The organism is Rhodoferax sp. GW821-FHT10B06 (genome assembly GCF_059415605.1).
Window position 1 is genome coordinate 62,797 of the sequence record NZ_JBWKNO010000013.1, and the last position, 57,307, is coordinate 120,103.

General features: G+C 62.3%; 51 protein-coding genes and 1 tRNA gene (1 of these 52 cut by a window edge). 37 read left to right on the plus strand and 15 right to left on the minus strand.

The features are described from left to right. Positions 1-168 precede the first annotated feature (168 nt). A tRNA-Leu gene (locus AC07O2_RS18695) sits at positions 169-253 on the minus strand. A gap of 160 nt (positions 254-413) precedes the next feature. On the opposite strand from AC07O2_RS18695, the gene rnr reads away from it, so the two are divergent. Continuing rightward, complete coding sequence (gene rnr / locus AC07O2_RS18700) at positions 414-2,696, plus strand: ribonuclease R (protein WP_495077251.1); 2,283 nt, start codon at positions 414-416, stop codon at positions 2,694-2,696. A 13-nt stretch (positions 2,697-2,709) separates the two neighbouring features. Beyond that, positions 2,710-3,465 (plus strand): SDR family oxidoreductase, encoded by a 756-nt coding sequence (locus tag AC07O2_RS18705; RefSeq protein WP_495077252.1) that lies wholly within the window; start codon positions 2,710-2,712, stop codon positions 3,463-3,465. Positions 3,466-3,498: 33 nt separating this feature from the next. Here AC07O2_RS18705 and AC07O2_RS18710 read toward each other — a convergent pair whose 3' ends face one another. The 3 genes from AC07O2_RS18710 to AC07O2_RS18720 all read right to left on the minus strand — a co-directional run bounded on the left by AC07O2_RS18710 (position 3,499) and on the right by AC07O2_RS18720 (position 7,697). Next, positions 3,499-4,977 carry an NAD(P)H-hydrate dehydratase gene (locus AC07O2_RS18710; protein ID WP_495077253.1) on the minus strand — a complete coding sequence of 493 codons (1,479 nt, stop codon included), beginning with the start codon at positions 4,975-4,977 and terminating at the stop codon, positions 3,499-3,501. Positions 4,978-4,979: 2 nt separating this feature from the next. Then, a complete protein-coding gene (locus AC07O2_RS18715) occupies positions 4,980-6,233 on the minus strand; it encodes a D-amino acid dehydrogenase (protein ID WP_495077254.1) in 1,254 nt (417 codons plus the stop codon). Between the two features lie 93 nt (positions 6,234-6,326). Then, positions 6,327-7,697, minus strand: a complete 1,371-nt coding sequence (locus AC07O2_RS18720; protein WP_495077255.1) for an amidase — start codon at positions 7,695-7,697, stop codon at positions 6,327-6,329. A gap of 175 nt (positions 7,698-7,872) precedes the next feature. Between AC07O2_RS18720 and rpsB the strand changes: the two genes are divergently transcribed. The 20 genes from rpsB (at position 7,873) to AC07O2_RS18820 (ending at position 28,471) form a co-directional block, all read left to right on the plus strand. Beyond that, on the plus strand, positions 7,873-8,625 hold the full coding sequence (gene rpsB, locus AC07O2_RS18725) for a 30S ribosomal protein S2 (RefSeq protein ID WP_490592642.1): 753 nt from the start codon (positions 7,873-7,875) through the stop codon (positions 8,623-8,625). Between the two features lie 91 nt (positions 8,626-8,716). Beyond that, positions 8,717-9,649: a translation elongation factor Ts gene (gene tsf, locus AC07O2_RS18730; RefSeq protein ID WP_495077256.1), complete on the plus strand. Its 933-nt coding sequence runs from the start codon at positions 8,717-8,719 to the stop codon at positions 9,647-9,649. Between the two features lie 71 nt (positions 9,650-9,720). Beyond that, positions 9,721-10,443 carry a UMP kinase gene (pyrH, locus tag AC07O2_RS18735; protein WP_490592644.1) on the plus strand — a complete coding sequence of 241 codons (723 nt, stop codon included), beginning with the start codon at positions 9,721-9,723 and terminating at the stop codon, positions 10,441-10,443. A gap of 30 nt (positions 10,444-10,473) precedes the next feature. After that, positions 10,474-11,034 carry a ribosome recycling factor gene (gene frr, locus AC07O2_RS18740; protein ID WP_495077257.1) on the plus strand — a complete coding sequence of 187 codons (561 nt, stop codon included), beginning with the start codon at positions 10,474-10,476 and terminating at the stop codon, positions 11,032-11,034. A 68-nt stretch (positions 11,035-11,102) separates the two neighbouring features. Then, on the plus strand, positions 11,103-11,819 hold the full coding sequence (uppS, locus tag AC07O2_RS18745; RefSeq protein ID WP_495077258.1) for a polyprenyl diphosphate synthase: 717 nt from the start codon (positions 11,103-11,105) through the stop codon (positions 11,817-11,819). Positions 11,820-11,828: 9 nt separating this feature from the next. Further along, complete coding sequence (locus AC07O2_RS18750; RefSeq protein ID WP_495077259.1) at positions 11,829-12,683, plus strand: phosphatidate cytidylyltransferase; 855 nt, start codon at positions 11,829-11,831, stop codon at positions 12,681-12,683. A gap of 16 nt (positions 12,684-12,699) precedes the next feature. Then, positions 12,700-13,878 carry a 1-deoxy-D-xylulose-5-phosphate reductoisomerase gene (ispC, locus tag AC07O2_RS18755; RefSeq protein WP_495077260.1) on the plus strand — a complete coding sequence of 393 codons (1,179 nt, stop codon included), beginning with the start codon at positions 12,700-12,702 and terminating at the stop codon, positions 13,876-13,878. Between the two features lie 12 nt (positions 13,879-13,890). Further along, entirely contained in the window at positions 13,891-15,252 is a 1,362-nt protein-coding gene (gene rseP, locus AC07O2_RS18760; RefSeq protein WP_495077261.1) for an RIP metalloprotease RseP, read from the plus strand. A gap of 46 nt (positions 15,253-15,298) precedes the next feature. Further along, positions 15,299-17,596: an outer membrane protein assembly factor BamA gene (bamA, locus tag AC07O2_RS18765; RefSeq protein WP_495077262.1), complete on the plus strand. Its 2,298-nt coding sequence runs from the start codon at positions 15,299-15,301 to the stop codon at positions 17,594-17,596. Next, positions 17,596-18,117 (plus strand): OmpH/Skp family outer membrane protein, encoded by a 522-nt coding sequence (locus tag AC07O2_RS18770; RefSeq protein WP_495077263.1) that lies wholly within the window; start codon positions 17,596-17,598, stop codon positions 18,115-18,117. Before bamA ends, AC07O2_RS18770 begins: the two co-directional genes overlap by 1 nt. A gap of 8 nt (positions 18,118-18,125) precedes the next feature. Further along, positions 18,126-19,142, plus strand: coding sequence for a UDP-3-O-(3-hydroxymyristoyl)glucosamine N-acyltransferase (gene lpxD, locus AC07O2_RS18775; protein ID WP_495077264.1), 1,017 nt, complete (start codon positions 18,126-18,128; stop codon positions 19,140-19,142). After that, a complete protein-coding gene (fabZ, locus tag AC07O2_RS18780) occupies positions 19,139-19,579 on the plus strand; it encodes a 3-hydroxyacyl-ACP dehydratase FabZ (protein WP_495077265.1) in 441 nt (146 codons plus the stop codon). The genes lpxD and fabZ overlap by 4 nt, the downstream gene beginning before the upstream one ends. Before the next feature lie 9 nt (positions 19,580-19,588). Further along, entirely contained in the window at positions 19,589-20,377 is a 789-nt protein-coding gene (gene lpxA, locus AC07O2_RS18785; protein ID WP_495077266.1) for an acyl-ACP--UDP-N-acetylglucosamine O-acyltransferase, read from the plus strand. After that, positions 20,377-21,525: a lipid-A-disaccharide synthase gene (lpxB, locus tag AC07O2_RS18790; protein WP_495077267.1), complete on the plus strand. Its 1,149-nt coding sequence runs from the start codon at positions 20,377-20,379 to the stop codon at positions 21,523-21,525. The genes lpxA and lpxB overlap by 1 nt, the downstream gene beginning before the upstream one ends. Continuing rightward, positions 21,497-22,135 (plus strand): ribonuclease HII, encoded by a 639-nt coding sequence (gene rnhB, locus AC07O2_RS18795; RefSeq protein ID WP_495077268.1) that lies wholly within the window; start codon positions 21,497-21,499, stop codon positions 22,133-22,135. Before lpxB ends, rnhB begins: the two co-directional genes overlap by 29 nt. Before the next feature lie 31 nt (positions 22,136-22,166). Beyond that, a complete protein-coding gene (locus tag AC07O2_RS18800; protein WP_495077269.1) occupies positions 22,167-22,940 on the plus strand; it encodes a TrmH family RNA methyltransferase in 774 nt (257 codons plus the stop codon). A gap of 209 nt (positions 22,941-23,149) precedes the next feature. Then, a complete protein-coding gene (carA, locus tag AC07O2_RS18805; protein ID WP_116606085.1) occupies positions 23,150-24,322 on the plus strand; it encodes a glutamine-hydrolyzing carbamoyl-phosphate synthase small subunit in 1,173 nt (390 codons plus the stop codon). Next, positions 24,315-27,545, plus strand: coding sequence for a carbamoyl-phosphate synthase large subunit (gene carB, locus AC07O2_RS18810; protein ID WP_495077270.1), 3,231 nt, complete (start codon positions 24,315-24,317; stop codon positions 27,543-27,545). The genes carA and carB overlap by 8 nt, the downstream gene beginning before the upstream one ends. Before the next feature lie 32 nt (positions 27,546-27,577). Then, positions 27,578-28,054, plus strand: a complete 477-nt coding sequence (gene greA, locus AC07O2_RS18815; RefSeq protein WP_495077271.1) for a transcription elongation factor GreA — start codon at positions 27,578-27,580, stop codon at positions 28,052-28,054. Positions 28,055-28,057: 3 nt separating this feature from the next. Then, the gene (locus tag AC07O2_RS18820) at positions 28,058-28,471 is read left to right on the plus strand and encodes a DUF4149 domain-containing protein (RefSeq protein WP_495077272.1); all 414 of its coding nucleotides are present in this window, start codon (positions 28,058-28,060) and stop codon (positions 28,469-28,471) included. Position 28,472: 1 nt separating this feature from the next. Here AC07O2_RS18820 and AC07O2_RS18825 read toward each other — a convergent pair whose 3' ends face one another. After that, positions 28,473-28,955: a YhbY family RNA-binding protein gene (locus AC07O2_RS18825; RefSeq protein WP_490592661.1), complete on the minus strand. Its 483-nt coding sequence runs from the start codon at positions 28,953-28,955 to the stop codon at positions 28,473-28,475. Positions 28,956-29,175: 220 nt separating this feature from the next. Between AC07O2_RS18825 and AC07O2_RS18830 the strand changes: the two genes are divergently transcribed. From AC07O2_RS18830 to AC07O2_RS18855, 6 genes are all read left to right on the plus strand, one after another. Next, entirely contained in the window at positions 29,176-29,418 is a 243-nt protein-coding gene (locus tag AC07O2_RS18830) for a hypothetical protein (protein ID WP_495077273.1), read from the plus strand. A gap of 64 nt (positions 29,419-29,482) precedes the next feature. Continuing rightward, positions 29,483-30,172 (plus strand): RlmE family RNA methyltransferase, encoded by a 690-nt coding sequence (locus AC07O2_RS18835; RefSeq protein WP_495077274.1) that lies wholly within the window; start codon positions 29,483-29,485, stop codon positions 30,170-30,172. A 179-nt stretch (positions 30,173-30,351) separates the two neighbouring features. Beyond that, positions 30,352-32,274, plus strand: a complete 1,923-nt coding sequence (ftsH, locus tag AC07O2_RS18840; RefSeq protein ID WP_495077275.1) for an ATP-dependent zinc metalloprotease FtsH — start codon at positions 30,352-30,354, stop codon at positions 32,272-32,274. Positions 32,275-32,360: 86 nt separating this feature from the next. Then, complete coding sequence (gene folP / locus AC07O2_RS18845) at positions 32,361-33,221, plus strand: dihydropteroate synthase (protein WP_495077276.1); 861 nt, start codon at positions 32,361-32,363, stop codon at positions 33,219-33,221. A gap of 66 nt (positions 33,222-33,287) precedes the next feature. Then, on the plus strand, positions 33,288-34,643 hold the full coding sequence (glmM, locus tag AC07O2_RS18850; protein ID WP_495077277.1) for a phosphoglucosamine mutase: 1,356 nt from the start codon (positions 33,288-33,290) through the stop codon (positions 34,641-34,643). A gap of 164 nt (positions 34,644-34,807) precedes the next feature. Next, positions 34,808-35,659, plus strand: coding sequence for a GNAT family N-acetyltransferase (locus tag AC07O2_RS18855; protein ID WP_495077278.1), 852 nt, complete (start codon positions 34,808-34,810; stop codon positions 35,657-35,659). Positions 35,660-35,787: 128 nt separating this feature from the next. Here AC07O2_RS18855 and AC07O2_RS18860 read toward each other — a convergent pair whose 3' ends face one another. Together AC07O2_RS18860 and AC07O2_RS18865 are read right to left on the minus strand one after the other, a co-directional pair. Further along, a complete protein-coding gene (locus AC07O2_RS18860; protein ID WP_495077279.1) occupies positions 35,788-36,657 on the minus strand; it encodes a segregation and condensation protein A in 870 nt (289 codons plus the stop codon). Positions 36,658-36,719: 62 nt separating this feature from the next. Beyond that, positions 36,720-36,923 (minus strand): DUF3460 family protein, encoded by a 204-nt coding sequence (locus AC07O2_RS18865; RefSeq protein ID WP_495077280.1) that lies wholly within the window; start codon positions 36,921-36,923, stop codon positions 36,720-36,722. A 95-nt stretch (positions 36,924-37,018) separates the two neighbouring features. Between AC07O2_RS18865 and bamE the strand changes: the two genes are divergently transcribed. Next, on the plus strand, positions 37,019-37,501 hold the full coding sequence (gene bamE / locus AC07O2_RS18870) for an outer membrane protein assembly factor BamE domain-containing protein (RefSeq protein WP_495077281.1): 483 nt from the start codon (positions 37,019-37,021) through the stop codon (positions 37,499-37,501). Between the two features lie 7 nt (positions 37,502-37,508). Here the strand turns inward: bamE and AC07O2_RS18875 are convergent, their stop codons facing one another. The 4 genes from AC07O2_RS18875 to AC07O2_RS18890 form a co-directional block, all read right to left on the minus strand. Next, positions 37,509-39,161, minus strand: coding sequence for a SulP family inorganic anion transporter (locus tag AC07O2_RS18875; RefSeq protein ID WP_495077282.1), 1,653 nt, complete (start codon positions 39,159-39,161; stop codon positions 37,509-37,511). A 2-nt stretch (positions 39,162-39,163) separates the two neighbouring features. Then, positions 39,164-41,242, minus strand: coding sequence for a methionine--tRNA ligase (gene metG, locus AC07O2_RS18880; protein WP_495077283.1), 2,079 nt, complete (start codon positions 41,240-41,242; stop codon positions 39,164-39,166). Between the two features lie 85 nt (positions 41,243-41,327). After that, positions 41,328-42,584 (minus strand): patatin-like phospholipase family protein, encoded by a 1,257-nt coding sequence (locus tag AC07O2_RS18885; RefSeq protein ID WP_495077284.1) that lies wholly within the window; start codon positions 42,582-42,584, stop codon positions 41,328-41,330. A gap of 129 nt (positions 42,585-42,713) precedes the next feature. Beyond that, the gene (locus tag AC07O2_RS18890) at positions 42,714-44,159 is read right to left on the minus strand and encodes an aminotransferase-like domain-containing protein (protein ID WP_495077285.1); all 1,446 of its coding nucleotides are present in this window, start codon (positions 44,157-44,159) and stop codon (positions 42,714-42,716) included. 135 nt (positions 44,160-44,294) lie between these two features. Here AC07O2_RS18890 and AC07O2_RS18895 point away from each other — a divergent pair, with 135 nt between their 5' ends. Then, the gene (locus AC07O2_RS18895) at positions 44,295-44,594 is read left to right on the plus strand and encodes a DUF2917 domain-containing protein (RefSeq protein ID WP_495077286.1); all 300 of its coding nucleotides are present in this window, start codon (positions 44,295-44,297) and stop codon (positions 44,592-44,594) included. A 91-nt stretch (positions 44,595-44,685) separates the two neighbouring features. Here AC07O2_RS18895 and AC07O2_RS18900 read toward each other — a convergent pair whose 3' ends face one another. Beyond that, positions 44,686-45,579 (minus strand): LysR family transcriptional regulator, encoded by an 894-nt coding sequence (locus AC07O2_RS18900; protein WP_495077287.1) that lies wholly within the window; start codon positions 45,577-45,579, stop codon positions 44,686-44,688. Between the two features lie 99 nt (positions 45,580-45,678). Here AC07O2_RS18900 and AC07O2_RS18905 point away from each other — a divergent pair, with 99 nt between their 5' ends. From AC07O2_RS18905 to fdhD, 7 genes are all read left to right on the plus strand, one after another. Continuing rightward, a complete protein-coding gene (locus tag AC07O2_RS18905) occupies positions 45,679-46,371 on the plus strand; it encodes a Bax inhibitor-1/YccA family protein (protein ID WP_495077288.1) in 693 nt (230 codons plus the stop codon). Positions 46,372-46,441: 70 nt separating this feature from the next. Then, positions 46,442-47,533: an iron-sulfur cluster carrier protein ApbC gene (gene apbC / locus AC07O2_RS18910; protein WP_495077289.1), complete on the plus strand. Its 1,092-nt coding sequence runs from the start codon at positions 46,442-46,444 to the stop codon at positions 47,531-47,533. A gap of 167 nt (positions 47,534-47,700) precedes the next feature. Beyond that, on the plus strand, positions 47,701-49,332 hold the full coding sequence (locus tag AC07O2_RS18915) for an OFA family MFS transporter (RefSeq protein WP_495077290.1): 1,632 nt from the start codon (positions 47,701-47,703) through the stop codon (positions 49,330-49,332). An 87-nt stretch (positions 49,333-49,419) separates the two neighbouring features. Continuing rightward, the gene (locus AC07O2_RS18920; RefSeq protein ID WP_495077291.1) at positions 49,420-50,958 is read left to right on the plus strand and encodes a methyl-accepting chemotaxis protein; all 1,539 of its coding nucleotides are present in this window, start codon (positions 49,420-49,422) and stop codon (positions 50,956-50,958) included. Between the two features lie 50 nt (positions 50,959-51,008). Then, entirely contained in the window at positions 51,009-53,354 is a 2,346-nt protein-coding gene (locus AC07O2_RS18925) for an FdhF/YdeP family oxidoreductase (RefSeq protein WP_495077292.1), read from the plus strand. 4 nt (positions 53,355-53,358) lie between these two features. Further along, complete coding sequence (locus AC07O2_RS18930) at positions 53,359-53,610, plus strand: hypothetical protein (RefSeq protein ID WP_495077293.1); 252 nt, start codon at positions 53,359-53,361, stop codon at positions 53,608-53,610. Then, positions 53,603-54,397 (plus strand): formate dehydrogenase accessory sulfurtransferase FdhD, encoded by a 795-nt coding sequence (gene fdhD / locus AC07O2_RS18935; protein ID WP_495077294.1) that lies wholly within the window; start codon positions 53,603-53,605, stop codon positions 54,395-54,397. The genes AC07O2_RS18930 and fdhD overlap by 8 nt, the downstream gene beginning before the upstream one ends. Here fdhD and AC07O2_RS18940 read toward each other — a convergent pair. The 3 genes from AC07O2_RS18940 to AC07O2_RS18950 all read right to left on the minus strand — a co-directional run. Beyond that, positions 54,394-55,191, minus strand: a complete 798-nt coding sequence (locus AC07O2_RS18940; protein WP_495077295.1) for a hypothetical protein — start codon at positions 55,189-55,191, stop codon at positions 54,394-54,396. The genes fdhD and AC07O2_RS18940 overlap by 4 nt on opposite strands. A 202-nt stretch (positions 55,192-55,393) precedes the next feature. After that, complete coding sequence (locus tag AC07O2_RS18945; protein ID WP_495077296.1) at positions 55,394-56,332, minus strand: SMP-30/gluconolactonase/LRE family protein; 939 nt, start codon at positions 56,330-56,332, stop codon at positions 55,394-55,396. 50 nt (positions 56,333-56,382) lie between these two features. Further along, a protein-coding gene (locus AC07O2_RS18950) for a LysR family transcriptional regulator (RefSeq protein WP_495077297.1) crosses the window boundary here: on the minus strand, positions 56,383-57,307 show its 3' portion. 29 nt of this gene lie beyond the right edge of the window; 925 of the gene's 954 nt are visible here — the last part of the coding sequence; its start codon lies beyond the right edge, outside the window; it ends in the stop codon at positions 56,383-56,385.

The window sequence follows — 57,307 nt, forward strand, 5'->3', positions numbered from 1 at the left end:
CTGGACTCGAACCAGCACGCCTTGCGGCGCTGCGACCTGAACACAGTGCGTCTACCAATTTCGCCATCTGGGCCCACTAAACTCTAACCATCTGCAATTGGTAGTTTGCAGATTTTTAACCAGAAAAAAACCGCTAACTGATTAGCGGTTTTTGTTCGAGATAAGGTGTGGTGCCCAGAACTGGACTCGAACCAGCACGCCTTGCGGCGCTGCGACCTGAACACAGTGCGTCTACCAATTTCGCCATCTGGGCCCACAAGTTAAAGTATAACATGGGAAAAACAGCGTTTTGACTCGCGGGCTGAAGGCTTGATGAAATCCGCAGTTTTTTCCGTTGCCTGCCGCGCTCTGCTACCCTTTGGGCAAACCAGAAAGAGAGAATCCTTATCAAAACGACCAGTCATACCAGCGGCTTGCTGGACGAGATCGAAGGCACCATCCAGGGACACCGCGATGGACACGGGTTTGTACTGCGCGATGATGGTGAGTCGGATATCTATCTGCCCTCCAATGAAATGCGCGCCGTGCTGCACAAGGACAGGGTCAAGGCCCGTATCGTGCGCAGCGACCGCAAGGGCCGCCCCGAGGGTCGGGTTGTCGAGATCATTGAACGCCCGGTCCAACCCATCATTGGTCGCCTGCTGCAGGAAAGCGGCATTTGGCTGGTGGCTCCCGAAGACAAGCGTTATGGCCAGGATGTATTGATCCCCAAGACGGCCATTGGCAGCGCCAAACCAGGCCAGGTGGTCGTGGTTGAACTCACTGAGCCGCCTGCATTGTTCGGCCAGCCGGTGGGTCGCGTCAAGGAAGTGCTGGGCGAGGTGGACGACCCCGGCATGGAGATCGAAATCGCAGTGCGCAAATACGACGTGCCGCATGTGTTCTCCGATGCGTGTATTGCCCTGGCGCGCACCTTGCCAGACAAGGTGCGGCCGCAAGACAAGAAGAATCGCGTCGATCTGACCGATGTGCCCCTGGTCACTATCGATGGCGAAGACGCCCGCGACTTCGACGACGCTGTGTACTGCGAACCGGCCAAGGTCGGACGCAGCAAGGGCTGGCGTTTGCTGGTGGCGATTGCCGATGTCAGCAACTACGTGGAAACCGGCTCGGCCATCGATGTGGATGCGTATGACCGCGCAACCAGCGTGTATTTCCCGCGCCGCGTGATCCCCATGCTGCCTGAGAAGTTGTCCAACGGCCTGTGTTCGTTGAACCCCGAGGTAGAACGCCTGTGCATGGTCTGCGACATGCTGGTGACGACCAAGGGCGAGGTGCACGCCTACCAGTTTTACCCTGCGGTGATGTACAGCCATGCGCGCTTTACTTATACCGAGGTGGCGGCCATTCTGGGCAATACCCGTGGCCCTGAGGCGCTGCGCCGCAAGGATCGTGTTAACGATCTGCTGAATCTGCACGATGTCTACCGGGCGCTGCTGGTGGCCCGCCAGGCGCGTGGTGCGGTGGACTTTGAAACCACCGAAACCCAGATCGTTTGCGATGAAAACGGCCGGATTGAGAAAATCGTGCCGCGTACCCGCAACGAGGCGCACAAGCTGATCGAAGAGGCCATGCTGGCTGCCAACGTCTGCAGCGCCGACTTCATCGCGCAGGGCAAGCACCCCGGTCTGTTCCGCGTGCACGAAGGCCCTACACCCGAGAAGATCGAGATTCTGCGCAACTACCTGAAGGCCACTGGCGTCGGCATGTCGATCAGCGACGACCCTAAGCCAGGCGAGTTCCAGGCGATTGCCGCGGCCACCAAGGACCGGCCCGACGCCCAGCAAATCCATTCGATGCTGCTGCGCTCCATGCAGCAAGCCATATACACGCCCAGTAACAGCGGGCACTTCGGCCTGGCATTTGACGCGTACACCCACTTCACCAGCCCCATCCGGCGCTACCCGGACCTGCTGGTGCACCGCGTGATCAAGGCGATCCTGGCGCACCGCAAGTACCAGCTGCCGACGCTGCCCACGCCGGGCGAAGCCCATGCCAAGCTGGCCAAGCGCCTGAGCAAGAACAACCACGCGCGCCTGCAAGGCAAGGTGGCCGAGCCCGACCTGAAGCCCAAGAAAGTCAGCCCTGAAACCCTGGCCTGGCAGGCTGCCGGCCTGCATTGCAGCGCCAACGAGCGCCGCGCCGACGAGGCCAGCCGCGATGTGGAAGCCTGGCTCAAATGCAAATACATGCGTGAGCATCTGGGCGAGGAGTTCGGCGGCGTGGTCACCTCGGCCACCGGCTTCGGCATCTTCGTCACCTTGGACGCCATGTACGTAGAAGGCCTGGTGCACATCACTGAGCTGGGCGGCGAATACTTCAAGTTCGACGAGGCCCGCCAGGAGCTGCGTGGCGAGCGTACCGGCATCCGTTATTCCATCGGCACGCGGGTGCGGGTCCAGGTCAGCCGCGTCGATCTGGACGGACGCAAGATCGACTTCCGCCTGATACGTGAAGGGGAAGATCTGGTGAACCGCGCCATGAAAGACAAGGGCGTGCAGCGCGACGGTCCTAACCGCTCCAAATCCGAGGCTGCGCCTTCCAAGCGCTCTGGCCGCAAGGAGTCGCAGTCACGTGATCACGCGCCGCGCACGCCAGTGCAGGCGGCCAAGTCTGCGGTCAAGTCCTCGGGTTCGGCTTCCGCCAAGGGCGGTGCGGCCAAGAAGAAAACCCAGAAACCGCGTACCCGCAGATAGGCGAAGGAAGGCTATGGTTCACCATTCCAAAGTCGCCGTGGTGACCGGCGCCGGCAGCGGCATCGGCCGGGCTGTGGCCTTGGCCCTGCTGGCCGATGGCTACCGTGTCGCGCTCGCCGGGCGGCGCAGCGAAGCCTTGTTGGCTGTGCAGGCCGAATCCGGTGCCGCGCAGAATGCGCTGGTAGTGCCTACCGATGTGACCGACCCGGCAGCTGTGCAGGCTTTGTTTGAAGCCACGGTGCAGGCTTTTGGCCGCGTCGATCTGTTGTTCAACAATGCCGGCACCAGTGCGCCGGGGGTGTTGCTGGAGGATCTGAGCCTGGCGCAGTGGCAGGGCGTGGTGGATGTGAACTTCACCGGCATGTTTCTGTGCATACAGCAGGCCTTCCGGGTGATGAAGGCGCAGACCCCGCGCGGCGGCCGCATCATCAACAACGGCTCCATCTCCAGCACCACGCCGCGGCCCAATTCGATTGCCTACACCGCCACCAAGCACGCGGTGCGCGGCATGACCAAGTCGGCCGCGCTGGACGGGCGCAAATACGATATTGCGGTGGGCCAGATCGACATCGGTAACGCCGCCACCAATATGACTCAGCGCATGACCACCGGCATTCTGCAGGCCCACGGCGAGATGGTGGTGGAGCCGGTCATGGACGTCAACATCGTGGGCAAGTCGGTGCTCTACATGGACAGCCTGCCGCTCGATGCCAATGTGCTGTTCCACACCGTGATGGCGACCAAGATGCCGTTCGTGGGCCGGGGCTAGGCCGCTTTTACTCTGTCGTATTGTGCCGGGCGGCTAGAACTGCGCCAACGCGCTGGCCGTTAAAGGCTTGCCCTCGGGCCAGCGGTCTGCTGCCAGTCCATGGGCATAGACCGCGTCACAGGCGGCATCCATGGCGTACTGGCCCGCCGCCAGCCGTGCGCCCACCATGCCTGCCAGCACGTCCCCCGTTCCCGCGGTGGCCAGCCGGGCATTGCCCGTGGGGTTGATGGCCGGTGTTCGCAGTGGGGCCGCGATCACCGTGCCCGAACCTTTCAGCACGGCCACGCAAGCAAAGCGGTCGGCCAGTTGTTGGGCGGCGGCCAGGCGGTCGGCCTGGATCTGCAGCGTGGTGCAGCCCAGCAGGCGTGCGGCCTCCAGGGGGTGCGGCGTCAGCACCGTGGGCAGGCCTTGGGCCGCGCGGTGGCGCAGCAGGGCTTGCAGGGCGGTGTCGCTGGCGATGGCGTTCAGGGCGTCGGCGTCCAGCACCAGGCGGGCAGCTTCGCCCAGCACGCGCGGCAGCAGGGGGCGCACGGCCTCGCCGCCGCCACAGCCGCAGACCACGGCCAGGGCATGCAGTTTGAGCGCCCCCGGGGCACGGAACATCAGCTCGGGCTGCTGTGGGTGGACCTGCATGCTGCCGCCGTCCAACAGGCCGACGAAGACCCGGCCCGCGCCGTGGTGCAGGGCGGCCGTGGCCGCCAGCAGCGTAGCACCGGTCATGCCGGGCGCGCCGCCGATAACGGCCACGTCGCCGTAGCTGCCCTTGTGGCTGGCGTGGCTGCGCTGTGGGGGCTGCGGCGCGCCCAGCAGCCGGGCGCTGGCCGCGATACCGGGCGTGACGCCCAGTGCGTCCAGCCAGACCTGGCCTGCGCTGTCCCGGCCATGGGCGGTGAACAGGCCGGGTTTGAGCGTCAGCAGGCTGAGTGTGTGGTCTGCATAAATGATGGCTGCAGCGCTTGTTTCATCTGCGCGGGCAGCTACTGAATTTGTAGCAAGTGCGCCGGTGTCTGTTTGCAGGCCGGTGGGTAGGTCCACTGCCAGCGTGGGGGCTGGGCTGGCGTTCATGGCGACGATCCAGCTGGCCATGCTGCCGCTGGGGGCACGGCTTTGGCCCAGGCCGAGCAGGGCGTCTATGCACAGGTCCTGGGCGTCCAGGTCGGTGGGTGGGGTGTCGGCAAATTGCACGCCGGCCGCCCGGGCGCGCCCCAGGGCGGCCAGGGTGTCGCTGGAGGCTCGGGCTTCCTGTCCCAACCAAGTCACCACGACCTGGACGCCGTGCTGTTGTAGCTGGGCCGCGGCTTCCAGGCCGTCGCCGCCGTTGTTGCCGGGGCCGCAGGCGATCCAGATGCGGCGCGCATGCGGTGCCAGAGCGCGGGCCAAACGGGCCACGGCCAGGCCGGCGCGGGGCATCAAGGTGTTGTTGGGCAGGCCGGCCAAGGCGGCCTGTTCGATGCGGCGCGAGGCGGCGGTATCGAACAGGGGCTGCGATTGGTCGGCGTTGATGCGTTGCATACTCAGCTCCTCAGGCGTTCCAGGCCCAGGCCTTCCATGTCGATGGCCGGGCTGTGGCCGGCTACCAGGTCAGCCGTGGCGCGGGCACTGCCGCAGGCCAGGGCCCAGCCGCTGGAGCCGTGGCCCAGGTTGAGCCAGACGCCGGGCAGGCCGCTGGCACCGATCAGGGGTGGGCCGTCGGGCAGCATAGCGCGGGCGCCTTTCCATATCTGCACATTGCTGGCCAGCTGGGCCGCACCGGGGAACCAGTCGTGCAGCACCTTGTACAGGGTGGCGATGGCGGCGGGGTTCTTGGTGTCGGGCAGGCCACCTAGCTCGGCGCTGCCGGCCACGCGCACGCGCTGGCCCATGCGTGAGATGGCGACCTTGTAGTGCTCGTCCATCACGGCGCTGACGGGGGCGTTCAGCGGCTCGCGGATATTGGCGGTGAGCGAATAGCCGTACACCGCCGCCAGCGGTATATGCAGACCCAGCGGCTTGAGCAGGGCGGCCGAGGCCATGCCGGCGCACACCACCACGGCATCGAAGCGCCGGGGCGTGGTCTCGTTTGCTATGGAAACCGTAGCTGCTGGCGCAGGATTTATCTGCGCTACCGTGCGATTGAACTCAAATTTTGCACCCAGCTGCTGGGCCGCGGCCTTGAGCAGCATGGTGAATTGGCGGCAGTTGCCCACCTCGTCGTCCGGCAGGTGGATGGCACCGAAGAAGTCGGTCTCGGCGCACAGCGCGGGCTCGATGCTGCGTGCCGTGGCCACGTCGATCTGCTGGAAGCGCACACCCGCATCGCGCAGCAGCTGCAGGCCGGGTTCGGCCATGGCTGCGTCCTGCGCGGTGCGCAGCAGCACCATATAGCCGTCGCTGCGGTCGTATTCCAGGTGCAGCGTGTGGGCCAGCGCGTGCAGGCGTTCGCGGCTGTAGAAGGCCAGGCGCTGCAGGCGGCTGCGGTTGGCCAGGTAGGTGTCGAGCTTGCAGGCGTGACGCCACTTCCACATCCAGGCCAGGTCGCCGGTGGACAGGCGCAGACCCAGCTGCAGCGGGGCGTGGCGCTGGAACAGACTTTTGAACATCTTGCCCGGCATGCCTGGGGCCGCCCAGGGGGTGACGTAGCCGGGCGCGATGATGCCGGCGTTGGCAAAGCTGGTTTCTTCGGCGGCGGCGCTGCGGCGTTCGAAAACGGTGACTTCGTGGCCGTCGGCGGCCAACTCATAGGCTGTGCTGACGCCGATGACTCCGGCGCCAATGATGGCAACTTTCATGCGGAAAACATCCGCATCTTCACGACATGCATGGGGACCTTGTTTTTATAAGAAAAGTGGCTCTTGCGCAGGTATCGTCTGCGCAGGTAGCTATTAAAACTGTAGTGCTTGCTCGGCCTGCAATGCCAGGCTGAGCAGGGCATCATCGCGCATCGCGGTACTCCACAGCATCAGGCCGGTTGGCAGTTCATCGCGCGTATGGCAGGGCAGGGAGATGGCGCAGCCGTCCAGCATGTTCACCACGCTGGTATTGCGCAACAACAGGCCGTTGGCGTGGAAGAAGGCGTCGTCGCGCGCCGTGCCCGGTGCCATATGCGAGATGGGTGGCGCCACGATGGGCACGGTGGGCGAGACCACGGCGTCAAAGCCGCGCAAGGCGGCCTCCATCTGTGTGATCCAGGCGGCGCGTGCCTCTACCAGCTCGAAATACTCGAAGGCCCGCATCTGCGCACCGCGTTCTATGCGCACCAGTACCCGGGGGTCGTAGGCGGCGCGCGTGAGCGGGCCACGGCCCAGCAGAGGGCGGTGCCAGATATACGACTCTACCGCCGAGAAGCCACCGGTTTGCTGGATGCGGGCCAACTCGTTGACTGGCTCCAGAGGGAGCTCCACCAGCGTGGCGCCGGCATCGCGCAGGCGCTGCAGTGCGCGCTCGAAGGCGCGGGCCACGGTGGAGTCCAGGTTGTCCAGCAGGATGTTGTTGGCCACGGCAATGCGGTATTGCGACAGCGGTGCGTCGCTGAGTGCCACGCTGCGCTGGGCCAGGATTTCATGGGCCAGCACGGCATCGCGCGTGCTGCGGGTCAGCGCGCAGACCGTGTCCAGCGTACTGGACAAGGGGGTGGCGCCGGTCGTAGGCACCAGCCGGGTCGTGCTTTTGAAGCCCACGATGCCGTTCAGCGCGGCCGGGATGCGGATCGAGCCGCCGGTGTCCGAGCCCAGCCCGATGAAAGCCGCACCGGTGGCCACCGACACCGCAGCGCCCGACGATGAGCCGCCCGGCACCCGCGCCACGGGGCCTACGGTACGGGCGCCCGCAGGCTGGTTGTAGCGGCCATCCCAGGCGGCCGGTGTGTCGAAGTGCGGGTTGGTACCCACGCCGGAAAAAGCGAACTCCACCATGTGGGTGCGGCCCAGGATGGCGCCGCCAGCGGCCTGCAGGCGCGCCACGGCGGGGCTGTCGGCTGCGGCAGCGGGTCGGTCGGCCAGCACCGTGGAGCCGGCGCTGCTGACTTCGCCAGCCACATCGAACAGGTCTTTGACCGACACCGCCAGGCCGGCCAGCGGTGTTTCTATGATGCGGGGCTGTGCGGCCACGCTGCGGGCGGTATCAAAGCGGGTATGCAGAAAAGCGCTTTTGCATGCATCCGACTGGGCGATGGCGATCGACCGTTCCAGCTCTTCCAGGGGGGTGGACTGCCGCGATTGCAGCTTCAGGCGGGTGGCGACAAGGTCTGTAAACATGGTGTGGCGTGGAGCGTGCTACACTCCTTGGGTTTTGCTGATCGGTCAGAATCGTTTGACTGTTGCAGTAAAACTAATCGCAAACCAGTCCATTCAAGGTGTTGCGCTGACTTTGAGTATCTCAAAACAGTTGCAAATCGGACTGAATTTTAGACACAACCTTACGGAGAACTCCATGTCTGTCACCATGCGCGAAATGTTAGAAGCCGGCGTCCATTTTGGTCACCAAACCCGCTTCTGGAACCCCAAGATGGCCCCGTTCATCTTCGGTCACCGCAACAAAATTCACATCATCAACCTGGAAAAATCGCTGCCGATGTTCCAGGACGCGGCCAAGTTCGCCAAGCAACTGACCGCCAACCGTGGCACCATCCTGATGGTCGGCACCAAGCGCCAAGCCCGCGAAATCGTCGCCGGTGAAGCAGCCCGTGCTGGCGTGCCTTTCGTTGACCAACGCTGGTTGGGCGGCATGCTGACCAACTTCAAGACGGTCAAGACCTCGATCAAGCGTCTGAAAGACATGAAGATCCAGCAAGAAGCCGGTCTGGACAGCATGAGCAAGAAAGAACAGCTGATGTTTGCCCGCGAAATGGCCAAGCTGGAAAAAGACATCGGTGGCATCCAGGATATGACCACCTTGCCAGACGCGATCTTCGTAATCGACGTTGGCTACCACAAGATTGCCATCGCTGAAGCCCGCAAGTTGGGCATTCCGCTGATCGGCGTGGTCGATACCAACCACTCGCCCGAAGGCATTGACTACGTAATCCCAGGCAACGATGACTCCTCCAAGGCTGTCACTTTGTACGCCCGTGGTATCGCTGACGCCATCATCGAAGGCCGTAACAACGCCGCCAGCGATGTGGTCAAGGCCGTGGCTGCTGAAACTGCCGACGAATTCGTGGAAGTGAGCGAAGCCGCTGCCTAAGCGCTTCTCCATTGCGCGGTTCGCCGCCATGAAAGAGGGGCGCAAGCCCCCTTTTTTTTACTAATTTTTTTGATTTAAGACGGAGAGAAATATGGCTGCAATTACCGCAAGCATGGTCGCTGAACTGCGTGGCAAGACCGATGCTCCCATGATGGAATGCAAGAAGGCCCTGACCGAAGCCGAAGGCGACATGGCCAAGGCTGAAGAACTGCTGCGCGTCAAGCTCGGCAGCAAGGCTGGCAAGGCCGCATCGCGCGTGACCGCTGAAGGCGTGGTGACCAGCTACTTCGAAGGCACCGGATCGGCATCTGTGGGCGCTCTGCTGGAAGTGAACTGCGAAACCGACTTCGTGACCAAGAACGACAGCTTCCTGGCTCTGGCCCAAGGTGCGGTGCAATTGATCGCCAAGCACAACCCAGCCGATGTGGCTGCCCTGAGCGCCCTGGCTTACGAGCAAGACGGTTTCGGCCCCACGCTGGAAGATGTGCGCAAGGGTCTGATCGGCAAGATCGGCGAAAACATGACCTTCCGCCGCTTCAAGCAATTCTCCGGCTCCAAGCTGGCGGGTTACCTGCACGGCACGCGCATCGGCGTGGTGGTTGAGTTCGAAGGCGACGAAGTGGCGGCCAAGGATGTCGCGATGCACATCGCCGCCATGAAGCCCGTGGCCCTGACCAGCGCTGACGTGCCTGCAGACCTGATCGCTAAAGAGCGTTCCGTGGCAGCAGCCAAGGCTGCTGAGGACGCTGCTGTGGCAGTGGCCGCCGGCAAGCCTGTGCAGTCCGACGAAATCGTTGCCAAGCGCATCGAAGGCGGCGTGCAGAAGTACCTGAAGGAAGTCTCGTTGTTCAACCAGAGCTTCGTCAAGAACGACAAGCAAACTGTGGAGCAAATGCTCAAGGCGGCTTCGACCAATGTCAAATCATTCACCCTGTACGTGGTGGGTGAAGGCATTGAAAAGAAAGTTGACGACTTTGCTGCCGAAGTAGCGGCGCAAGTGGCTGCAGCCAAGGCTACGGCCTAAGTCCTGTTCCAGACATCTACGCGAAACACTTTGCCCCTACCATTTTTCATCCAACCATCCAAGGAGTTTCCATGACCCAAGCCCAACCAGCCTACAAGCGTATCTTGCTCAAGCTGTCGGGGGAGGCACTCATGGGAGACGACCAATTCGGTATTAACCGTGACACCATCGTGCGCATGGTCGAAGAGGTCGCCGAAGTCACCCGCTTGGGTGTGGAGGTTGCGGTGGTGATTGGTGGAGGCAATATTTTCCGTGGTGTCGCGGGCGGCTCGGTCGGTATGGACCGCGCCACCGCCGATTACATGGGCATGTTGGCCACGGTGATGAACGCATTGGCATTGGCCGATGCGATGAACAAGGCCGGCCTGACAGCGCGTGTGATGTCTGCCATCGCCATCGACCAGGTGGTCGAGCCCTATGTGCGGCCCAAGGCCTTGCAGTACCTGGAAGAGGGCAAGGTCGTGGTGTTTGCCGCCGGTACTGGCAACCCATTTTTCACCACCGATACGGCTGCAGCTTTGCGCGGCGCGGAGATCGGTGCGCAGGTGGTGCTCAAGGCCACCAAGGTGGACGGTGTGTACACCGCCGACCCCAAGAAAGACCCCTCGGCAACCCGTTACGCCAGCCTGTCCTTCGATGAAGCCATGTCGCAAAACCTGGGCATCATGGACGCAACGGCCTTTGCCTTGTGCCGTGACCAGAAGTTGCCGATCAAGGTGTTTTCCATCTTCAAGCACGGTGCGCTCAAGCGTGTGGTGATGGGTGAAGATGAGGGCACCCTGGTCCATGCCTGACCCTGTGTGCAGGCCCCTGAGGAGAAAAGCATGACTATCGCCGACGTTAAAACCAATCTGCAAGCCAAGATGGACCAGTCCATCGTGGCCTTCAAGAACAACCTGGCCAAGATCCGTACGGGTCGCGCCAATCCCGCTTTGCTGGATACCGTGCAAGTGGAGTATTACGGCTCCATGGTGCCTATCAGCCAGGTCGCCAATGTGTCGCTGATCGATTCGCGCACCATCGGCGTTCAGCCCTGGGAAAAGAACATGGCGTCCAAGGTCGAAAAGGCCATCCGTGACAGCCATCTGGGTTTGAACCCCGCTTCGTTGGGTGACCTGATCCGCGTGCCCATGCCGGCCATGAGCGAAGAGCGCCGCAAGGAACTCACTAAGCTGGCACGCACCGAAGGTGAAAGCGCCAAGATCGTGGTGCGCAGTGTGCGCCGCGATGCCAACGAAGCCGTGAAGAAGCTGGTCAAGGACAAGCTTGCCTCCGAAGACGACCAGAAGCGCGCTGAAGCCGATGTGCAAAAGATCACCGACCGCCACATCGCCGAAATTGACCAACTGGTGGTTGCCAAAGAGCAGGACATCATGGCCGTCTAGCATGTGGAGCATCCCCGGTCTTTATGCAGTCGGTTCCACGGTGTTTTTGACAGGGGTTGATTTTTAACATGGCTACTTCTCTATCTTCGGTTCCCGGCCATATTGCCATCGTCATGGATGGCAATGGCCGCTGGGCCACGCGGCGCTTCATGCCGCGCATTGCCGGTCACCACCAGGGTGTGGATTCTTTGCGTCGCTGCGTGCAGGCTTGCCTGGACCGTGGTGTCGGCGTGCTGACCGTGTTTGCGTTTTCCTCCGAGAACTGGGACCGCCCGGCAGAAGAGGTTTCGGGGTTGATGTCCTTGATGGTTGGTGTGCTGGCCAAGGAAGTCGCCAAGCTCAAGGCCAATGGTGTGCAGTTGCACTTCGTGGGCGACCTTGGCGCCTTGTCGGAAAAGGTCCGCAATGGCCTGCTGGAAGCCGAGAAGGCGACGGCCGACAACACCCGGCTGGTGCTCAACATCTGTTTCAACTACGGTGGTCGCTGGGATATTGCTCAGGCCGCGCGCAAACTTGCTGCAGCGGGCGAGGCCATCACCGAGAAAAGTCTGGACCGCGCCATGGCCCTGGCGCATTCGCCGGACCCGGATCTGCTGATACGCACCGGCGGTGAGTTCCGCATCAGCAACTTCCTGATCTGGCAGGCCGCATATTCCGAGCTGGTCTTCAGCGACAAGCTGTGGCCCGAATTCGATGAAGCCGCGCTGGACGAGGCGATTGCCGTTTACAGCCGCCGTGAACGCCGCTTTGGCAAAACCTCGGAGCAGGTGGCTACGGCCACCTGATCACCTTCCATGCTGCTGCAACGTGTCATCACGGCCATCGTTCTGTTGGCGATTCTTTTGCCTGCGCTGTTTTATCCAGCACCCGAGCCGCTGTGTCTGCTGGCCGTTGTTGCGATAGTCGCAGCCGCCTGGGAGTGGGGTCGCATGAATGGCTTGAGCCAGGCCAAATCTTTGGGCTTGGGCCTGCTGATGGCACTGGCCTGCGCCGTGTCCTGGTTGATGGGTTTGCTGACCGCGCATACGCCGATGCTGTGGACCGTGGTCGGTGCAGCCTGGGTGCTGGTGGGTGCCTGGCTGCTGCGTGGCGGCGTGGATGGGTGGGGACGCATCCCTGGCGTCGTGCGTGGCACGGTGGGGTTTGCCGCCCTGTGGGCCGCTTGGCTGGCTATGTGCCAAGCCCGCGTGGTGGGCATTAACTTTCTGCTGTCGGCGCTGGTGCTGGTTTGGGTGGCCGACATCTTTGCCTACTTTGCAGGGCGCGCCTTCGGCACCAAATTTTTCAAGAACAAACTGGCTCCCGCCATCAGCCCCGGCAAGAGTTGGGAAGGTGTGTGCGGTGGTATGTTGGGGGTGGTGGTGTTGGCGTTTGCCTGGGTGGCCGCAGATAGTGCGAACCACGTCACGGTGGTCAGTCTGTACACCCGCCTGGCAGAGCGCAGCAATGTGCTGTTGCTGTTGGCGGCCTTGTTCCTTGCCGCCATGAGTGTGGCGGGGGATTTGATCGAGTCTCTGGTCAAGCGCAGCGCCGGTGTGAAAGACAGCAGTGGTTTGTTGCCCGGTCACGGCGGTGTGCTGGACCGAGTGGATGCCTTGCTGCCAATCCTGCCGCTGGCGATGATGTTGGCCTCCGCTGTAGGCTTATGAACCCATGAAGCAGGGTATGAAACAGGTTTTGACGATTTTGGGTTCCACCGGCTCGGTGGGTACCAGCACGCTGGATGTGGTGGCCCGCCATCCAGAGCGCTTCGAGGTTTTCGCTCTGACGGCGGCGACCCAGGTGGATTTGATGCTGCAGCAATGCGTGCAGTTCAAACCCCGTTTTGCCGTGATGGCCAGCGTACCGCATGCCGAACTGCTGGCCCGAAAATTTAAGGAAATAAGCCTTCCAACGCAGGTATTGTCTGCGCCAGCAGCTATTGAAATGGTAGCGTCGCATGAAGATGTGAACGCGGTGATGGCGGCCATCGTCGGGGCTGCTGGCTTGGCCCCTTGCCTGGCCGCGGCCCGCGCCGGCAAGCGCTTGCTGTTGGCAAATAAAGAGGCGTTGGTGGTCGGCGGCGAGGTGTTTCTGGCGGCGGTAAAAGAAGGCGGTGCGCTGCTGCTGCCGATCGACAGCGAACATTCCGCGGTGTTCCAGTCGCTGCCTGAAGACCCGGCGGTCTGGCCACGGCGCATCGAGAAGATCATGCTGACATCGTCGGGCGGCCCCTTCCGTACCCGTGATCCGGCCACGCTGCGCGATGTCACGCCAGAGCAGGCCTGTGCCCATCCCAACTTCGCCATGGGCCGCAAGATCTCGGTGGACTCGGCCACCATGATGAACAAGGCGTTGGAGGTGATTGAGGCCAAGTACCTGTTCGGCGTCACGCCTGAGCAGATCGAGGTGGTCATCCATCCGCAGCAAATCATCCATTCCATGGTGCAGTTCCATGATGCCTCGGTAATGGCCCAGCTGGGCACGCCGGATATGCGGGTGCCGATTGCCTACGGCCTGTCCTGGCCGGAGCGCATCGAGAGCGGCACGGCGCGGCTGGACTTCGCCAAGATGGCGGCGATGACTTTTGAGCTGCCAGATTTTCAACGCTTCCCTTGTCTGCAGTTGGCCTGGGAGAGTTTGCGTGCGCCTTCTGGTACCTGTGCGGTGCTGAATGCGGCAAACGAGGTGGCCGTGGCTGCGTTTTTAGACCGGCGTATCCGCTTCGACCAGATCCATTCCATCAATCTTGCAACTTTGGCAGCGGTCAGCCCCTCCAAGCCGCAGACGCTGGAAGATTTATTGGCGTTGGACGCGCAATCGCGCGCCGCCGCACATCAGACCGTATCGCGTCTGCAAATCTAGTAAAGGACTGCCATGCTGACCATAGTGGCTTTTATCGTGGCGCTGGGCTTGTTGATTGCCGTGCACGAGTACGGCCACTACCGCATGGCTGTGGCCTGTGGCGTCAAGGTGCTGCGCTTTTCCGTGGGCTTTGGCCAGCCCTTGTTACGCTGGCAGCCCAAGGGTTCACCGACCGAATTCGTGCTGGGGGCATTTCCCCTGGGCGGTTACGTGAAGATGCTGGACGAGCGCGAAGCGCCCGTGGCGCCAGCAGAGCGTCACCTGGCTTTCAATACCCAGACCCTGGCCAAGCGGGCGGCCATCGTGGCGGCTGGGCCCTTGGCCAATTTGTTGTTGGCGGTATTGCTGTACGGCGTCATCAATTGGAGTGGTGTGGACGAAGCCCGCGCAGTGCTGGCCAGCCCGGGCATAGGCTCGGTGGCGGAAAAGGCTGGCGTGCAGGGCGGCGAAGTTGTCACCCGTGCCGGCTGGGACGGTGAAGAGCTGGACGAAGTCCAGTCCTTTGACGACCTGCGTTGGCTGCTGACGCGCGGCGCGCTGGATGGCCGCGATGTGCGTCTGGAATTGGCTTCGAACGAACATGGCGCCCGCCGCGAAGTCGTCATGGGCTTGGCCAGCCTGCATGCCCAGGATGCGGATGCCCAACTGTTCCGCACCATAGGTGTGGTGGGCCCCTGGACGCGCCCGTTGCTGGGAGATGTGGCCGCCGATGGCGCTGGGGCCCGATCCGGTTTGCAACGCGGCGACCTGGTCGTGCAGGTCGGTGCCACGCCGATTGTGGATGGCCAGCAGCTGCGCGCGGTGATTCGTGGCTCCTTGGTGGATGGTCAGCCGCTGGCGCAGACCTGGCGTGTCGAGCGTGCCGGCGAGATGCTGGACGTGACCGTTACACCGGACATCAAGCCCGAGGGTTTGCAGTCGGTGGGGCGTATCGGTGCCTATGTGGGCGCCCCTCCTGAAATGGTGACCATACGTTACGGGTTGGTCGATGGTCTGTGGCGCGGCGTGGAGCGCACCTGGGAGGTGTCCGGCCTGACCTTGCGCATGATGGGACGCATGCTGGTGGGTGACGCCTCCATCAAGAATCTGAGTGGCCCCTTGTCGGTTGCGGAGTATGCGGGCAAGTCGGCTAGCCTGGGCTTTACACAGTATCTGCTGTTCCTGGCGCTGATCAGTGTGAGCCTGGGTGTGCTGAACCTGCTGCCCGTGCCCATCCTCGATGGTGGGCACCTGTTGTATTATCTTTGGGAGGCCGTGACAGGCAAATCCGTATCTGACGCCTGGATGGAGCGCTTGCAACGCGGAGGTGGTGCGGTGCTGTTGCTCATGATGTCCATTGCGTTGTTTAACGATGTCAACCGCCTCTTTGGCTAACATTCAATCGCTGAGCTGCTCTGCAGGTTTGGCAAGACCCTTATCCATGAAAAACCACTTTAATAGCTTTCGCCTGCGGTCTTTGTCGGCTGCTGCGGCTTTGATTTTTGTCGCCAATACGGCCTGGGCCGTGACACCGTTTGCCGTGCGCGACATTCGCATCGAAGGCCTGCAACGTGTAGAGCCCGGCACTGTTTTCGCATCTTTACCTTTCCGTGTGGGTGATACCTACAACGACGAACAGGGCTCGGCGGCCATCCGCACCTTGTTTGCTTTGGGGCTGTTCAAGGACGTGCGCCTGGAAGTGAATGGCGATGTGCTGGTGGTAGTGGTGGAAGAGCGCCCGACGATCGCCGATGTGGAGTTTGTCGGCTCCAAAGAGTTTGACAAGGATGCATTGAAGAAGTCCATGCGCGATGTGGGCTTGACCGATGGCCGTCCTTTCGACAAGGCCTTGGCCGACCGCGCTGAGCAAGAGCTCAAGCGCCAGTACATCAACAAGAGCCTGTATGCGGCCACCGTGGTGACTACCGTCACGCCGGTGGAGCGCAACCGCGTCAACCTGACCTTCACGATCACCGAAGGCGAGCCGGCCAAGATCAAGGACATCCATATCGTAGGCGCCAAAGCCATCGAGGAGTCCACCCTGCGCGGCCTGTTTGAACTGGACACCGGCGGCTGGCTCAGCTGGTATACCAAGTCGGATCGCTATACCCGTGCCAAGCTCAACGCCGATATCGAGACCCTGCGTTCCTACTACTTGTCGCGCGGCTTCCTGGAGTTCAAGGTGGACTCGACCCAGGTAGCGATTTCGCCCGACAAGCAGGACATGTCTATCACCATCAACATCACCGAAGGTGAGCGTTTTGTGGTGTCCGCCGTGCGCCTGGAAGGCAACTACCTGGGCAAGGAAGACGAGTTCAAATCTCTGGTCAGTATCAAGCCCGGTGAAGCTTACAACGCCGACCTGGTCGCCAAGACCACCAAGGCGTTCAAGGATAACTTTGGCAGCTTCGGCTTTGCCTTTGCCCAGGTTGAGGCCCGTCCAGAAATCGACCGTGCCACCAACCGCGTGGTGCTGGTGCTGCAGGCCGAACCTTCGCGTCGTGCCTATGTGCGCAAGGTGAATGTGGCCGGCAACAGCCGCACGCGTGACGAAGTCATCCGCCGAGAATTCCGCCAGTTCGAATCGTCCTGGTATGACGGTGACAAGATCAAGCTGTCGCGCGACCGCGTGGACCGTCTGGGTTATTTCAAGGAAGTTGGCGTAGAGACGCAGGACGTGGCCGGTTCGCCCGACCAGGTGGACCTGCAGATCAATGTGGAAGAGAAATCCTCCGGCAGCATCCAGCTGGGTGCAGGCTTCTCCAGCGCTGAAAAGCTGGCGCTGTCGTTCAGCATCAAGCAGGAAAACGCCTTCGGCTCGGGCAACTACCTGGGCCTGGAAGTCAACACCAGCAAATACAACCAGGTGGTGGTGGTCAGCACGGTCGATCCGTATTTCACCAACAGCGGTATTTCACGCTCGATCGACGTGTTCCACCGCGCCACCAAGCCCTATAACGACCAGGGCGGTAACTACCAACTGGTGACCCAGGGCGCGGGCTTGCGTTTCGGCGTGCCGTTCAGTGAGCTGGACACCATCTACTTCGGCGCCAGCCTGGAGCGCACCACCATCAAGCCGGGTACCAATATCCCGGCTGCCTATTTGGCGTACGCCGAGAAATTTGGCTACACCAGTTCGGCTTTCCCCTTGACCGTGGGTTGGTCGCGTGACAATCGCGACAGTACCTTGGCGCCCAGTTCCGGTATCTACCAGCGCTTCAACACCGAAGCCGGGCTGTTCGGCGATGCCCGCTATCTGCGCAGCAACTACCAGTACCAGCAGTATGTGCCTTTGACCAAGCAGTTCACCTTTGCCTTCAACGGTGAGCTGGGCTATGGCAAGGGCTTGGGCGGTGAGCCATTCCCGGTGTTCAAGAACTTCTACGGCGGTGGCCTGGGTTCGGTGCGCGGTTTTGAGCAGGGTACGCTGGGGCCACGTGACGTGACGGGCTCGGTCATTGGTGGTCCGAAGAAGTTCACCTTGAACACCGAAATACAGTCGCCGTTCCCCGGTGCTGGTAATGACCGTACCCTGCGTTTGTTCGCATTTGCCGACGTTGGCAACGTCTACGGCGAAGACCAGAAAATGAGCTTCAGCGACATGCGGGCATCCACCGGCGTGGGCCTGAGCTGGATTTCTCCGGTCGGTCCGCTTCGCCTGGCTTATGCCAAACCGATACGTAAATTCGCTGGCGATAGAATCCAGTCCTTGCAATTCCAAATAGGCACGTCTTTCTAATGAAGAAATTTCTACGCAACTGGGGCTCCGGCATTGTTCTGGGAGCCATGCTTCTGTCGGCACACGCGCAGGCAGACGAGTTCCGCGTTGGATTTGTCAACACGGACCGTATCTTCCGCGAGTCTGCGGCCGCGAAGGCAGCCCAGTCCAAGCTGGAACAAGAGTTCTCCAAGCGCGAAAAAGAGCTGACCGATGCGGGTTCGGTGCTCAAGGCCGCCTCAGACAAGTTCGAGCGTGAAGCTACGACCCTGGCCGAAAGCCAGCGTACGTCGCGCCAGAAGCAGCTGGTCGACCAAGACCGCGAATTCCAGCGCAAGCGCCGTGAATTCCAGGAAGATCTGAATTCCCGCAAGAACGAAGAGCTGCAGCAGGTCCTGGAAAAGGCCAACAAGGTCATCAAGCAAGTGGCAGAGACTGAAAAGTACGATGCCGTTCTGCAAGAGGCCGTCTACATCAACCCCAAGTACGACATCACTGACAAGGTCATCAAGGCCTTGAATGCGACGACGGGCGCTAAATAATTGAAGTGATGACGGGGGCTTCCAGCGTGGTGTTGCGCCTTGGCGCGATCGTGGAGGCCCTGGGGGGCGAGTTGCATGGTGATGCCCTTCTGGCCATTACCGGCATTGCGCCCCTGGAGTCTGCGACTGCCAGTCAGATCGCCTTTCTCAGCAATCCCAAATACCAGCAGCAGCTGGCGCATTCCCAAGCTGGGTGTGTGATCGTCGACCCGGCCCAGCGCGACATGGCGCTGGCGCGTGGTGCCTGCATCGTGGCCGATGCGCCATATCTGTATTTCGCCAAACTCACCCAGTTATGGAAGCGCCAGCGCGCGGCTGCGCAAGCACCGGGCATACACCCCAGTGCCGTGGTGGACCCGAGTGCCGACATCGACCCGACGGCCACCATCGGCCCGCTGTGCGTGGTGGAGCGCGGTGCGCGCATCGGCGCCGGTACGGTGCTCAAGTCCCGCGTCACCCTGGGTGAAGACTGTAGTGTCGGCGCGCGCTGCCTGCTGCATGCGGGCGTGGTGATCGGTGCCGACGGCTTTGGCTTTGCGCCGAATGCCGGCGCATGGGAAAAGATCGAACAGCTGGGCGCGGTGCGCATCGGCGACGACGTGGAAATCGGCGCAAATACCTGCATAGACCGGGGTGCGCTGGACGACACCGTGATTGGCAACGGCGTCAAGCTCGACAACCTGATCCAGATCGGCCACAACGTGCAGATCGGCGAACACACTGCCATGGCCGGCTGTGTCGGTGTGGCCGGCAGCGCCCACATCGGCGCGCATTGCACTGTGGGCGGCGGGGCTATCGTGCTGGGCCATTTGACGCTGGCCGACCGTGTCAACATTTCTGCGGCTACCGTGGTGACCCGTTCCATTGCCCAACCCGGCCACTACACCGGCATGTTTCCGATCGATGAAAACAGCAAGTGGGAAAAGAATGCCGCTTCCCTGAAACAGCTGCACAGTTTGCGTGACCGATTGAAAGCGGTCGAAAAATCACTAGAACAACATTTGAAGAGCCTAGAAACACCATGATGGACATCCACCAAATCCTCAAGCAGCTGCCCCACCGTTACCCCTTTCTGATGGTGGACCGGGTGGTGAGCATCGACAAATCCAAGTCCATCCGCGCGTTCAAGAACGTCACCATCAACGAGCCGTTTTTCCAGGGCCATTTCCCGCGCCGTCCGGTCATGCCCGGCGTGCTGATGCTGGAAGCGCTGGCCCAGGCTGCTGCTTTGCTGGCCTTTGATGCACTGGGTAAATCGCCCGAGGATGACACCGTCTACTACTTTGCCGCCATCGACAACGCCCGCTTCAAGCGCCCGGTCGAGCCCGGCGACCAGCTGATGCTGGACGTGGAGCTGGTGCGCATGAAGTCCGGTATCTTCAAATTCAAGGGCAAGGGCACCGTGGGTGAAGAGCTGGCGGTCGAAGCCGAGCTGACCTGCGCGATGCGCACCATCGCCTAAGGACTGCGTGTGACCCTTATCCACGCCACCGCCGTTGTCGATCCGCAGGCCCAGCTGGACCCTTCGGTCAGCGTAGGCCCCTACACGGTGATCGGCCCGCATGTCAAAGTCGGTGCCGGCACCACGATAGGCCCGCACTGTGTGATCGAAGGCCACACCACGATAGGCCGCGACAACCGGATCTTCCAATTCAATTCTCTCGGCGCGGTGCCGCAGGACAAGAAGTACGCAGGCGAACCCACCGAACTGCAGATCGGCGACCGCAATGTCATTCGCGAGTTCTGCACCTTCAACCTCGGCACGGTACAGGACGCCGGCGCGACCCGTATTGGCGATGACAACTGGATCATGGCCTATGTGCACATCGCGCACGACTGCCAGTTGGGCAACCAGATCACCATGGCCAACAACACCACGCTGGCCGGCCATGTGCAGATAGGTGATTGGGCGACCATCGGCGGCCTTACCGGCGTGCTGCAGCGCATGCGCATCGGCGCCCACACCATGGTCGGCTTTGCCAGCCATGTGAACAAGGACGTACCGCCCTTCATGGTGGTGGATGGTCACCCGCTGGAAGTGCGCGCGGTCAATCTGGTGGGCCTGAAACGGCGTGATTTTTCGGATGCGAGCCTGAAGGCCATCCGCGAGATGCACAAGCTGATCTACCGCCAGGGCAAGACCCTGGACGAAGCCCGTGCCGCGATCCAGGCCCTGGCGACCCAGATGCCCGAAGCCGCGGCGGACATCGCGCTGATGGACGACTTCCTCGGCTCTTCCGTCAGCGGCATCGCCCGCTGATGTCCGCTCCCCGTATCGCCATGGTGGCCGGCGAGGCCTCTGGCGACCTGCTGGCGGGTCTGGCGCTGGACGGTTTGCGCGCGCGCTGGCCCGATCTGCAATCCACCGGCATAGGCGGTCCGCAGATGGCCAAGCGCGGCTTCCAGGCGGCCTGGCCCAGCGACAAGCTGGCCGTGCACGGCTACAACATGGACGTGTTTCTGCGTCTGTACGAGCTGATCAACATCCGCAAGCAATTGCGTGAACGCCTGCTGAAAGAGCGCCCGGCGGTGTTCATCGGCGTGGATGCGCCCGACTTCAACCTGGGCCTGGAAGCCGCGCTGAAGGCACAGGGTGTGCCCACCGTGCATTTCGTCTGCCCGTCGATATGGGCCTGGCGCGCGGAGCGGGTAGAGAAGATCCGCCGTGCGGCCGACCATGTGCTGTGCATCTTTCCGTTCGAGCCGGCCCTGCTGGCCGAGCACGGCATTGCCGCCACCTATGTCGGCCACCCGCTGGCCAGCGTGATCCCGCTCAACCCCGACCGCGCAGCCGCACGGCAGAAGCTGGGCTTGGACGCTGTAGACGATGTGGTTGCCATCCTGCCCGGCAGCCGCCAGTCCGAAATCAAATACCTGGCTTTGCGGTACTTTCAGGCTGCAGCGCAGATGCTGCTTGCGCGGCCAGCTATTAAATTTGTAGTGCCGGCGATCCCCTCGCTGAAACAGCGGATCGAAGCCATCGCCGCCCAGGCCGGCCTGGCCGGGCGCGTGCAGATCGTCGCCGGCCAGTCGCACACTGTACTGGCCGCTTGTGACGTGACCCTGATCGCCAGCGGCACGGCCACGCTGGAGGCCGCGCTGTTCAAGCGGCCCATGGTCATCGCTTACAACATGCACTGGCTGTCCTGGAAGCTGATGCAGCGCAAGCAGCTGCAACCCTGGGTGGGCCTGCCCAACATTCTGTGCGCCGACTTCGTGGTGCCCGAGCTACTGCAAGACGCGGCCACGCCCCAGGCTCTGGCCAAGGCCACGCTGCAGTGGCTGGACGCCAAGGGCTCTGCGAAAATCGCCGCTCTTGAAGAAAAATTCACCGCGCTGCACCACACGCTGCAGCGCGATACCGCCCAACTTGCCACCCATGCCATCGAAAAAATCATCCGCGCCTGAACAGGTTCCGTTGGCCTGGAGCCCGCGCGGCCTGGTCGCCGGCGTGGACGAAGCCGGGCGGGGGCCGCTGGCCGGGCCGGTGGTAGCCGCGGCGGTGATCCTGGACGACTTGCACCCCATCCGTGGCCTGGCCGACAGCAAAAAGCTGACCGCCAAGCGCCGCGAGCAGCTGTTCGACGAAATCCTGGCCAAGGCCCTGTGCTGCTCGATCGCCGAAGCCAGCGTGGAAGAGATAGAGCGCCTCAACATCCTGCAAGCCACCATGCTGGCCATGCAACGTGCTGTTGAAGGCCTGCGTCTCAAGCCCGGCCATGTGCTGGTGGATGGCAATCGCCTGCCGACGCTGCGCGTGACCAGCGAAGCCATCGTCAAAGGCGACTCCCTGGTGCCGGCGATCTCGGCGGCCTCCATCCTGGCCAAGGTGACGCGGGACCGCTGGTGTGCGCAGGTGGATCTCACTTACCCGCAGTACGGCTTTGCCGGGCACAAGGGCTATGGCACGGCCGCCCACCTGGCGGCGCTGCAAGCTCATGGGGCCTGCCCGCTGCACCGTAAAACTTTTGCTCCCGTGACTTCCATGCTTGGGCGGCAGAGCCGTCCCGAAGCATGAAAGCCACTCTAGGTTCAACGCAGGTACTTCGATGAGCTCCGACCCCATCACCCACATCCAGTCGCGCGACAACCCGCTGCTGAAAGAACTGCGCCGCTTGTCGCAGGACAGCACGGCCTACCGCAAGCAGGGCCGGGTCTGGCTCGAAGGCGACCACCTGTGCCGGGCCGCGCTGGCCCGCGGCTGGAAGCCGGCGCTGGCGGTGTTTTCAGAGTCTTTTTGGCCTCAGGCGCAGGCGCAATATGCGCAGGAAGCTATTAAAACTATAGTAATGGCAGATAAACTGCTGGCCGACCTGAGCAGCCTGGAATCGCCGGCGCCCATGGGTTTTGTCATCGACCTGCCCAGCGCCACCGCGCTGGACCCGGCGGCGGCCAGCGTCATCCTCGACCGGGTGCAGGACGCCGGCAACGTCGGCTCCATCCTGCGCAGTGCCGGTGCTTTCGGCTTCAAGCAGATCATCGCGCTCAAGGGCACGGCGGCGCTGTGGAGTCCCAAGGTGCTGCGCGCCGGCATGGGGGCGCATTTCGGCCTGCGGCTGATCGAAGGCCTGGAGCCCGAGGCGCTGGAGGCGCTGGCCGTGCCCCTGGTGGTCACCAGCTCGCACCAGGGCGCGCTGCTGCAAGACCAGAAGCTGCCCTTTCCCTGCGCCTGGGCCATGGGCCACGAAGGCCAGGGCGTGGGCCCGGCCCTGCAGGCCCGCGCACAGATCGCGGTACGCATCGGCCAGCCCGGCGGCGAGGAGTCGCTGAACGTGGCGGCGGCGGCGGCGATCTGTCTGCACGCGTCATCTATCGGCCGTTGACGGGTTCGCAGGAATCCATAAAGCCGGTTTGAGGGCCATCGGGTCTGCCCTTTGGGCGGGGTGGCGCAGCCTGGGGGTGAGCTATAATGATGGGCTTTCCCGCATCCACGTACGCCTAGCGCCGGTCTCACCGAACCCCCTTCCAGAGCATTTGCAAGAGTTTTCTCTTGGACCGCTTGGGCGTACCCGTAACTATTTCGGAGAACCCAGTGCTTTTGTCTCTTCAGGGAACCTTCCCATCCGCCATCCTGGCGCTCGCAGACGGCACGGTCTTTGTTGGCAATTCCATTGGAGCCCCCGGCTCCACCGTGGGCGAGGTGGTGTTCAACACCGCCATGACCGGCTACCAGGAAATCCTCACCGACCCCAGCTACTGCCAGCAGATCGTCACCCTGACGTACCCCCACATCGGCAACTACGGTGTCAATGTGGAAGACGTTGAAGCCGCCCGCGTGCATGCCGCCGGCCTGGTCATCAAAGACCTGCCGATGGTCGCCTCCAACTTCCGCAGCCACCTGAGCTTGTCCGACTACCTGGTTCAGCAAAAGACGGTGGCGATCGCCAACCTCGACACGCGCAAGCTGACCCGCCACCTGCGTACCCATGGCGCGCAGAACGGCTGCATCCTGGCACTGCCCGCGGGCCACGATGTCACGCCCGAGGCCATTGCCCAAGCGGTGGCTGCCGCCAAGGCCGCACCCAGCATGGCCGGCCTGGACCTGGCCAAGGTGGTGTCGGCCAAGGAATCCTATGCCTGGACCCAGACCGAATGGCAGCTGCACCAAGGCTATGGCGACCAGACCGCACCGCGCTTCCACGTGGTGGCGTATGACTTTGGTGTCAAGTTCAACATCCTGCGCATGCTGGCCAGCCGTGGCTGCCGCATCACCGTGGTGCCGGCCCAGACCAGCGCCAAAGACGTGCTGGCCTTGAAGCCTGATGGCGTATTCCTGTCCAACGGCCCTGGCGACCCGGAGCCCTGCGACTACGCGATTGCCGCGACCCGCGAGCTGATCGAAACCGGCATCCCCACCTTCGGCATCTGCCTGGGCCACCAGATTATGGCCCTGGCCAGTGGCGCCAAGACCTTCAAGATGAAGTTCGGCCACCACGGCGCGAACCACCCGGTCAAAGACCTGGACGATGGCCGCGTCAGCATCACCAGCCAGAACCACGGTTTTGCCGTGGACCAGGCCAGCCTGCCGGCCAATCTGCGCGCCACCCATGTGTCCTTGTTCGACGGCACGCTGCAAGGCCTGGCCCGTACCGACAAGCCGGCGTTCTGCTTCCAGGGCCACCCTGAAGCCTCGCCCGGCCCGCACGATATCTCGTACCTGTTTGACCGCTTTACCGCACTGATGGAGAAAACAAAAAATGCCTAAGCGGACCGACCTCAAATCCATTCTGATCATTGGCGCTGGCCCGATCATCATCGGCCAGGCCTGCGAGTTCGACTACTCGGGCGTGCAAGCCTGCAAGGCGTTGCGTGAAGAAGGCTACAAAGTCATTCTGATCAACAGCAACCCTGCGACGATCATGACCGACCCGGCCACGGCCGACGTCACCTATATCGAGCCCATCACCTGGCAGACGGTCGAGAAGATTATCGCCAAGGAGCGCCCGGACGCGATCCTGCCGACCATGGGCGGCCAGACCGCGCTGAACTGCGCGCTGGACCTGTGGCACAACGGCGTGCTCGAGAAGTACAAGGTCGAGCTGATCGGCGCCAAGCCCGAAGCCATCGACAAGGCCGAAGACCGCCTGAAGTTCAAGGACGCGATGACCAAGATCGGCCTGGGTTCGGCCCGTTCCGGCATTGCGCACAGCATGCAGGAAGCCTGGGATGTGCAGAAGACCCTGGGTTTCCCCACGGTCATCCGCCCCAGCTTCACCCTGGGCGGCACCGGCGGCGGCATCGCCTATAACGCCGAAGAGTTTGAAACCATCTGCAAGCGCGGCCTGGAAGCCTCGCCGACCAACGAGCTGCTGATCGAAGAGTCGCTCTTGGGCTGGAAAGAGTACGAGATGGAAGTGGTGCGCGACACCGCCGACAACTGCATCATCGTCTGCTCAATCGAAAACCTGGACCCCATGGGCGTGCACACCGGCGACTCCATCACCGTGGCCCCCGCCCAGACCCTGACCGACAAGGAATACCAGCTGCTGCGCAACGCCAGCCTGGCGGTGCTGCGCGAAATCGGCGTGGACACCGGCGGCTCCAACGTGCAGTTCTCCATCAACCCCAAAGACGGGCGCATGGTGGTGATCGAGATGAATCCGCGCGTCTCGCGTTCCTCGGCACTGGCTTCCAAGGCCACCGGTTTCCCGATCGCCAAGGTGGCGGCCAAGCTGGCTGTCGGCTACACGCTGGACGAGCTGCGCAACGACATCACAGGCGGCGCTACGCCCGCCAGTTTCGAGCCCAGCATCGACTACGTGGTCACCAAGATCCCGCGTTTTGCGTTCGAGAAATTCCCCACTGCCGATGCGCGCCTGACCACGCAGATGAAGTCGGTTGGCGAAGTTATGGCCATGGGCCGGACCTTCCAGGAATCCTTCCAGAAAGCCCTGCGCGGCCTGGAAGTCGGCGTGGACGGCATGAACGAGAAGACCCAGGACCGCGAAGTGCTGGAAAAAGAACTCGGCGAGCCCGGTCCCGAGCGCATCTGGTACGTGGGCGACGCGTTTGCCCAGGGCATGAGCGTGGACGAAGTGTTTGCGCTGACCAAGATCGACCCCTGGTTCCTGGTGCAGATCGAGCAGATCGTGAAGATCGAGCTGGAGCTGGAAACCAAGTCGCTGGAGGACATCGACGCCGCCACGCTGCGCGCCCTGAAGCAAAAAGGCTTCTCGGACCGCCGCCTGGCCAAGCAGCTGAAGACCACCGACACCGCGGTGCGCAATGCCCGCCGTGCGCTGGGCGTGCGCCCGGTCTACAAGCGCGTTGACACCTGCGCAGCCGAGTTCGCCACCGACACCGCCTACCTGTACTCGACCTACGAGGCAGAAGGCGGCGAGTGCGAAGCCGCGCCTACCGACAAGAAGAAGATCATGGTGCTGGGGGGCGGACCGAACCGCATCGGCCAGGGCATCGAGTTCGACTACTGCTGCGTGCACGCCGCGCTGGCCATGCGCGAAGACGGATACGAGACCATCATGGTCAACTGCAACCCCGAAACCGTGTCCACCGACTACGACACCAGCGACCGCCTGTACTTCGAGCCGCTGACCCTGGAAGACGTGCTGGAGATCGTCGACAAGGAAAAGCCTTTCGGTGTGATCGTGCAGTACGGCGGCCAGACCCCATTGAAGCTGGCGCTGGATCTGGAAGCCAACGGCGTGCCGATCATCGGCACCAGCCCCGACATGATCGACGCGGCCGAAGACCGTGAACGCTTCCAGAAGCTGCTGCATGCGCTGGACCTGCGCCAGCCACCGAATGCCACGGCCCGTACCGAGCCCGAAGCGCTGGAAAAGGCTGCTGCCCTGGGTTACCCCTTGGTGGTGCGTCCCAGCTACGTGCTGGGCGGCCGCGCCATGGAAATCGTCCACGAGCAGCGCGATCTGGAGCGTTACATGCGCGAAGCCGTCAAGGTCAGCCATGACTCTCCGGTGCTGCTGGACCGCTTCCTGAACGACGCGATTGAATGCGATGTGGATGCTATCTGCGACGGCCAGCGCGTGTTCATCGGCGGCGTGATGGAACACATCGAGCAAGCCGGCGTGCACAGCGGCGACTCGGCCTGCTCCTTGCCCCCGTACTATCTGTCGGCCGAGACCGTCACCGAGATCAAGCGCCAGACCACGGCCATGGCGCATGCACTGAAAGTGGTCGGCCTGATGAACGTGCAGTTCGCCATTCAGAACGTCGACGGCAAGGATGTGATCTATGTGCTGGAAGTGAACCCGCGTGCCTCCCGCACCGTGCCCTTCGTCAGCAAGGCCACCGGCATCCAGCTGGCCAAGGTGGCGGCCCGCTGCATGGTCGGCCAGTCGCTGGACGCGCAAGGCATCCACAAGGAAGTGACTCCGCCGTATTTCAGCGTCAAGGAAGCCGTGTTCCCCTTCGTCAAGTTCCCCGGCGTGGACACGATTCTCGGCCCCGAGATGAAGTCCACCGGCGAGGTGATGGGCGTGGGCAAGACCTTTGGCGAAGCCTTTGTGAAGTCGCAGATCGGTGCGGGCACCAAGCTGCCGCGTTCCGGCGTGGCCTTTGTGTCGGTGAAGAACAACGACAAGGCCCGTGCGGTGGAAGTCGCGCGCGGTTTGGCCGCTCTGGGCTTCAGCCTGCTGGCCACCAAGGGCACGGCGGCGGCGATCCAGGCGGCGGGCATTGCCTGCAACGTGGTGAACAAGGTCACCGAGGGCCGGCCCAATATCGTGGACATGATCAAGAACAACGAGATTGCTCTGGTCATCAACACCGTGGAAGAGCGCCGCAACGCGATCGCCGATTCTCGCCACATCCGCACCTCGGCCTTGCTGGCCCGTGTCACCACCTTCACCACCATTTTTGGTGCCGAAGCGGCGGTGGAAGGCATGCAGTACCTGGACGATCTGGATGTGATCTCGGTACAGGAAATGCACGCCCAACTGCTTGCTTGATTGGCGGCTTAAAACAGAACCCGGATTTTTCTATGTCTACTATCCCTATTACCAAGCGCGGCGCTGAGACGCTGAAAGCCGAGCTGCACAAGCTCAAAACCGTGGAGCGGCCATCGGTGATCGCGGCCATCTCCGAGGCGCGGGCCCAGGGCGACTTGAGCGAAAACGCCGAATACGAAGCCGCGAAAGACCGCCAGGGCTTTATCGAAGGCCGTATCCAGGAGGTGGAAGGCAAGTTGTCCGCCGCCCAGATCATTGATCCCGCAGCACTGGATGCTGGTGGCCGCGTCGTGTTCGGCGCCACGGTCGATCTGGAAGACGAAGATTCCGGCCAGGCCGTGCAATACCAGATCGTCGGCGAAGACGAGGCCGACCTGAAGCTGGGCCGCATCAACGTGTCCAGTCCGATTGCCCGCGCTCTGATCGGCAAGGAAGTCGGCGATACCGCCGAGGTGAATGCGCCAGGCGGTATCAAACGTTATGAAGTGATGGCGGTCAGCTACATCTAAGCCATGCGCCAGCGTTTGCCCATCGGTTTGGCGGCCCTGTGGTGGGGCAGCCTGACCACGCTGGGTTTCATGGTGGTGCCATTGCTGTTCATGGTGCTGCCGACCCCGGCCTTGGCCGGCAGTACGGCGGCCAAGCTGTTTACGGCGCAAACCTGGCTGTCGATGGTCTGTACCTTGTTGCTTCTGTTGATTTCCAGGTCAAATGAGGCTCTGGCGCAGGTAAAGCATGCGCCAGTAGCTACTATTTTTATAGCTTTTGGGTTGCTTGCCGCGGTACTGGTGGAGTTTGCCGTATCCCCGCACATCGTGGCGCGGGAGAACTTGAAGCTTTGGCATAGCCTGGGTACAGGCTTGTATCTGCTGCAGTGGCTGGCAGCGGGCGCGACACTCTGGAAGGTGTCGGCCCCGCGGACCTAGATCAGGTCTGGCTGCGCTTTTTGAGGCTGGTTTTTGGCTTCGGCTTGGCGCGTTTCACCGTACCGCCTGCCGTCAGGCGCTGGTTGCCCAGAACCCGCAAAGTTTTTACTTCAGGACGCTGGCCACCGCGCGTGCTATGTTTCAGCACCTTGAAATCGCGCGGGCCGGGCATGCGGTCTTCGTCGATCTTGCGTTCCTTGGTGATTTCCGGCTGCGGGCGCCAGAGTATCAGCAGCTTGCCGATGTGCTGGATGGGGGCTGCGCCGAGTTCATCCGCCAGAGTTTGGTACATGGTTTCGCGGGCGACACGGTCGTCCGAGAAAATACGCACCTTGATCAGGCCGTGGGCGTTCAGCGCCAGGTTGACTTCTTTGATGACAGCGGGGGTCAAGCCGTCGCTGCCAACCATCACCACCGGGTTTAAATGGTGGGCTTCAGCGCGATGAACCTTGCGCTGGGCAGGGGTAAGTTGTATTTGAGACATGTCCGTATTATCAAGGCCAAGATGAAAGTTAAAACTAGAAAAGTTGTCCTCAAAGATGTACTCTTTCCTTAAGTCCCGTATTCCTCTCGTACTTCTAGCTGTGCTTTGCAGTACCTCGGTAAGTCTTCATGCGCAAAACGTAGATGGAGCGTCCCAAATGGCGAAGCAGCTAGATCCTACATGTAGGGAGTCAGCGCCTACATTTAGTAATGTCCAAGGAATGGGTGAGCTACTCAGTAAGCACCCCATTGACTATGACAAGGTCTGTAATTGTGTTCAGGCAACTATCTCTAGGGATTCGAAGTTGCAGGATTTTCTTAATGCAGAACCAAAAATAGTAGCGCAGCGTGCAAAGACTGAAGGGCTGATGGTTTATGCGACTGGTCGGGCCATCTACGCAATGATGATCTGCATCGCTCCGGAACTGGACGAGTCACTACTTCATGAAGAACTGCGTAAGTGACACACTGTTGACGAAAAAGGCCGGCTTCGGTTGTTTGCAGGGCTTGCATGTAAGCTAGCCAGATATGAAAGTAAAAACACAAAGTAAAAAAGTCAACAAGGCTTGGTTGAATGATCACGTCAATGACCCTTACGTGATATTGGCCAAAAGAGAGGGCTACCGGGCCCGTGCGGCCTACAAATTGAAGGAAATTGACGAGACCTTCCAGTTGATCAAGCCGGGGCATGTGGTGGTCGATCTGGGGTCCAGTCCGGGTGCCTGGAGCCAGTATGTACGCCGCAAGCTGTCGCCTAAGACGGCGGTGGGTGGTGGTGCTGCGGTGGGTGAGCTCAATGGCAGCATCATTGCCATCGACCTGCTACCCATGGAGCCTATCGAGGGCGTGGTGTTTTTCCAGGGCGATTTCTGCGAGCAGGGCATGCTGGACAAGCTGGCCCAGGAACTGGGTGGCCGTCTGGCGGATGTGGTGGTGTCCGATATGGCGCCGAATCTGTCGGGCATCCATTCGGCGGATGCGGCGCGGGTAGAGGGCTTAGTAGAGTTGGCCGTGGATTTCTGCCAAAGCCATTTGAAACCCCAGGGGGCTTTGGTGGTGAAGTTGTTCCATGGTGGCGCTTACGACCCGCTGGTGAAGCTGTTCAAGCAGTCTTTCCATACGGTGAAACCCATGAAACCCAAAGCTTCGCGTGACAAGTCCACGGAGACGTTCTTGGTGGGCTTGGGCTTGAAATCAGTGGCCAAAGCCCAACAGTAGTTTCGTAACAGTTTCGTAACAGTTTCGTAACAGTTTCGTAACAGTACGGTGGATTGCGTAGTTGTACCGTTAAACCCTTGTTACGCCTGTGGCTGCCATAGTCAAGATATAAGGTGCGTGGCCTTGAAACGCCTAAAATAGTACGCACTTACGTTGAAGTCTTTCTACCGGAGCCTTGCTTGAAAAATCCGTGGTTTTCCAAAATTGCCGTCTGGCTCGTCATTGCGATGGTGCTATTCACGGTTTTCAAACAGTTCGACACCCGCGCTAGCGTGGGGTCTGGCTATCTTGGCTATTCCGAGTTTCTGGACGAAGTGCGTAACAAGCACATCAAGACAGCAACCATACAGGAAGGCCAGGGCGGTACCGAGATTGTGGCCATCACCAATGATGACCGCCGTATCCGCACCAATGCCACTTATCTGGACCGTGGCTTGGTTGGTGATCTGATCGCCAACAATGTCAAATTCGACGTCAAGCCCCGCGAAGAAGGTTCCTTGCTCACCACGCTATTGGTCAGCTGGGGCCCCATGTTGCTGTTGATTGGCGTCTGGGTGTACTTCATGCGCCAGATGCAAGGTGGCGGCAAGGGTGGTGCGTTCAGCTTCGGCAAGAGCAAGGCCCGCATGCTGGACGAAAACAACAACGTTGTGACCTTTGCCGATGTGGCGGGTTGCGACGAGGCCAAGGAAGAGGTCAAGGAAGTCGTGGACTTCCTGAAAGACCCGCAAAAATTTCAAAAACTGGGTGGCCGTATTCCGCGTGGGTTGCTGCTGGTAGGCCCTCCTGGTACTGGTAAGACGCTGTTGGCCAAGGGCATTGCTGGTGAAGCCAAGGTGCCTTTCTTCTCGATTTCCGGTTCTGATTTCGTCGAAATGTTCGTCGGCGTGGGCGCAGCCCGTGTTCGCGACATGTTTGAGAACGCTAAAAAGAACGCACCCTGCATCATCTTCATTGATGAAATCGACGCAGTTGGCCGCCAACGTGGCGCCGGCTTGGGCGGCGGTAACGACGAACGTGAACAAACCTTGAACCAGATGCTGGTCGAGATGGACGGTTTTGAAACCAATCTCGGCGTGATCGTGGTGGCTGCTACCAACCGCCCTGACATTCTGGATGCGGCCTTGCTGCGCCCAGGCCGCTTCGACCGCCAGGTCTACGTAACGCTGCCGGACATCCGTGGTCGTGAGCAGATCCTGCATGTGCACATGCGCAAGGTACCGGTCAGCCAGGACGTGAACGCCAGCATCATTGCCCGTGGTACGCCCGGCATGTCGGGTGCGGACCTCGCCAACCTGTGCAATGAAGCTGCGCTGATGGCCGCTCGCCGCAATGCCCGTGTAGTGGAAATGCAGGACTTCGAGAAGGCCAAGGACAAGATCCTGATGGGCCCGGAACGCAAGAGCATGGTTATGCCCGAGGAAGAGCGCCGCAACACGGCCTACCACGAGTCTGGCCACGCCCTGATCGGCAAGCTGCTGCCCAAGTGCGACCCAGTGCACAAAGTTACCGTCATCCCCCGTGGCCGTGCGCTTGGTGTGACCATGAGCTTGCCGGCCCAAGACCGCTACAGCTACGACAGCGAATACATGCTGAGCCAGATCAGCATGTTGTTCGGTGGTCGTATCGCCGAAGAAGTGTTCATGAACCAGATGACCACCGGCGCCAGCAACGATTTCGAGCGTGCCACCTCCATCGCCCGCGATATGGTGACCCGTTACGGCATGACCGATGCACTGGGCCCGATGGTGTACGCGGAAAACGAAGGCGAAGTGTTTCTGGGCCGCTCGGTGACCAAGACCACCAATATGAGCGAACAGACGATGCAAAAGGTGGACAGTGAAGTCCGCCGCATCATCGATCAGCAATACTCCTTGGCGCGCAAGCTGATCGAAGACAACGCCGACAAAATGCACGCCATGGCCAAGGCCTTGCTGGAATGGGAAACCATCGATATCGACCAGATTGATGACATCATGGCCGGCCGGGAGCCGCGTCCTCCCAAGGACTGGACGCCGCGCACACCAACGGGTGGCGGCAGCAATGGTGGCAGCGGCGGAGCACCTGCTGTCACTACTGACCCAGCACCTACCGCAGCCTGAGCGCTGCGCCGGTTGAAAAGGGCCCTCTGAGGGCCCTTTTCTGTTTTTGAGGTAGTTGAAGTAGTCCTTCTCGGTATTGAGCGCTCATGTATTGGCAAACGTCCCGCTTTCAGGTTAATTTGGATCAGCCCCAGGTCATGGGCATCGTCAACCTCACCCCTGACTCGTTTTCAGACGGTGGCCAGCATGCAGTCACCTCGGCTGCCTTGGCGCATTGTGAGCAGTTGCTGCGCGACGGGGCCCAGATTCTGGACCTGGGCGCGGAGTCCACCCGCCCTGGCGCCCAGCCGGTGCCGGTAGAGCAGGAGCTGGCACGCCTGCTGCCCGTGTTGCGTGCGGCAGCCACCTTGGGTGTACCTATTTCGGTGGATAGCTACAAGCCGCAGGTCATGCAGGCCGCGCTGGATGCCGGAGCGGACATCGTCAACGATATCTGGGCGCTGCGTTGGACGGACCCCGCCGCACCGCAGTACCGAGGCCCTGACATCGTGGCCAGCCATTCGTCATGCGGAATCTGCCTGATGCATATGCACCGTGAACCTATGACCATGCAGGCCATGCCCATGCAAGGCGATGTGGTGCAGCAGGTGCTATTGTTTTTGAAGCGCTCGGCGCAGGGTTTGTCTGCGCTGGGGGTTGAAAAGGCTCGTATTACACTCGACCCTGGTGTTGGCTTTGGCAAAACAGTGGAGCAGAACTTTGCCCTGCTGGCGCGCCAGTCTGAACTGCTGGCCTTGGAGTATCCGCTCTTGGTGGGTTGGTCTCGCAAATCTTCTTTGGCCCTGATGGGTGTTGGTAGTGGCGCTTTGCCCCCGCAGGAGCGGCTGGTGCCCAGCATAGCGGCCGCCTTGCTGGCGGTGGAGCGTGGTGCCCGTATCGTGCGCGTGCATGACGTGGCCCAGACGGTACAGGCCCTCAAGGTTTGGCGGACGGCGAGCGCTGGTTGAGACAGCTATTAGAAAACTAGCAAAATTGCGATGTAATCGCACGCATTTCATAAGAACAGGAAAAAAATGACCCGTACCTATTTCGGCACCGACGGCATTCGAGGCACCGTCGGCCAGGCTCCCATCACCCCTGATTTTGTACTGCGCCTGGCCCATGCCGTGGGGCGCGTGCTGAAGCAGACCGAGGCCCGTCCCACCGTGCTGATTGGCAAGGACACCCGTATTTCCGGTTATATGCTGGAGTCCGCGTTGGAGTCCGGCTTCAACTCTGCCGGTGTCGACGTGGTCTTGCTGGGGCCGCTGCCCACCCCGGGCGTGGCTTATTTGACGCGCGCGCAGCGTGCCAGCCTGGGTGTTGTCATCAGTGCCAGCCACAACCCCTTTCCGGACAACGGTATCAAGTTCTTCAGCGCCGAAGGCACCAAGCTGCCCGACGTCTGGGAAATGGCGGTCGAAGAGGCCTTGGACAAACCTCCGGTGTGGGCCGATTCCGCCTCACTGGGCAAGACCCGCCGCCTGGACGATGCCGCTGGCCGCTATATCGAATTTTGCAAAAGCACCTTCTCCAACGCGCTGACGCTGAAAGGCTTGCGCATCGTGGTGGATGCCGCCCATGGCGCGGCGTACCACATTGCGCCTAAGGTCTTCCACGAGCTGGGCGCCGAGGTTATCGCCATCGGCTGCGCACCCGATGGTCTGAACATCAACCACAAGGTGGGGGCGACCCATCCCCAAGCCCTGGTAGAGGCCGTCAAAGCCCACCAGGCCCACTTTGGCGTGGCCTTGGATGGCGATGCCGACCGTCTGCAAATGGTGGACAGCCAGGGCAGGCTGTTCAACGGCGACGAGATCCTGTACCTGATGGTGAAAGAGCGTCTGTCGCGGGGCGGCAAAGCCGCTAGCAAGCGCGCGGGCGATGCCGTGCCCGGTGTGGTGGGCACCTTGATGACCAATATGGCCGTGGAGCTGGCTTTGCAGGAACAGGGCGTGGAATTGGTGCGCGCCAAGGTGGGTGACCGCTATGTGCTGGAAGAACTGGAAAAACGCGGCTGGTTGCTGGGTGGCGAGGGCTCCGGCCATTTGCTGGCGCTGGACAAGCACACCACGGGCGACGGCCTGGTCAGTGCGCTACAAGTGCTGCAAGCCTGCGTGCGCGCCGGTCAAAGCCTGTCTGAACTTCTGGCCGACCTGACCCTGTTTCCACAAACCCTGGTGAATGTACGTCTGCAGCCTGGCCAGGACTGGAAGGCCAATACCCAGCTGCCAATTGCCACCAAGGCGGTGGAGGCCGAGCTGGGCAAGAACGGCCGTGTGCTGATACGCGCCAGCGGCACTGAACCCCTGGTGCGCGTCATGGTGGAAGCCCGCGACGCGCAGCAGGCCCAGGCCTGCGCCGAGCGGATCGCGGCGACCTTGCGCTGAGAGTCTCTACAGCTAAGCAAGGGCCGCCATGTTGCGGCCCCTCGTCTTTAGCCTGCTCGGCGCCACTGCGAGATGTATCAGTTGTAATGTCACGCTGACGCCATAAAACCTACACGGTGTTGTCATGACGCTCTTTCAGACTCTCTCCAACACAGGAGAAGTCCATGAAAGAACTGCCTACCCCCACCTTTGCACTTTCGCCGTTGACGCCCGCGTCTTTGCTTCGGGGGTCACTTCATCGACGCTCAGAACGGTTGGAAGCACCGGGCCGCAGTGCGGATGCGCAGCCTGGGGCGGGGTTCGTGGTTTCCTGGGCGCGGCAGCAGGATGAAGTCCGCGAAGCCCAGCGCCTGAGGTACCAGGTTTTTGCGGTGGAAATGGGCGCACGCCTGTCCAGCCGCGTACCGGGCCACGATGTGGACCTGTTCGATGACTTTTGCGAGCATCTGCTGGTGCGGGATGTGGCTACCCAGGAAGTGATTGGCACCTACCGCGTGCTCACCCCGGTTCAGGCCAAGCGCGTGGGCAGCACCTACAGCGATACCGAATTTGACCTGGTGCGCTTGCGCAGCCTGCGCAGCCGCATGGTGGAGCTGGGCCGCAGCTGCGTGCATCCCGCGCACCGCCATGGTGGCGTGATCCTGGCCCTGTGGGGTGCCTTGGCCGAATTCATGCAGCGCAACCAGCTCGACACCATGGTGGGCTGTGCCAGCATCCCCATGCTGCACAACGGCCTGGTCAGCGGCGACGCGGCAGCCAGCATCTGGCGCCAGCTGCAGGCCAGCCATATGGCACCGATTGAATACCATGTGCAACCCCGCTTGCCGCTGCCTTTGCACCAGTTCGACAGCAGCCTGGACATCGAGCCACCGGCTCTGATCCGCGGCTACTTGCGCTTGGGCGCCAAGGTGCTGGGCGCACCGGCCTGGGACCCGGACTTCAACACCGCCGACCTGCCCATGCTGATGCGCGTGGCCGACTTGCCAGGCCGCTACCGCAAACAGTTCAAGGGTTGAAAGCCTTTTAGGCAAGCTTCGCGAAGCCGCCGTTCCAGAAGTACCGCGGAACTGGCTTTGCCAGGCCGCTGGTACTGCCCCCTGCAAGGGGGGTGGCGGAAAGTGCTACGCACTGGAGCCTGGGGGTGTTACACAGATACGTAGGCTAGGCGCACGTAAATCGGCGCAAAGGCCTCGGCCTGGACGATTTCCACCAGGGTTTCCTTCCCAAGCTCCAGCAGGGCGATGAAGGTCACGACCAGCACCGACATGCCCTTGGCCGGGTCGAACAGTTCTTCAAACTCGACGAACTTGCGGCCCTGCAGCACCTTCAGCACAAAGCTCATGTGTTCGCGCACCGACAGTTCCTCGCGGCTGATCTTGTGGTGCTGCACCAGCTTGGCTCGGCGCAGAATGTCGCGCCAGGCCTCTTGCAGATCGGCGATGTGGACCTCGGGCAGGCGCGGCTGCAGCGCTTGTTCGATGTAGACCTGGGCCTTCAGGAAGTCGCGGCCGAACTGCGGCAAGGCGTTGAGCCGGGCGGCGGCCAGTTTGATCTGCTCGTACTCCAGCAGGCGGCGCACCAGGGCGGCACGCGGGTCTTCGGCCTCTTCTCCCTCGGCCACCTTCTTGGGCGGTAGCAGCATGCGCGACTTGATCTCGATCAGCATGGCCGCCATCAGCAGATAGTCGGCTGCAAGCTCCAGGTTGCGGCTGCGGATCTCGTCCACATAGGCCAGGTACTGGCGCGTCAGCGGCGCCATGGGGATGTCGAGGATGTTGAAGTTCTGCTTGCGTATCAGGTACAGCAGCAAGTCCAGCGGGCCTTCGAAGGCCTCCAGAAACACCTCCAGCGCGTCGGGCGGGATGTACAGGTCCAGTGGCATGGCAAACAGCGGCTCGCCGTACAGGCGCGCCAAGGCCACCTGGTCAACCACTGCGGGCATGCTTTCCAGGGCGGCGGCACTGCCTGCGGGCAATGCTTCTGCGTCCGCGTGTGCGGGCTTGGCGGATGCCATTGCTGCTATGGAATAAATAGCTGCTTGCGCAGGTACTACCTGCGCTGCAAGCAGTTTTCTATTTAGCTATTGGTTTGGTAGACGTAGGGCTTTTGCTCGACCCGGCCGGCGCGGAATTCGGCCTGCGCGTCGCGGTCCACTTTTTTGTCCCACAGCAGGGCACGGCCTGCGAGTTGCTGGGCCTCCAGCTGGGGTTTTTGGGCTTTCAGCTGTTCGATGAAATCCGTGGTTTCGGACGTGTAGTCGGCGCGGCGGAAGAAGGGCATAAACTAAACCTCAGTGTTGGCTCTGGCATGCCGCAGAACGGGCATGGATGGGCGTGATTTTACCGGGGGCGCGTGTGGTGCAAAGGATTTGGCGAATGGCGTTGATGGCGACGATCTGGGCCGCCGTGGTGGGCCTGCTGGGCTGTGATGCGCAGCGTATAGACCAGCTCGAAGAAGGTGTGGCCACCGAGGCCGATGTGCGCGCCCAGTTCGGCACGCCCGAGAACATCTGGGACGCGCCCGGTGGCGCCCGTATCTTTGAATACAACCGCCAACCCGCCGGTCACCGCAACTACATGGTCACCATAGCCCCGGACGGCAAGATGGCCGCGCTGCGCCAGGTGCTGACGCCGGAGAACTTCGCCAAGGTGCAGCCCGGCATGGCCATGGAAGAGGTGCGCCGCATGCTGGGCAAGCCCATGAAGATCACGCCCTTTGTGCTCAAGCACGAGACCGACTACGACTGGCGCTACCTGTTGCCGCCCAACCAGTCCATGGTGTTCACCGTGGTGTTTGACCCGGATATGCGGGTGCTGCGCACCTTGTCCGTCACCGACCCGGACACCGAGCGGCGCTAGCGCAATCTCAGTACCGGGTGGCCGGCGCCGGCTGGAAGCCGTTCAGCCGCGCCGCAAAGCCCGAGCGCTCCATCAGCCCGCGTGGCTGGGGGTTCACATGGCGGATGTGCAGCTGGCCACCGTGCTGCAGCACCACCTTGAACAGCTGCTCCAGCGCGTCCAGGCCGGTCGCATCCAACGAGATCAACTGCGATGCGTCCAGCTCCACCCGCATGCCCGCAGGGTGTTTTTCCACCGCCCGCACAATGGGGTCGATCTTGGCCACCGCGCCAAAAAACAGCGCGCCATACAGCTTGAATGCCAACACCTCCGGTTTGGACGGCAGCGGTGCCACGCGGAACAGCGAACTCATGCGGCGTATGAAAAGAATGCAGGCCAGCACCATGCCCACCTCCACGGCCACGGTCAGGTCGAACACCACGGTCAGAAAGAAGGTACCCAGCAACAGCGTGCGGTAGTGGCTGCTGAAGTTGCGCAGGCGCACAAACTCATGCCATTCGCCCATGTTCCAGGCCACGAACAGCAATATGCCTGCCAGCACCGCCAGCGGGATGTACAGGGCCAGAGGCGCGGCCACCAGCACCACCACGGCCAGCACCAGGGCGTGTACGATGCCCGCGATGGGTGATGTGGCGCCGGAGCGGATATTCGTCACCGTGCGCGCAATCGTGCCGGTGGCCGGCATGCCGCCAAAGAAAGCCACCACGAAATTGGCCACGCCCTGGGCCATCAGCTCCTGGTTGGGGTCGTGCTTCACATGGTGTGGGTCGGTGGCCAACTGGTCGGCTACGCGGGCGCACAGCAGCGACTCGATGGCGCCCAGCAGAGCGATGGTGATGGTGGGCGTCACCAGCAGGCGCACCGTGGCCCAGCTGAAGTCGGGCAGCGCAAACGCCGGCAGGCCGCCCGGAATCTGGCCAAAGCGGCTGCCCAGCGTCTCTACCGGCAGGTCCAGACCCCAGGCCAGCAGCGACAGGCTGACCAGCGCCATGATGGGCCCGGGCACGCGGGCAAAAGTGCGCACCGTGCGCCCCTCCAGCAGGCGTATCACTGGCGAGCCCTGCACGAATATGCGCGGCCAGACCACCAGGCCCAGGATGCACAGCGCGCCCAGCGCGAAGGCATACGGGTTGGCGCTGCCCAGGTGGGCGGCAATGGTCTTGATCTGCGAGAAGAAGTCGCCCGGCATCTTGGCAATGTCCAGCCCCAGCAAGTCCTTCAGCTGCGATAGCGCAATCAGCACCGCAATGCCGTTGGTGAAGCCGATGACGATGCTCACCGGCACATAGCGCACCAGCGTGCCCAGCTTGAACAGGCCCAGGCCGAACAGCAGCACGCCCGCGCAGGCGGTGGAGATCAGCAGGTTGGCCACGCCGTAGCGCTCGACGATGCCGTAGACGATGACGATGAAGGCCCCCGCCGGCCCGCCAATCTGCACCGTGGTGCCACCGAGCGCGGAGATGATGAAGCCGGCGATGATGGCCGTCCACAGCCCCGCCTGGGGCGTGAGGCCGCTGGCAATCGCAAACGCCATGGCCAGCGGCAGGGCCACGATGCCCACCGTGACGCCCGAGCCCACGTCCTTGGCGAAACGCTCCCCGCTATAGCCGCGCAACGCGTCCCACAGACGCGGGCGGAAGCGGGCAAGCGGGGAGGCCATGCTTAGCCGATGCGCATACCGGGTTGCGCTCCGGGGAAGGGTTCCAGCACGTAGACGCCGGGCTGGGCTTTTTCATCCGCATGGCTGGCGGCCAGCACCATGCCTTCGCTGATGCCAAACTTCATCTTGCGCGGCGCCAGGTTGGCCACCAGCACGGTGAGCTTGCCGATCAGCTGGTCCGGCGTGTAATGGGCGGCAATGCCGCTGAATACATTGCGCATGCGGCCTTCGCCGGCGTCCAGGGTCAGGCGCAGCAGCTTGGTGGAGCCGTCCACCGGCTCGCAGTTCACTATTCTTGCGATGCGTAGATCGACCTTGGCGAAGTCGTCGATGGTGATGGTCGGTGCAATCTCCTCGCCACCCGGTACTACAGTTTCTGTAGCTGCTTGCGCAGGTTCCGCCTGCGCTGGAGGCTCAAACAATGCATCAAGTTGTTTGATGTCCACGCGCTGCATCAAATGCTTGTAGTCGCCAATCGCATGGCCTGCGCCCAGCTGTGTGGCGGCATCGGCAAAGCCGAGTGGAGCCACGTTCAGGAACGATTCCACTTGCGCGGCCAGCGCGGGCAGCACGGGCTTCAGGTAGATGGTCAGTAGGCGGAAGGCTTCGATACAGGTGCTGCACACGTCTTGAAGTCTTGCGTCAGCACCTTCCTGTTTGGCCAGTTCCCAGGGTTTGTTGGCGTCCACATAGGAGTTCACGCGGTCGGTCAGCAGCATGGTTTCACGCAGCGCCTTGGCGTATTCGCGCTGCTCGTACATTGTGGTAATGCTCTCTTTTTGAGAGCTGATGGTACTGATCAAATCTGCGCCGTCGGCCGAAATGGTGCCCAATTTGCCGCCGAAGCGTTTGCTCAGGAAACCGGCCGCACGAGATGCAATATTGACGTACTTGCCAATCAAATCGCTGTTCACGCGGGCCATGAAGTCGTCGGCGTTGAAGTCGATGTCTTCGTTGCGGGCGCTCAGCTTGGCGGCGATGTAGTAGCGCAGCCATTCAGGGTTCATGCCCAGGCCCAGGTACTTCAGCGGGTCCAGGCCGGTGCCGCGACTTTTGCTCATCTTCTCGCCGTTGTTGACGGTAAGGAAGCCGTGCACAAACACCGAGTCCGGCGTCTTGCGGCCGCTGAACTTCAGCATCGCCGGCCAGAACAGGGTGTGGAAGGTGACGATGTCCTTGCCGATGAAGTGGTACTGCTCCAGCGCGCGGTTGGCCATGTAGGCGTCATAGCTCTCGCCGCGCTTGTCCAGCAGGTTCTTCAGGCTGGCCAGGTAGCCCACGGGTGCGTCCAGCCAGACGTAGAAGTACTTGCCGGGCGAGTCCGGGATCTCGATGCCGAAGTAGGGCGCGTCGCGGCTAATGTCCCAGTCGCCCAGGCCTTCGCTGGTGCTGCCGTCGGGGTTGGTGCGCACGGTGAACCATTCCTTCACCTTGTTGGCTACCTCGGGCTGCAGGCGGCCGTCTTGCGTCCACTGTTCCAGAAACGCCACGCAGCGCGGGTCGGACAGCTGGAAGAACAAATGCTCCGAGCTTTTCAGCTCGGGCGTAGCGCCGGACAGGGCCGAGTACGGCTTGATGAGGTCGGTGGGCGCGTAGACCGAGCCGCAGACTTCGCAGTTGTCACCGTACTGGTCTTTGGCATGGCACTTGGGGCATTCGCCCTTGATGAAGCGGTCCGGCAGGAACATGTTCTTTTCGGGGTCGAAGAACTGCTCGATCACCTTGCTGGAGATCAGGCCGTTGGCCTTCAGCTCACGGTAGATCTGCTGCGCCATGGCGTGGTTTTCCGGCGCGTCGGTGCTGTGCCAGTTGTCAAAAGCGATGTGGAAGCCGTCCAGATACGGCTTGCGGCCGGCGGCGATGTCGGCGACGAACTGCTGTGGCGTCTTGCCGGCTTTTTCGGCGGCGATCATGATGGGCGCGCCATGGGTATCGTCGGCACCGACGAAGTTCACTGCATTGCCCTGCATGCGCTGGAACCGCACCCAGATGTCGGCCTGGATGTATTCCATGATGTGGCCGATGTGGAAGTTGCCGTTGGCGTAGGGTAGGGCGGTGGTGACGAAGAGTTGGCGTGGCATGGACAGACTAGCTTTCAGAACAGCCTTTGATTTTAGTCGGGGGCTATCGCTTCGGGTGGGGCCGTTGCCAGCGGGCCGGGGCGGTTCAGCGGAATGCGTGTTTGCGCCGCTCGACCCGGGGTGTTGCGGGGTCGGCCAGGGGATCGGTCCAGCGGAAGAATCGGCATATTTCGGCGCGCTGGCGCTGCGCGTCGGCATAGCCCAGCGCCATCAGCTCGCGGGTGAAGTTGGATTCAAACAGCAGATAGCTGGCCAGGGCCGAGCCTTTGGCGTCTTCCGGCTGAGAGCGCATGCCCAGGCCGCCCAGCATGGTGCGTATAGCGGGGGGCAGGTCGTGCAGATGGCGTGCGGCGATCTGGTCGATGCGCTGCGACGGCGCGATCAGCAGCAACTCCACCGGGCGCAGGGCACTGTTGTGGCGTAGCTCGGCGGGTATCAGCGACAGGGTATGGTTGATGCGCCGTACCCGCTCCACGTCCACCGCCAGGGCGTCCAGGAAGATATTCGCCAGCGCGTGACCGGCGATTTGCGCCAGCGAGGGGTAGCTGTCATTGGGCTTGAGCGAGGCGTCTTCGCGCGGTTCGTGCATGCGGCCCGCGCCGATGACCAGTACGCGCTCGGCCCCCAGGTGGATGGCCGCGCCCACCGGTGCCGACTGGCGCATGGAGCCGTCGCCAAAGTATTCGGTATGGCCGTGGATCTGCAGCGGAGTGGCCGGAAACACAAAGGGAATCGCCGAGGAGGCCAGCAGGTGGTTCAGCCGCAGGCGCCCGCGCACGCCCTGGCGCTGCGAGCGCACCCAAGGCTTCAGGTCGGTGCTGCCCTGGAAGAAGGTCAGATGCTCGCCCGAGCTGTAGCTGGACGCAGTGACGGCCAGTGCCCGCACATGGCCCTGGCGCACCAGGCGCGGCAGGCGCTCCAGCGGCACCAGGTGCTTCAGCAGTTCGTGCAAAGGGCTGTTGTCCAGCAGCGAGCGCGGGTGGACCTTGCGCCACTTGGCCAACATCCAGCCCACCGACAGCAGCGTCAGCCAGCGCGCGCCGCTGCGCATCACGCCAATGGCATCGGTGCGGTAGACCTGGTCGGCTGTGAAGTTCTTCCAGATGCCCACCATCTGGCGCACGATGCTGTCGAAGTTGTCCGCGCCGCAGGCCAGCGCGGCGGCATTGATGGCGCCGGCCGAGGTGCCGGTGATGATGGGAAAGGGATTGCCCTGGTCGCCCGCGCCGCAGGCCAGGCGCAGGTCGGCGATGGCCTCCAGCACGCCCACCTGGTAGGCTGCGCGGGCGCCGCCGCCGGTGAGCAATAAACCCGCAGGTGTGTGGGGGAGTGTGGAGGACATGGCTGCATTGGACGGCGCCACGCAGGCCGCCGTCAATCAGGGTTTATCGGGCTGGCGTGCTTGCTTGGAATGCTATTGAATGTGTAGCGGAACATGCTTATGCCATCTGCGCAGCAGGCTGGTTTCGTTTTATTTTTGTCCGCGGCTGCGTAGTTGTTCCAGGGTTTTTTCCAGCCAGGCCAGCATGCCGGGGTCCTGGCTGGTGGCGATGTTGACGCCCATCCACGGGCTGGGAGTTTGCTGTAGCGAAAACAGTGCGCCTGGACGCAGTAGGTAACCCGCGTCCAGCCCCAAGGCGGCCAGGTGGTTGGTGTCCACCCCGGTATCGAACCAGCCCAGAAAACCGGCCTGCGGCTGGCAAAAAGCCTTTAGTCCCAGGTCTTGCATACGCTTGAACGCAGGCTCGCGCAGGCTGTCCAGAGCTGCGTGCACCCGCTGGCAGTGCTTACGGTAGCTGCCCTCGGTCAGCGCCTTGTAGACAATGCGCTCATTGATCTCGGGGGTGGTCAGCGCGGTCAACAGCTTGTGTGTGGTCAAGGTGTCCACCAGTTCAGCCGGGCCGGCCAGATAGCCCACGCGGATGTTGGGCGCAAGCATTTTTGAAAAGCTGTTCACATACACCACGCGGCGTAACTGGTCCAGGCTGGCCAACCGCGTCACGGCCATGCCCTGGGGCAGAAAGTCGGAATAAATATCATCTTCGATGACCAGGATGTTGTGGGCCTCGGCCAACCGCAGAATCTGGTAGGCCGTGGCGGCACTCAGCAATGTGCCGGTGGGGTTGTGCAGCACGGGGTTGAGGAACATCAACTTTGGTTTGTGCTTTTCTACCAGCGCGGTGAGGGCCTGCACGTCAAGTCCTTGCGGCGTATAGGGGACACCCACCACCTCCACGCCTTGCAGCCACAGCAGCGGATTGCACCAGCCGGGTTCGCCCACCAGCACAGTGTCGCCTGGGCGCAGCATCATGCGAAATACCAGGTCTATGGCCTGGGCTGCGCCGGTGGTGGTGAGTATTTGCGATGGATGGGCTTCGATGTCGCGCTCCGCCAGCGTACGCTGGATTTGCGTACGCAGCGGGGCATAGCCCTGGGCCGAAGCCCCCTGCGCCAACTGCTGGCTGGTGCTGTGGTTGGCCATCGCCCGCAGGCCCATTTTGAGCAGGTCGCCACCGCACATATCGGGCGGCAGGTAGCCCGAGCCTGGCGACAGGTGGGCCGGAATGCCACTGGTCATGTTGCGCACCATCCAACCCATGTTGATGGCCTGCTGCGGTTTGGCGCGGGCAGGAGCCGACCTGGCGCGCGTGCTGGGCGGTGGTGCGGCTTCGCGCACAAAAAAACCCGCCCCGCGCCGTGCCAGCAGGTGCCCACGCGCCACCAGCCGCTCGTAGGCTGCCACCACCGTAAAACGCGACACCCCCCGTTCCTGCGCCAGCTCTCGCACCGAAGGCATGCGCATGCCGGGGCGAAACACGTGCTGCTGGATGCGTTGCTCGGCCCACTGCACCAGTTGGTCTACCAGGGTGGTTTGCGCTCCCAGGGTTGCGCTGTGATCGGTGGAGGACGTGGGCATGGACTGTATTGGTGATTTGAGCAGGCCAGTGGCGGTAGTTATTCGGTGAACTGTACCGGTACTGTATAGGTGCCAAGACTACAGTGAATGCCACTCCACCGCAAGCCGTGGTGGGTGATTCTTCAGGAGACGGCAATGGTCAAAATTGAACACTTCGAACTGCGCACACCCGATGTGGTGGCGCTGCGTTTGGCCGCAGGCATGGTGCTCCGTGTCAGCACCGGTCGTTTGTGGTTGACGCAGGATGGCCGCAGCGAAGACGTGTGGCTGCAAGCCCCCGCCAGTTGGACTGCGCCGCACGCGGTCAACGTGCGGCTGAGTGCCGAGCCGTCGGTGGACTTTCAGATTGCACGGCCAGCGGCGGTGTGGCGTGCTCCGCGCATCCGCATGGCGCGGACGAGGCTGGACATCGCCGGTGCCATCGGCACGGCCTGATCAGGGTTTAGGGGGCTGGCGCATGCGCCTTGCATGCTATTGAATGTGTAGCTGTTGGCGCAGGTTTTATGTGCGCTGGTGGCCTTTTTGTTCAAGAGGCGGGTTTCTTGGCCGGTAGCAGGCGCTGCACCAGCGGGTGTTGCACCTTCTTTTCGGTTCCGATGGCGTAAAACTGTTCTTCTACCCCTTGGCACGCTCCTATGCGCTGTACGCCGTAGCGGGTGGTCAGGTCTTCATGGACCCATTCGGCCGCCGCGAATACGCCCATGCCTTCGGCTCCGAAGGTGGCCAGCAAGGCACTGTCTTCAAATTCCCCGGTGATATGCGGCTTGATGCCCTGGTGCTCGAACCAGTGGTCCAGCCGGGGGCGCACGGCGGCATGCGTGGTGGGCAGCAGTACCGGTACTTTGGCCAGGCTGCGGGGGAAGTCCTGCGTGGCTGCGTCCAGCAGATGCAGCGGCGCGTACCAGGCCATGTCGGACGCGCCCAGCCGGTGGCTGTAGACCTTGAGGTTGGGGTTGGGTGGCGCGGCGCGGTCGGCCAGCACCACGTCCAGCCGGTGCAAGGCCAGGTCGCCCAGCAGGTCCTCGAATTCATCTTCATGGCAGATCAGGTGCAGGCGCGGCTCCTGCATCACCGGCTGCAGCAGGCGCCGGGCGACCAGCTTGGGCAGGCCGTCGGAGATGCCCACGGCCAGTCGCACGGACGGCGCGCTGACGGCATCGCGCACCGTGGCGGGCAACTGCTCGCCTAGTTGGAAGATCAGGTCGGCCTGGCGCAGCGCGGCCACGCCGGCTTCGGTCAGCGCCAGGCCGCGGCCGTCGGGCTTGAGCAGGGTTACGCCCAGCGAACGCTCCAGCTCACGTACCTGGGTACTGATGGTTTGCACCGCCATGCCTAGACGATCGGCCGCGCGCGACATGCCGCCCTCGTGCGCAACGACCCAGAAATAGTGCAGGTGCCGGTAGCTGAAGCTTTGTTCCATATTCAGGTATTTGTGAATGGTTTTTTCTAAATTATCTGCTTTTTAAGAAGTAATGCGCGGCGTATGGTCGAGGCTTGTTTCCTCTTTTGGAGAAAGACCATGGAAAACCTCAACTCAAGCGTTCGCACCCACCCGGGCCGCGGGCTGGTTACCACGGCGGTGGCACAGACCGTGCCCGTCAACCGCGTGCTGCGCAATACCTATGCCTTGCTGGCGATGACACTGCTGTTCAGCGCCGTGATTGCCACGGCCAGCCTGGTGCTGCAGGCGCCGTCGCCCGGTTTGCTGATCAGCCTGGCGGGTAGTTTCGGCCTGCTGTTTGCGGTGTACAAGTTGCAAAATAGCGGCTGGGCCTTGCCGGCGGTGTTCGGCTTCACCGGCTTCATGGGCTACACGCTGGGGCCGGTGTTGGCACGCTCGTTGGCCTTGCCTGGCGGCGGAGAAGTCGTGGCGATGGCACTGGCGGCCACGGGCGTGACCTTCCTGGCACTGTCGGCCTGGGTGGTGACAACGCGGCGCGACTTCAGTTTCCTGGGCGGCTTCCTGTTTGCCGGCATGGTGATTGCGCTGCTGGCCGGCTTGGCGGCCGTGTTCATGGAGGTACCCGCGCTGGGTCTGGCGGTGTCGGCCATGGTGGCTTTGCTGTCGGCGGGCTTCATCCTGATGGATACCAGCCGTATCGTGAACGGCGGTGAAACCAACTATGTGCTGGCTACGGTGGGTCTGTACCTGTCGATCTTCAACCTGTTCAGCAGCCTGTTGAGTTTGTTTGGTATCGGCAGCGACGAATAAGCATTGCAAGCCCCTACAGGGCAGGGGCGCGCTGGTTTGAAATAGACTACGCGCCCCTTAGGAGTTATGCATGCCTCTCTCAGAACAGCAGGTGCTGGATGCCATCAAAACCGTGGTGGACCCCAATACCGGCACCGATTTCGTCTCCACCAAAGCCATCCGCCATCTGACCGTCACTGGCGGTGCGGTGGTGTTCGGCGTGGAGCTGGGTTACCCCGCGAAAAGCCAGGAAGCAGCCTTGCAGGCGGCCCTGGCCGCAGCGGTGCAGGGTCTGGACGGTGTGGGCAGCGTCAACATTACCGTCACCACCAAAGTCGCCGCACATGCGGTGCAGCGCGGTGTGCAGCTGCTGCCGGGCGTGAAGAACATCGTTGCCGTGGCCTCGGGCAAGGGCGGCGTGGGCAAGAGCACCACGGCGGTTAACCTGGCGCTGGCACTGGCCGCCGAGGGCGCCAAGGTCGGCCTGCTGGATGCCGATATTTACGGCCCCAGCCTGCCCATGATGCTGGGCATAGCAGGCAAGCCCGAAAGCGCCGATGGCAAGACCATGGAGCCCATGGAGCATTACGGCGTGCAGGCTATGTCGATCGGCTTTCTGGTGGACCAGGACCAGGCCATGGTCTGGCGCGGCCCCATGGCTACCCAGGCGCTGGAGCAGCTGCTGCGCCAGACCAACTGGAAGGACTTGGATTACCTGGTGGTGGACATGCCCCCTGGCACTGGCGACATCCAGTTGACGCTGAGCCAGCGCGTGCCCATGACCGGTGCGGTCATTGTCACTACGCCACAGGACATTGCGCTGCTGGACGCGCGCAAGGGTATCAAGATGTTTGAAAAAGTGGGCGTGCCCATTTTGGGCATCGTGGAAAACATGGCTGTCCACGTATGCAGCAACTGCGGCCACCAGGAGCATATTTTTGGCGCCGATGGTGGCAAGAAGATGGCGGCCGACAACGGCATAGACTACCTGGGGGCCTTGCCCTTGAACATGCAGATCCGCATACAGGCAGACGGAGGCAAGCCTACGGTGGTTGCTGATCCAGAAGGCGAAATTGCAGCGATTTACAAGCGCATTGCCCGCCAGGTCGCGGTGTCGATTGCCGGCAAGAACAAGGACTTCTCGTCCAAGTTCCCGTCGATTACGATCTCCAAGAACACCTGAGCTTTGCCGCTCATTTTGCCGCCCCCGTTTGGGGGCGGTTTTGTTTCTGGCGCCTGAATAACCCTTCAGATAGGAATGATTCTTGTACCGCCTTATTCGTTCTTTGTGTAACTGATTGTGTAGACTGTTGCGGCCCGCTTCGGGCTTTTTCTGCAATGGAGGACTGAATGGCAGGATTTTTAGACAAGGAACGCATTATTGCGGGCCCCGGTTTCAACCGTTGGTTGGTGCCGCCGGCTGCGTTGGCGATCCATCTATGCATCGGCATGGCCTATGGCTTTTCGGTGTTTTGGCTGCCTTTGTCCAAGGCTTTGGGCATCAAGGAAGCCATCAAGTGCGGCCCCGAAGTGGGTTTTTGGGCTGAGCTGTTTACCACCAACTGTGACTGGAAGATTTCCACCCTGGGCTGGATGTATACCTTGTTCTTCGTGCTGCTGGGTTCGTCGGCCGCGCTGTGGGGTGGCTGGCTGGAGCGCGTAGGTCCGCGCAAGGCGGGCGTGGTGTCGGCCGTTTGCTGGTGTGGCGGCATGCTGCTATCGGCAATTGGGGTGTACCTGCACCAGTTCTGGCTCATGATTGTGGGCTCGGGCGTGATCGGTGGCGTGGGCCTGGGTTTGGGCTACATCTCGCCGGTATCGACCTTGATCAAGTGGTTCCCGGACCGCCGTGGCATGGCCACCGGCATGGCCATCATGGGCTTTGGTGGTGGCGCCATGATCGGCTCGCCACTAGCCGCTGATCTGATGAAGTATTTCGCCACCCCCACGAACGTAGGCGTGGCCCAGACCTTCGTGGTGATGGCCGTGGTCTATTTCGTGTTCATGATGGGCGGTGCCCTGACCTACCGCGTGCCTGAAACCGGCTGGAAACCCGCAGGCTGGACGCCGCCGCCCGCCCAGGTCAACAACGCCATGATCACCCAGCGCCACGTGCACGTGAAGAAGGTCTGGGGCATTCCCCAGTTCTGGCTGGTCTGGATGGTGCTGTGCATGAACGTGAGCGCCGGCATTGGCGTGATCGGTATGGCGTCCCCGATGTTGCAAGAGGTGTTTGGCGGTACCTTGATTGGCGTGAGCCAGAAGTTTGGCGAGCTGGACAAAACCCAGCTGGCGGCAATTGCTGCCGTGGCAGCCGGCTTCACCGCGCTGCTGAGCTTGTTCAACATCGGTGGCCGCTTCTTCTGGGCCAGCCTGTCCGACAAGTTGGGCCGCAAGCTGACCTATGTGGTGTTCTTCGTGCTGGGCGGCGTGATGTATTTCAGCGTACCTGGCAGCGCGGCCGCCGGCAATATCGTGTTGTTCGTGGGTGCCTTCTGCGTCATTCTGAGCATGTACGGCGGTGGCTTTGCCACCGTGCCAGCCTATCTGGCCGACCTGTTCGGTACGCAAATGGTGGGTGCCATCCATGGTCGCCTGCTGACCGCATGGGCGACGGCGGGCATTCTGGGCCCAGTGGTCGTGAACTACATGCGCGAGTACCAACTGGGCTTGGGCATTCCCCGCGAGCAGGTTTACAACCAGACCATGTACATCCTGGTTGGCATGCTGGTTATTGGTTTGATTTGCAATCTGCTGGTCAAGCCGGTGGCCGACAAGCATTTCATGACGCCGGAAGAGCTGGCCCATGAAAAACGCCTGGCGCACGAAAAAGCTGCTGCCTCCGAAGTCGGCTCCAGCGGCGTGGTCAACGACCATGCCGTGAGTCCGGTGCTGGTGGCTTTGGCGTGGGTGGCCGTAGGCGTGCCATTGATCTGGGGTATTTACCGCACCCTGCAAAGCGTAGCCAAGTTCTTCCACTGAAGCTACTTTGCCCAAAGCCTGCCGGTTGCTGTGTTAAACAGCGCCTGGCAGGCTTTTTCACTTTTCAGACGAGACGAGGTTTACGCAATGCAGCCATTCAAAACATTGAAGCAGCGTATCGAATCTGCAGCCAGGGCATTCGCGGCTACGTTGCCCGAGAGATTTGTAGTGGACGCATCGCAGCAGATCGATGTACAGGGCAAGAAGACGCCGGTACTGCGCTGTGGAAACCGGGTTTTGAATCTGGATTTCTCCGTGCCCGACAGCTTTACCCAAAGAACCGGTATGCGGGCCACGATCTTTGTGCGCACGGGGGAAGACTTCATCCGCATCACGACCTCCGTGCGCAAGCAGGACGGCGAGCGTGCTATCGGCACCCCGCTGGACCGCTCCCAACCGGCCTACCGAGCGGCGCTGGTCGGTAAGTCCTATGTGGGCTATGCCACGATTTTTGGCAAGCAGTGCATGACCCGCTACGACCCGGTGCGCGATGCCTCCGGCCAGGTGGTGGGTATTTTGTACGTGGGCCTGGATGTGAGCGATATGGCGCCGGTCCATGTGGCGCCCCGTATGGCGACCACCCTGGCGCTGGCCTATGCAGTGTTGGCCTGCGCCTTTCACGCGGTCACCGGCAAGTTGTTGGACCCGCTCAGCATCGGTTTCACGTTGCTTTCCATGGCCATGCTTTGGGGGTTGACCTATTTCTTGATGCAGCGCCACGTCACCGAGCCCATGAACCAGGGGCGCCAGGCCGCGTTGCGCCTGGCTAGCGGCGACCTGACCAACCAGGTGGACGTGCGTGACCGTGACGATGTGGGCAAGTTGCTGCTAGCCATCAACGGCATCAGCATCGGCCTGACCGGCTTGGTGGGTAATGTGCGCCAGGCGGCGTCCATGGTGGCCAGCGGCACGAGCGAGATCGCCGATGGGAACAACGACCTGGCATCGCGTACCGAAAAGCAGGCCAGCGAGATCAACTCCGCCGCCTCGGCCATCGTCGAACTTACCGCCACGGTGAGCCAAACGGCCGACAAGGCCAACCAGGTGAACGCTCTGGTCGGCTCCGTGGCCCAACTGGCGTTGACCAGTGGCGGTATCGTGGGCCAGGTGGTGGACACCATGGGGCAGATCAAGTCCAGCGCGCACCGCATTAACGACATCATCGGCCTGATCGACGGGATCGCCTTTCAGACCAATATCCTGGCCCTGAACGCGGCCGTAGAGGCGGCCCGTGCGGGCGAGCAGGGGCGTGGCTTCGCGGTGGTGGCCTCGGAAGTGCGCAGCCTGGCGCAGCGGTCCGCCACCGCCGCCAAGGAGATCCGCAACCTGATTGCCGCATCGGTGCAAACCGCCGATACCGGGGGGGAGTTGGTGGAGAAAGCCCAGCGGTCCATGACCGACATCACCGGTTCCATCCAGCAGGTGGTGGGCTATGTCGATGAAATTGCGCTGGCCAGCAACGAGCAGCGCGCGGGCATTGCCGATGTCAACCGCAGCGTGGCCGAGATTGACGAAATGACACAACAAAATGCCGCGCTGGTAGAAGAGTCCGCCGCTGCGGCCATGAAAATGCGCGAGCAAGCCACCGCGTTGGGCGCGGCGGTGAACAGCTTTAAAACCCCTTAGCTACCAGGGTAGGGCGCAAGGCCGTATAAAACGAGACGAAAGAATCTCCCATGAGCGAACAAAAAATTGAGTTTTATACCGGCCCCGCAGGCGGCTGGGGCGCGCTGAAGAGCGTGGGCAAGGCCTTGGTTTACCAGGACGTGGCCCTGAAAGGCGCCAAGACCTTGCTGCATGCTAACCAGCCCGACGGTTTTGACTGCCCGGGCTGTGCCTGGCCGGACCGCAACCACGCATCCACCTTCGAGTTTTGTGAAAACGGCGCCAAGGCCGTGGCGGCCGAGGCCACGGCCCGGCGCGTGACGGCAGACTTCTTCGCGCAGCACACAGTCACCGAGCTCGCCACCCAGAGCGACTTCTATCTGGAAGACCAGGGCCGGCTGACCGAGCCCATGGTTTTTGATCCGGCCGACGACAAATACAAGCCTATCGCCTGGGACGACGCTTTTGCGCTGATCGCCCGGCACCTGAACGCCTTGCCCGACCCGAACCAGGCCATCTTCTATACATCGGGCCGGGCCAGCAACGAAGCTGCCTTTTTGTACCAGCTGTTCGTACGCGAGTACGGTACCAACAACTTCCCCGACTGCTCGAACATGTGCCACGAGCCTAGTGGCAGCGGCATGCGTGAAAGCGTGGGCATAGGCAAGGGCACGGTCACGCTGGACGACTTTGAACAAGCCGATGCCATCTTCATCTTCGGCCAGAACCCCGGCACCAACCATCCGCGCATGCTGGGCGAACTGCGCCACGCCGCCAAGCGCGGTGCGCGCATCGTCAGCCTGAACCCGCTGCGCGAGCGCGGCCTGGAGCGCTTTGCCGACCCGCAGGACAAGCTGCAAATGGCCACCCTGGGCGATACGCCCATCAGCACCCACTACTTCCAGCTGCGCATAGGCGGCGACTTCGCCTTTGTCAAAGGCATGATGAAGCATCTGGTGGAGCTGCAGGACGCGGGCCAGGATGTGCTGGACCATGCCTTTATCGCCGAGCACACCATTGGTTTCGAGGCCCTGCTGGCCGACCTGCGCACCGAGTCCTGGGCGCTGCTGGAGTCCGAATGCGGCCTGGGCGCAGAGCACATCCGCGCGGCGGCCGAGGTGTATCGCCAGGCCAAGAGCGTGATCGCCTGCTGGGGCATGGGCATCACCCAGCACCAGAACTCGGTGGCCACCATCCAGATGATCACCAATCTGCTGCTCATGCGCGGCAACATCGGCCGCCCTGGCGCGGGCCTGTGCCCGGTGCGCGGCCACAGCAATGTGCAGGGCGATCGCACCATGGGCATATGGGAAAAGCCGCCCGTGGCCTTGCTGGACAACCTGCAAAAAGTCTTTGGCTTTACGCCGCCGCGCGAACATGGCTTTGATACGGTCGAATCCATCCAGGCCATGCTGGACGGCAAGGGCAAGGTGTTTTTTGCGCTTGGCGGCAATTTCGCCACGGCCACGCCCGACACCGTGCAGACCTGGAAGGCGCTGCGCAAGTGTGACTTGACGGTGCATGTCACCACCAAGCTGAACCGCAGCCACATCGTGCATGGCAAGGCCGCGCTGATCCTGCCCTGCCTGGGCCGTACCGAGATCGACATGCAGGCCGGCGGCGCGCAGGGTGTGACGGTGGAAGACTCGATGAGCATGGTGCATATCTCCATGGGCATCAACCCGCCCGCGTCTGCACATTTGCTGTCCGAGCCGGCCATCGTGGCCCGGCTGGCCGCCACGACTCTGGCTGGGCGTAGCAAGACACCCTGGCTATGGCTGCTGGAAGATTACAGCCGTATTCGCGACAAGATCGAGGCTGTGTTCCCCGACTTCAAGGACTTCAACCAGCGCATCCAGGTGCCCGGGGGCTTCCGGCTGCGCAATACGGCCAGCGAGCGGGTCTGGAACACCGCCTCCAGGAAGGCCGTGTTCAAAACCCATGCCGTGCCCACCGGCACGCCGCTGCAACGCGCCCGCGAGCGCAAGGGCGACGCCATCGTGTTCGCGCTGATGACCACCCGTTCGCACGACCAGTACAACACCACCATCTACGGCGCGGACGACCGCTACCGTGGCGTTTACGGCCAACGCCGCGTGGTGTTTGCCAATGCAGATGACATCCGCGCGCTGGGTATGAAAGACGGTGACTGGATCGACTTCCATACGGTGTGGGACGATGGCCAGGAACGCCGGGCCGATGGCTTCAAGCTGGTGGCCTACAACATCCCACGCGGCTGCGTGGCGGCCTACTATCCCGAGACAAATCCGCTGGTGCCGCTATCTTCTGTGGCGGCGAATGCCGGTACGCCCACCTCCAAGTGCATTCCGGTGCTGATGCTGCCGCACCAGAAACCGGCTGCGCCTGCGGCTCAAAAGCTGGGCCAGCCCGCCATACCTCACGCGGCTGCGGTCTGAATCCGTGGACGCGCTGCACCAGGCCATTCTGCTGGCTTTGCTGCCCGAGCCCGAGCCCATTTCCCTGCCCCGCCTGGGCAAGCGCCTGGGTCTGGGTGCCAGCGTGCTGATGCGTGCGCTCACGCTGATGGGCGAGGCCAGCCTGGGCGGCCAGCCCGGCCCGGGCTGGGTCACGCTGCGCCTGGAAGATGAACGCTGGATGGCCGGGCTGACCGAGGCTGGCCGGCGCTTTTGTGTGGAGGCCTTGCATGGCTGAGCTGCCACCACCCCTGGTGTCCGTGGCCGTACGGCGCTTTCCTGCCGACCTGGAGCAGGCCGACCAGGTGGCCGCCGAAGTACCCGTGGCCCTGGTGTTCAATGGCATCTCGCACGCGGTGATGATGGCCACGCCGCAAGATCTGGAAGCGTTTGCACTCGGCTTTGCGCTGAGCGAAGGCATTCTGGACAGCGTGGCCGACTGCTATGGCATCGAGGTGCAGGCCGGTGCCGACGCCTGTGAAGTGCAGCTGGATGTGTCCTCCCGCTGCTTCCAGCGCCTGAAGGAACGCCGCCGCAGCCTGGCCGGTCGTACCGGTTGCGGAACCTGTGGTATCGACAGCCTGGCCGCGCTGGACCTGGAGCCCAGGCCCATGCCGCCGCAGGCCTGGGCCGCTCAGCTGCAGGCCGCAACCGTGCTGCAGGCGCTGCAAGCCATGCCGCCCCTGCAGGTGCTGAACCTTGCCTGCGGCTCCTTGCACGCGGCAGGCTGGGCCACACCTGAAGGCGTGCTGACCGATGTGCTGGAAGACGTGGGCCGGCACAACGCGCTGGACAAGCTGCTGGGCCAACTGGCACGCGCCGGGCGTCTGGGCGAGCCAGGCTTTGTGTTGATGTCCAGCCGGGCCAGCTACGAGCTGGTGCGTAAATGCGCGCGCCTGAATGTGGCGGCGCTGGCCACCATCTCGGCTCCCACGGCGCTGGCCATCCAGATCGCCGAAACTGCCGGTCTGCAGCTTTGGGGTCTGTGCCGCGACCCGCGCGCAGTGCGCTACGTGCCGGCTTAGTTCGGCGTCAGCGCGTAGGAGAGCGACGAGGCCACGTCGTTCCAGCCGAACTGGCGCAGGTCGCTGAAACCTTGCCGCTCCGGCACCCACAGCTGGGCGCCTGCGAAGTTGATGTGCTGGTGCAGCACCACAAACGAGCGCTGCGGCCGTAGATTGGCCCAGACCTCGCTCTGGTTCGACACCGAAGACACTTTGTCATTGATGTTCTGCAAGAACACCGCCGTGCGAAAGTCGCTGATGTTGCCGTTGCCCGCCGTGCGTCCGCCGGGGCTGCTGGTGGTGCCTGCGCCAAAGCGCCATAGCCAACCCGAGAAGTTGATGTTTTCCCACAGGAACACCGCGCCGCCGATGGCATTGGCGATCTGTTGCGGAGATGAGGACGTGTCCAGCGTTACCGGCGGCGCCTTGGATTTCTTCGCCGGCTTGGGGTTGCCAGGGTTGTCTTCCAGGTGGCGCATGGCTTTGCCGGTCTGCGAGAACACCCGCAGCAGCTCGCCGTCGCGGGCGGCTTCGTCCAGCAGGTAGATCAGCGATTTGCCGTCGAAGTCTTTCACCGATTCTGCTGCGGTACGTTTGCCGTCGATGGCGACGGGCAACAGCGGAATCTTGTGGATGCAGGTCGGCGTGGCCGGCTCGCTGCGGTCATCGCCGGTGCGGCTGCCGGCCTGTTCCAGCCCGGTTTTCAGCCCCGCCAGGTAGGCGCTGCCGATCAGCGCCAGATCGGTCTGGCTGCGGTTGTCGAACAGGGATGCAAGGCTGGGGTGGATCGTCTGCGAGGGGGCTGTTGCGGCCATTGTGGTGTCTCCAAATAGCACCTGGCCGTTGAACATTGCGCTGCTGGCACGTGACCAGGCAAACCGGGCCAGCAGCGCATTTCACTGTTGACCCAGGTGAAAGTCAAGCTGGCCGATGGCGCTGAAGCCTGAATTGAATTGCTATTGATACCATAGCTACTGGCGCAGGTTTTATATGCGCTACAGGCATATTTCTTATAAATTACCCGCCGGCCACACCCTGGGTGTTCACATACAGGGCATAGACCGACTGGCTGGCCGCCATAAACAGGCGGTTGCGCTTCAATCCACCAAAACACAGGTTGGCGCAGCGCTCGGGCAGGGCGATGTGGCCTATCGGTGTAGCGTCGGGGGCGAACACCATCACGCCGTCGTGTTCAGGGCCGCCACCCCAGCCGGCCCACAGATTGCCGTCCACATCGCAGCGAAAGCCGTCGGGGCTGACGCCCTCTTCGCAGGTGAAGAACACGCGGTCGTTCACCAACTGGCTGCCATTGGCCGCCAGGTCAAATACCCGGATGCGCCGGGGCGAGGCACCGGACTCCACCACATACAGCAGCCGCTCATCCGGTGAAAAGCACAGTCCATTGGGGCGCGCCACCGCATCCGTCACCACCGTGCACAGGCCAGTGGCTGGGTCAAAACGGTAAACGCAGGTGGGCAGCTCGGGTGTGGCGTCATGCCCCTCGTAGTGGCCGAGAATGCCGAAGGGCGGGTCGGTAAACCACACCGTGCCGTCGGACTTCACCACCACATCATTGGGCGAATTCAGCGGTTTGCCATTGAAGCTGTCCACCAGCACCGTGGTGCTGCCGTCGTGCTCGGTGCGCACCACGCGGCGCCCACCGTGTTCGCAGCGGACCAGCCGGCCCTGGCGGTCGCGGGTATGGCCGTTGGCAAAGTGGGACGGCTGCTGGAACACGCTGACCGCGCCGGTCTGCTCCTCCCACTTCATGACGCGGTTGTTCGGGATGTCGCTCCACAAAAGATAGCGCCCATCGCCGAACCACACAGGCCCCTCGGCCCAGCGCATGCCGGTGGCCAGGCGCTCCACGGCGGCGGCATACAGACGGTAGGGTTCAAAGCGCGGGTCCAGCGTTTGGATGGCTGGGTCGGGGTAGTGGGGGCTGGGTTGCCACATGGGGAGCTTCCAGAAAAGCAAAGCGGCCAGTATGCCCGTGCCGCAGGCCGTCATGCCGGGTCGGGTCGGTCCCAGGGCGGCACGTCGCCCAGCATCTCCAGCAGAAAGTCGATCAACGCGCGCACCTTGGGGCTGGGAAAGCGGCTGGGCAGGTAGACGGCATACAGCGTGTCGGCATCGGCCGGACGGCCCACGGGTTGCCACTCCTCCAGCAGGTGGACCAGGCGGCCGGCGCGAAGATCGGCACCGGCGGCGTAGGTTGGAAGTACCGCCAAGCCCATGCCAGCCAGGGCCGCCACGCGCAGAGCTTCGCTGCTATTGGTGGTGAGGCCGCTTTCAAACCGCAGCGCCGATTGCACGTCCACCAGCTCTTCGTGTCCTTGCGTGGTGTGGCGAAAGCGCCATTGCGTGGGCGTATGCAGGTAGCCGAAGGTGAGGCAGCGGTGTTGGGCCAGCGCCTCCAGCGTGGTGGGTGTGCCGTGCTGCGCTAGGTAGGCCGGTGTAGCGCATAGCCGGTACAGGATGGGCGCGAGCCGCCGTGCCACCAGCCCGGGACTGGGGCTTGCGGTCAGGCGCAGCACTACGTCGAAGCCTTCTTCGGCCAGGTCCACATAGCGGTCGTTCAGGCCTACCACTACGCGCAATTGCGGGTAGCGCGCGCAGAACTGCGTCATCAGCGCCGTCAACTGCTGGTTGCCAAAGGCTGTGGAGGTGCTCAGCCGTAGCGTGCCATGGGGCAGAGCCTGCCCGCCAGCGACTTCGGCTTCCAGCGCCTGGGCTTCCTCCAGCATGCGTTGCGCGCGTTCGTAGACGCGGTGGCCGTCGTCCGTAGGGCTCACGCTGCGGGTGGTGCGGTGCAGCAGCCGGGTGCCGAGCTGGGCTTCCAGGCGGTTCACCTGTTTGCTGACGGCCGACTTGGTGCTGCCCAGGCGGCGCGCGGCACCCGAGAGGCTGCGCGTTTCGATCACACGGCTA

Coding starts and splice junctions, on each gene's coding strand:
- AC07O2_RS18705 (WP_495077252.1), top strand. CDS start 2,710: ATGGTTCACCATTCCAAAGTCGCCGTGGTGACCGGCGCCGGCAGCGGC.
- AC07O2_RS18710 (WP_495077253.1), bottom strand. CDS start 4,977: ATGCAACGCATCAACGCCGACCAATCGCAGCCCCTGTTCGATACCGCC.
- AC07O2_RS18715 (WP_495077254.1), bottom strand. CDS start 6,233: ATGAAAGTTGCCATCATTGGCGCCGGAGTCATCGGCGTCAGCACAGCC.
- AC07O2_RS18720 (WP_495077255.1), bottom strand. CDS start 7,697: ATGTTTACAGACCTTGTCGCCACCCGCCTGAAGCTGCAATCGCGGCAG.
- rpsB (WP_490592642.1), top strand. CDS start 7,873: ATGTCTGTCACCATGCGCGAAATGTTAGAAGCCGGCGTCCATTTTGGT.
- tsf (WP_495077256.1), top strand. CDS start 8,717: ATGGCTGCAATTACCGCAAGCATGGTCGCTGAACTGCGTGGCAAGACC.
- pyrH (WP_490592644.1), top strand. CDS start 9,721: ATGACCCAAGCCCAACCAGCCTACAAGCGTATCTTGCTCAAGCTGTCG.
- frr (WP_495077257.1), top strand. CDS start 10,474: ATGACTATCGCCGACGTTAAAACCAATCTGCAAGCCAAGATGGACCAG.
- uppS (WP_495077258.1), top strand. CDS start 11,103: ATGGCTACTTCTCTATCTTCGGTTCCCGGCCATATTGCCATCGTCATG.
- AC07O2_RS18750 (WP_495077259.1), top strand. CDS start 11,829: ATGCTGCTGCAACGTGTCATCACGGCCATCGTTCTGTTGGCGATTCTT.
- ispC (WP_495077260.1), top strand. CDS start 12,700: ATGAAACAGGTTTTGACGATTTTGGGTTCCACCGGCTCGGTGGGTACC.
- rseP (WP_495077261.1), top strand. CDS start 13,891: ATGCTGACCATAGTGGCTTTTATCGTGGCGCTGGGCTTGTTGATTGCC.
- bamA (WP_495077262.1), top strand. CDS start 15,299: ATGAAAAACCACTTTAATAGCTTTCGCCTGCGGTCTTTGTCGGCTGCT.
- AC07O2_RS18770 (WP_495077263.1), top strand. CDS start 17,596: ATGAAGAAATTTCTACGCAACTGGGGCTCCGGCATTGTTCTGGGAGCC.
- lpxD (WP_495077264.1), top strand. CDS start 18,126: ATGACGGGGGCTTCCAGCGTGGTGTTGCGCCTTGGCGCGATCGTGGAG.
- fabZ (WP_495077265.1), top strand. CDS start 19,139: ATGATGGACATCCACCAAATCCTCAAGCAGCTGCCCCACCGTTACCCC.
- lpxB (WP_495077267.1), top strand. CDS start 20,377: ATGTCCGCTCCCCGTATCGCCATGGTGGCCGGCGAGGCCTCTGGCGAC.
- rnhB (WP_495077268.1), top strand. CDS start 21,497: ATGCCATCGAAAAAATCATCCGCGCCTGAACAGGTTCCGTTGGCCTGG.
- AC07O2_RS18800 (WP_495077269.1), top strand. CDS start 22,167: ATGAGCTCCGACCCCATCACCCACATCCAGTCGCGCGACAACCCGCTG.
- carB (WP_495077270.1), top strand. CDS start 24,315: ATGCCTAAGCGGACCGACCTCAAATCCATTCTGATCATTGGCGCTGGC.
- greA (WP_495077271.1), top strand. CDS start 27,578: ATGTCTACTATCCCTATTACCAAGCGCGGCGCTGAGACGCTGAAAGCC.
- AC07O2_RS18820 (WP_495077272.1), top strand. CDS start 28,058: ATGCGCCAGCGTTTGCCCATCGGTTTGGCGGCCCTGTGGTGGGGCAGC.
- AC07O2_RS18825 (WP_490592661.1), bottom strand. CDS start 28,955: ATGTCTCAAATACAACTTACCCCTGCCCAGCGCAAGGTTCATCGCGCT.
- AC07O2_RS18830 (WP_495077273.1), top strand. CDS start 29,176: ATGGGTGAGCTACTCAGTAAGCACCCCATTGACTATGACAAGGTCTGT.
- AC07O2_RS18835 (WP_495077274.1), top strand. CDS start 29,483: ATGAAAGTAAAAACACAAAGTAAAAAAGTCAACAAGGCTTGGTTGAAT.
- folP (WP_495077276.1), top strand. CDS start 32,361: ATGTATTGGCAAACGTCCCGCTTTCAGGTTAATTTGGATCAGCCCCAG.
- glmM (WP_495077277.1), top strand. CDS start 33,288: ATGACCCGTACCTATTTCGGCACCGACGGCATTCGAGGCACCGTCGGC.
- AC07O2_RS18855 (WP_495077278.1), top strand. CDS start 34,808: ATGAAAGAACTGCCTACCCCCACCTTTGCACTTTCGCCGTTGACGCCC.
- AC07O2_RS18860 (WP_495077279.1), bottom strand. CDS start 36,657: ATGGCATCCGCCAAGCCCGCACACGCGGACGCAGAAGCATTGCCCGCA.
- AC07O2_RS18865 (WP_495077280.1), bottom strand. CDS start 36,923: ATGCCCTTCTTCCGCCGCGCCGACTACACGTCCGAAACCACGGATTTC.
- bamE (WP_495077281.1), top strand. CDS start 37,019: ATGGCGTTGATGGCGACGATCTGGGCCGCCGTGGTGGGCCTGCTGGGC.
- AC07O2_RS18875 (WP_495077282.1), bottom strand. CDS start 39,161: ATGGCCTCCCCGCTTGCCCGCTTCCGCCCGCGTCTGTGGGACGCGTTG.
- metG (WP_495077283.1), bottom strand. CDS start 41,242: ATGCCACGCCAACTCTTCGTCACCACCGCCCTACCCTACGCCAACGGC.
- AC07O2_RS18885 (WP_495077284.1), bottom strand. CDS start 42,584: ATGTCCTCCACACTCCCCCACACACCTGCGGGTTTATTGCTCACCGGC.
- AC07O2_RS18890 (WP_495077285.1), bottom strand. CDS start 44,159: ATGCCCACGTCCTCCACCGATCACAGCGCAACCCTGGGAGCGCAAACC.
- AC07O2_RS18895 (WP_495077286.1), top strand. CDS start 44,295: ATGGTCAAAATTGAACACTTCGAACTGCGCACACCCGATGTGGTGGCG.
- AC07O2_RS18900 (WP_495077287.1), bottom strand. CDS start 45,579: ATGGAACAAAGCTTCAGCTACCGGCACCTGCACTATTTCTGGGTCGTT.
- AC07O2_RS18905 (WP_495077288.1), top strand. CDS start 45,679: ATGGAAAACCTCAACTCAAGCGTTCGCACCCACCCGGGCCGCGGGCTG.
- apbC (WP_495077289.1), top strand. CDS start 46,442: ATGCCTCTCTCAGAACAGCAGGTGCTGGATGCCATCAAAACCGTGGTG.
- AC07O2_RS18915 (WP_495077290.1), top strand. CDS start 47,701: ATGGCAGGATTTTTAGACAAGGAACGCATTATTGCGGGCCCCGGTTTC.
- AC07O2_RS18920 (WP_495077291.1), top strand. CDS start 49,420: ATGCAGCCATTCAAAACATTGAAGCAGCGTATCGAATCTGCAGCCAGG.
- AC07O2_RS18925 (WP_495077292.1), top strand. CDS start 51,009: ATGAGCGAACAAAAAATTGAGTTTTATACCGGCCCCGCAGGCGGCTGG.
- fdhD (WP_495077294.1), top strand. CDS start 53,603: ATGGCTGAGCTGCCACCACCCCTGGTGTCCGTGGCCGTACGGCGCTTT.
- AC07O2_RS18940 (WP_495077295.1), bottom strand. CDS start 55,191: ATGGCCGCAACAGCCCCCTCGCAGACGATCCACCCCAGCCTTGCATCC.
- AC07O2_RS18945 (WP_495077296.1), bottom strand. CDS start 56,332: ATGTGGCAACCCAGCCCCCACTACCCCGACCCAGCCATCCAAACGCTG.